49 protein-coding genes (1 of these 49 running past the window's edge) are annotated in these 57,671 nt (G+C 42.3%); 26 read left to right on the forward strand and 23 right to left on the reverse strand.

Features of this window, described 5'->3' with window-relative positions; all coding sequences use genetic code 11:
• The first annotated feature begins 363 nt into the window (after window positions 1-363).
• Window positions 364-1,395: a porin gene (locus FCV43_RS00600; RefSeq protein WP_136993715.1), complete on the forward strand. Its 1,032-nt coding sequence runs from the start codon at window positions 364-366 to the stop codon at window positions 1,393-1,395.
• Window positions 1,396-1,518: 123 nt separating this feature from the next.
• Here FCV43_RS00600 and FCV43_RS00605 read toward each other — a convergent pair whose 3' ends face one another.
• Both FCV43_RS00605 and FCV43_RS00610 read right to left on the reverse strand, forming a co-directional pair.
• Window positions 1,519-2,682: a DUF1887 family protein gene (locus FCV43_RS00605; protein WP_136993716.1), complete on the reverse strand. Its 1,164-nt coding sequence runs from the start codon at window positions 2,680-2,682 to the stop codon at window positions 1,519-1,521.
• A 221-nt stretch (window positions 2,683-2,903) separates the two neighbouring features.
• Window positions 2,904-4,895: a methyl-accepting chemotaxis protein gene (locus FCV43_RS00610; protein WP_136993717.1), complete on the reverse strand. Its 1,992-nt coding sequence runs from the start codon at window positions 4,893-4,895 to the stop codon at window positions 2,904-2,906.
• Window positions 4,896-5,153: 258 nt separating this feature from the next.
• Here FCV43_RS00610 and hinT point away from each other — a divergent pair, with 258 nt between their 5' ends.
• The 7 genes from hinT (at window position 5,154) to FCV43_RS00645 (ending at window position 11,403) form a co-directional block, all read left to right on the forward strand.
• On the forward strand, window positions 5,154-5,504 hold the full coding sequence (gene hinT, locus FCV43_RS00615; RefSeq protein WP_017054478.1) for a purine nucleoside phosphoramidase: 351 nt from the start codon (window positions 5,154-5,156) through the stop codon (window positions 5,502-5,504).
• Between the two features lie 237 nt (window positions 5,505-5,741).
• Window positions 5,742-7,070 carry a COG3014 family protein gene (locus tag FCV43_RS00620; RefSeq protein ID WP_431188278.1) on the forward strand — a complete coding sequence of 443 codons (1,329 nt, stop codon included), beginning with the start codon at window positions 5,742-5,744 and terminating at the stop codon, window positions 7,068-7,070.
• Window positions 7,067-7,456: a YcfL family protein gene (locus FCV43_RS00625; RefSeq protein WP_136993718.1), complete on the forward strand. Its 390-nt coding sequence runs from the start codon at window positions 7,067-7,069 to the stop codon at window positions 7,454-7,456. The genes FCV43_RS00620 and FCV43_RS00625 overlap by 4 nt, the downstream gene beginning before the upstream one ends.
• 88 nt (window positions 7,457-7,544) lie before the next feature.
• The gene (gene lpoB, locus FCV43_RS00630) at window positions 7,545-8,135 is read left to right on the forward strand and encodes a penicillin-binding protein activator LpoB (RefSeq protein WP_017054475.1); all 591 of its coding nucleotides are present in this window, start codon (window positions 7,545-7,547) and stop codon (window positions 8,133-8,135) included.
• Between the two features lie 44 nt (window positions 8,136-8,179).
• Window positions 8,180-9,034, forward strand: coding sequence for a phosphotransferase (locus tag FCV43_RS00635; RefSeq protein WP_136993719.1), 855 nt, complete (start codon window positions 8,180-8,182; stop codon window positions 9,032-9,034).
• 110 nt (window positions 9,035-9,144) lie between these two features.
• Window positions 9,145-9,684 (forward strand): alpha/beta hydrolase YcfP, encoded by a 540-nt coding sequence (ycfP, locus tag FCV43_RS00640; RefSeq protein WP_136993720.1) that lies wholly within the window; start codon window positions 9,145-9,147, stop codon window positions 9,682-9,684.
• A 429-nt stretch (window positions 9,685-10,113) separates the two neighbouring features.
• The gene (locus tag FCV43_RS00645) at window positions 10,114-11,403 is read left to right on the forward strand and encodes an NAD(P)/FAD-dependent oxidoreductase (RefSeq protein WP_136993721.1); all 1,290 of its coding nucleotides are present in this window, start codon (window positions 10,114-10,116) and stop codon (window positions 11,401-11,403) included.
• Window positions 11,404-11,508: 105 nt separating this feature from the next.
• Here FCV43_RS00645 and FCV43_RS00650 read toward each other — a convergent pair whose 3' ends face one another.
• The 4 genes from FCV43_RS00650 to FCV43_RS00665 form a co-directional block, all read right to left on the reverse strand.
• On the reverse strand, window positions 11,509-12,051 hold the full coding sequence (locus tag FCV43_RS00650; RefSeq protein ID WP_136993722.1) for a GNAT family N-acetyltransferase: 543 nt from the start codon (window positions 12,049-12,051) through the stop codon (window positions 11,509-11,511).
• A 203-nt stretch (window positions 12,052-12,254) separates the two neighbouring features.
• Entirely contained in the window at window positions 12,255-13,040 is a 786-nt protein-coding gene (locus FCV43_RS00655) for a peptidoglycan binding protein CsiV (RefSeq protein ID WP_136993723.1), read from the reverse strand.
• 136 nt (window positions 13,041-13,176) lie between these two features.
• On the reverse strand, window positions 13,177-16,650 hold the full coding sequence (gene mfd / locus FCV43_RS00660; protein WP_136993724.1) for a transcription-repair coupling factor: 3,474 nt from the start codon (window positions 16,648-16,650) through the stop codon (window positions 13,177-13,179).
• Between the two features lie 12 nt (window positions 16,651-16,662).
• On the reverse strand, window positions 16,663-17,235 hold the full coding sequence (locus FCV43_RS00665; RefSeq protein ID WP_136993725.1) for a PilZ domain-containing protein: 573 nt from the start codon (window positions 17,233-17,235) through the stop codon (window positions 16,663-16,665).
• A 176-nt stretch (window positions 17,236-17,411) separates the two neighbouring features.
• On the opposite strand from FCV43_RS00665, the gene lolC reads away from it, so the two are divergent.
• From lolC to lolE, 3 genes are read left to right on the forward strand one after another with little or no spacing between them, the layout of a single operon-like run.
• Window positions 17,412-18,620, forward strand: coding sequence for a lipoprotein-releasing ABC transporter permease subunit LolC (gene lolC, locus FCV43_RS00670; protein WP_113797540.1), 1,209 nt, complete (start codon window positions 17,412-17,414; stop codon window positions 18,618-18,620).
• A complete protein-coding gene (gene lolD, locus FCV43_RS00675; protein WP_136993726.1) occupies window positions 18,613-19,305 on the forward strand; it encodes a lipoprotein-releasing ABC transporter ATP-binding protein LolD in 693 nt (230 codons plus the stop codon). Before lolC ends, lolD begins: the two co-directional genes overlap by 8 nt.
• Complete coding sequence (gene lolE, locus FCV43_RS00680; protein WP_136993727.1) at window positions 19,306-20,550, forward strand: lipoprotein-releasing ABC transporter permease subunit LolE; 1,245 nt, start codon at window positions 19,306-19,308, stop codon at window positions 20,548-20,550.
• 236 nt (window positions 20,551-20,786) lie between these two features.
• Here lolE and FCV43_RS00685 read toward each other — a convergent pair whose 3' ends face one another.
• Window positions 20,787-21,296: a DUF2062 domain-containing protein gene (locus FCV43_RS00685; protein ID WP_017054278.1), complete on the reverse strand. Its 510-nt coding sequence runs from the start codon at window positions 21,294-21,296 to the stop codon at window positions 20,787-20,789.
• A 19-nt stretch (window positions 21,297-21,315) separates the two neighbouring features.
• Window positions 21,316-21,492, reverse strand: a complete 177-nt coding sequence (locus FCV43_RS20580) for a hypothetical protein (protein ID WP_240697112.1) — start codon at window positions 21,490-21,492, stop codon at window positions 21,316-21,318.
• Here FCV43_RS20580 and FCV43_RS00690 point away from each other — a divergent pair.
• The 5 genes from FCV43_RS00690 to kdsB are packed head-to-tail and all read left to right on the forward strand — an operon-like array spanning window position 21,428 to window position 27,271.
• Window positions 21,428-23,551, forward strand: a complete 2,124-nt coding sequence (locus tag FCV43_RS00690) for a DNA internalization-related competence protein ComEC/Rec2 (protein ID WP_240697108.1) — start codon at window positions 21,428-21,430, stop codon at window positions 23,549-23,551. The genes FCV43_RS20580 and FCV43_RS00690 overlap by 65 nt on opposite strands.
• Window positions 23,552-23,582: 31 nt before the next feature.
• On the forward strand, window positions 23,583-25,331 hold the full coding sequence (msbA, locus tag FCV43_RS00695; protein WP_136993729.1) for a lipid A ABC transporter ATP-binding protein/permease MsbA: 1,749 nt from the start codon (window positions 23,583-23,585) through the stop codon (window positions 25,329-25,331).
• 17 nt (window positions 25,332-25,348) lie between these two features.
• Window positions 25,349-26,356 carry a tetraacyldisaccharide 4'-kinase gene (lpxK, locus tag FCV43_RS00700; protein ID WP_136993875.1) on the forward strand — a complete coding sequence of 336 codons (1,008 nt, stop codon included), beginning with the start codon at window positions 25,349-25,351 and terminating at the stop codon, window positions 26,354-26,356.
• On the forward strand, window positions 26,337-26,516 hold the full coding sequence (locus tag FCV43_RS00705; protein WP_017054282.1) for a Trm112 family protein: 180 nt from the start codon (window positions 26,337-26,339) through the stop codon (window positions 26,514-26,516). The genes lpxK and FCV43_RS00705 overlap by 20 nt, the downstream gene beginning before the upstream one ends.
• Window positions 26,516-27,271 carry a 3-deoxy-manno-octulosonate cytidylyltransferase gene (kdsB, locus tag FCV43_RS00710; protein ID WP_136993730.1) on the forward strand — a complete coding sequence of 252 codons (756 nt, stop codon included), beginning with the start codon at window positions 26,516-26,518 and terminating at the stop codon, window positions 27,269-27,271. Before FCV43_RS00705 ends, kdsB begins: the two co-directional genes overlap by 1 nt.
• Before the next feature lie 190 nt (window positions 27,272-27,461).
• Here kdsB and FCV43_RS00715 read toward each other — a convergent pair whose 3' ends face one another.
• From FCV43_RS00715 to FCV43_RS00725, 3 genes are all read right to left on the reverse strand, one after another.
• Window positions 27,462-29,009, reverse strand: coding sequence for a SpoVR family protein (locus FCV43_RS00715; protein WP_113797527.1), 1,548 nt, complete (start codon window positions 29,007-29,009; stop codon window positions 27,462-27,464).
• An 11-nt stretch (window positions 29,010-29,020) separates the two neighbouring features.
• The gene (locus FCV43_RS00720) at window positions 29,021-30,292 is read right to left on the reverse strand and encodes a YeaH/YhbH family protein (RefSeq protein ID WP_017054285.1); all 1,272 of its coding nucleotides are present in this window, start codon (window positions 30,290-30,292) and stop codon (window positions 29,021-29,023) included.
• Window positions 30,293-30,435: 143 nt separating this feature from the next.
• Window positions 30,436-32,370: a PrkA family serine protein kinase gene (locus tag FCV43_RS00725; protein ID WP_017054286.1), complete on the reverse strand. Its 1,935-nt coding sequence runs from the start codon at window positions 32,368-32,370 to the stop codon at window positions 30,436-30,438.
• Between the two features lie 426 nt (window positions 32,371-32,796).
• Here FCV43_RS00725 and FCV43_RS00730 point away from each other — a divergent pair, with 426 nt between their 5' ends.
• Window positions 32,797-33,546: a MipA/OmpV family protein gene (locus FCV43_RS00730; RefSeq protein ID WP_136993876.1), complete on the forward strand. Its 750-nt coding sequence runs from the start codon at window positions 32,797-32,799 to the stop codon at window positions 33,544-33,546.
• Between the two features lie 76 nt (window positions 33,547-33,622).
• On the opposite strand, the gene FCV43_RS00735 is transcribed toward FCV43_RS00730, so the two are convergent.
• From FCV43_RS00735 to FCV43_RS00755, 5 genes are all read right to left on the reverse strand, one after another.
• Window positions 33,623-34,123, reverse strand: coding sequence for a YfbU family protein (locus FCV43_RS00735; protein WP_136993731.1), 501 nt, complete (start codon window positions 34,121-34,123; stop codon window positions 33,623-33,625).
• Window positions 34,124-34,362: 239 nt separating this feature from the next.
• On the reverse strand, window positions 34,363-35,103 hold the full coding sequence (pflA, locus tag FCV43_RS00740; protein WP_017054289.1) for a pyruvate formate lyase 1-activating protein: 741 nt from the start codon (window positions 35,101-35,103) through the stop codon (window positions 34,363-34,365).
• 242 nt (window positions 35,104-35,345) lie between these two features.
• A complete protein-coding gene (locus tag FCV43_RS00745) occupies window positions 35,346-36,314 on the reverse strand; it encodes a lipid A deacylase LpxR family protein (protein ID WP_136993732.1) in 969 nt (322 codons plus the stop codon).
• Between the two features lie 97 nt (window positions 36,315-36,411).
• A complete protein-coding gene (gene pflB, locus FCV43_RS00750; protein ID WP_136993733.1) occupies window positions 36,412-38,688 on the reverse strand; it encodes a formate C-acetyltransferase in 2,277 nt (758 codons plus the stop codon).
• Between the two features lie 305 nt (window positions 38,689-38,993).
• On the reverse strand, window positions 38,994-40,532 hold the full coding sequence (locus FCV43_RS00755; RefSeq protein WP_017051922.1) for a DUF3360 family protein: 1,539 nt from the start codon (window positions 40,530-40,532) through the stop codon (window positions 38,994-38,996).
• A gap of 454 nt (window positions 40,533-40,986) precedes the next feature.
• Between FCV43_RS00755 and FCV43_RS00760 the strand changes: the two genes are divergently transcribed.
• From FCV43_RS00760 to FCV43_RS00780, 5 genes are all read left to right on the forward strand, one after another.
• Window positions 40,987-42,471: a flagellar sheath protein A gene (locus tag FCV43_RS00760; RefSeq protein WP_136993734.1), complete on the forward strand. Its 1,485-nt coding sequence runs from the start codon at window positions 40,987-40,989 to the stop codon at window positions 42,469-42,471.
• Window positions 42,472-42,716: 245 nt separating this feature from the next.
• Entirely contained in the window at window positions 42,717-43,487 is a 771-nt protein-coding gene (locus FCV43_RS00765) for an ABC transporter ATP-binding protein (RefSeq protein WP_113797517.1), read from the forward strand.
• 102 nt (window positions 43,488-43,589) lie between these two features.
• Window positions 43,590-44,366 (forward strand): ABC transporter substrate-binding protein, encoded by a 777-nt coding sequence (locus FCV43_RS00770; RefSeq protein WP_017051925.1) that lies wholly within the window; start codon window positions 43,590-43,592, stop codon window positions 44,364-44,366.
• 179 nt (window positions 44,367-44,545) lie between these two features.
• Window positions 44,546-45,286: an ABC transporter permease gene (locus tag FCV43_RS00775; protein ID WP_136993735.1), complete on the forward strand. Its 741-nt coding sequence runs from the start codon at window positions 44,546-44,548 to the stop codon at window positions 45,284-45,286.
• 2 nt (window positions 45,287-45,288) lie between these two features.
• Window positions 45,289-45,966, forward strand: a complete 678-nt coding sequence (locus FCV43_RS00780) for an ABC transporter permease (protein ID WP_113797514.1) — start codon at window positions 45,289-45,291, stop codon at window positions 45,964-45,966.
• Window positions 45,967-46,069: 103 nt separating this feature from the next.
• On the opposite strand, the gene xthA is transcribed toward FCV43_RS00780, so the two are convergent.
• Complete coding sequence (gene xthA / locus FCV43_RS00785; RefSeq protein ID WP_113797512.1) at window positions 46,070-46,876, reverse strand: exodeoxyribonuclease III; 807 nt, start codon at window positions 46,874-46,876, stop codon at window positions 46,070-46,072.
• A gap of 293 nt (window positions 46,877-47,169) precedes the next feature.
• Between xthA and FCV43_RS00790 the strand changes: the two genes are divergently transcribed.
• Window positions 47,170-49,287 carry a methyl-accepting chemotaxis protein gene (locus FCV43_RS00790; RefSeq protein WP_136993736.1) on the forward strand — a complete coding sequence of 706 codons (2,118 nt, stop codon included), beginning with the start codon at window positions 47,170-47,172 and terminating at the stop codon, window positions 49,285-49,287.
• Between the two features lie 145 nt (window positions 49,288-49,432).
• On the opposite strand, the gene FCV43_RS00795 is transcribed toward FCV43_RS00790, so the two are convergent.
• The 5 genes from FCV43_RS00795 to dinG all read right to left on the reverse strand — a co-directional run bounded on the left by FCV43_RS00795 (window position 49,433) and on the right by dinG (window position 54,237).
• Window positions 49,433-50,575: a cupin domain-containing protein gene (locus FCV43_RS00795; RefSeq protein ID WP_136993737.1), complete on the reverse strand. Its 1,143-nt coding sequence runs from the start codon at window positions 50,573-50,575 to the stop codon at window positions 49,433-49,435.
• Window positions 50,576-50,609: 34 nt separating this feature from the next.
• Window positions 50,610-50,765, reverse strand: a complete 156-nt coding sequence (rsmS, locus tag FCV43_RS00800) for a pleiotropic regulatory protein RsmS (RefSeq protein ID WP_017051931.1) — start codon at window positions 50,763-50,765, stop codon at window positions 50,610-50,612.
• A 2-nt stretch (window positions 50,766-50,767) separates the two neighbouring features.
• On the reverse strand, window positions 50,768-51,316 hold the full coding sequence (locus FCV43_RS00805) for a primosomal replication protein (RefSeq protein WP_017051932.1): 549 nt from the start codon (window positions 51,314-51,316) through the stop codon (window positions 50,768-50,770).
• A complete protein-coding gene (locus FCV43_RS00810; RefSeq protein WP_017051933.1) occupies window positions 51,313-52,092 on the reverse strand; it encodes a sulfite exporter TauE/SafE family protein in 780 nt (259 codons plus the stop codon). Before FCV43_RS00810 ends, FCV43_RS00805 begins: the two co-directional genes overlap by 4 nt.
• 69 nt (window positions 52,093-52,161) lie before the next feature.
• Window positions 52,162-54,237, reverse strand: coding sequence for an ATP-dependent DNA helicase DinG (dinG, locus tag FCV43_RS00815; RefSeq protein ID WP_136993738.1), 2,076 nt, complete (start codon window positions 54,235-54,237; stop codon window positions 52,162-52,164).
• A gap of 508 nt (window positions 54,238-54,745) precedes the next feature.
• Between dinG and FCV43_RS00820 the strand changes: the two genes are divergently transcribed.
• Window positions 54,746-55,756, forward strand: a complete 1,011-nt coding sequence (locus FCV43_RS00820; protein WP_136993739.1) for a porin — start codon at window positions 54,746-54,748, stop codon at window positions 55,754-55,756.
• Window positions 55,757-55,825: 69 nt separating this feature from the next.
• Complete coding sequence (locus FCV43_RS00825; RefSeq protein WP_136993740.1) at window positions 55,826-56,470, forward strand: DUF2057 family protein; 645 nt, start codon at window positions 55,826-55,828, stop codon at window positions 56,468-56,470.
• Between the two features lie 63 nt (window positions 56,471-56,533).
• Here the strand turns inward: FCV43_RS00825 and FCV43_RS00830 are convergent, their stop codons facing one another.
• Window positions 56,534-57,226, reverse strand: a complete 693-nt coding sequence (locus FCV43_RS00830) for a pseudouridine synthase (protein ID WP_170961575.1) — start codon at window positions 57,224-57,226, stop codon at window positions 56,534-56,536.
• 368 nt (window positions 57,227-57,594) lie between these two features.
• On the opposite strand from FCV43_RS00830, the gene FCV43_RS00835 reads away from it, so the two are divergent.
• Window positions 57,595-57,671: the beginning of an NADP-dependent isocitrate dehydrogenase gene (locus tag FCV43_RS00835; RefSeq protein ID WP_136993742.1), read on the forward strand. 2,149 nt of this gene lie beyond the right edge of the window; the window shows 77 of its 2,226 coding nt (coding positions 1-77); its start codon is at window positions 57,595-57,597; the stop codon falls past the right edge of the window.

Raw genomic sequence — 57,671 nt, forward strand, 5'->3', positions numbered from 1 at the left:
ACTAAAAGGAATTTAATAGTTTTAAATGGAATGAATGCTAATTGATATTGTGTGCTTGTTTATGCGTGATTTGTAGGGTTTTTATTCTTCAGTTTTACTTGGATGAATTGAAATGCCCTTTTATTATTAGGATTTAACCAATTAACCATTAGTTCGTAATGACTAAAAATTGAATAGTAGTACGCTATACATGTGCCTTTTGATATTTATCAGTTATGCGAGCTACTTAACGGTTTTTGTTGGTTTCTTAGTTACCTAGCCTCGATATGTCTGCTTGTGATAAAAAAATAGACCTGTTAGTTTTTCCCGGCGCAGCTAGGACGGCATGCGCTATTAAGGATAATAAAGTCACAGGACAGTAAAATGAAAAAAACACTTCTAGCAGTAGTCATCCCTTCTCTTTTCGTCGCTGGTGCCGTATCAGCCGCAGAAATCTATAAATCAGATGAAGGCAAAGCTGAATTTTATGGTCAGCTTCGTACAGAACTAAAGAAAAACCCAGATAAAGACGTCACCCTTGGTGCCGGTTCATCAAGAGCGGGTGTAAAAGCAGAGTACCAGTTGGTTGAGGGGATTAATGTTTTTGGTAAAGTTGAATTTGGTCTGCAAGGTAAAGGCGACTATACAATGAAAAACCGCCTGCATTATGCGGGTGTGAGTGGCGATTTCGGTAAAATTACCGTAGGTCGTCAGTGGATTGTATCGGATGACACTTGGGGCGCGGATTACTCGTACTTCTTTGGTGGCACTGGTTTACGCCATGCGACACTTTCAGGTGCCCGTCATGACTCGTTGATTAAGTATAACTATGAAAGCGATAGCTTCTGGGTAGCGGCGAACCACGGTTTAGATCAAGACGATACCAACCAAGAGCTGACAGAACTTTATGCTGGAACATCAGCGGGTGATCTATCTCTACACTTTGGTGGTGGTACCAATACATCAAAAGGTCATGTAGTCGGAGATAACTCAGGTACAGATATCGTTGCTGATTTAAAAAATACTTTCTTCGAAGGTACGGTCGAATACACAATGGGTGATGCGCTTGTCGGTTTCACTTATTACAACGCACAGCTTGAGGATCTTAACTCATCTGGGAAAATTAAGGAAAATGCATTCAGTTTAGGTGGTACATATGCCTTTACAAAGAAAACGAGTGCGTATTCTGGTGTTGAGTATGTAGAGCAAAAAGCTGGCAGCTTAGAAGGCGACGGCAAAAATGCTTACTTAGGTGCGGTACACAAGTTTAATAGCTGGTCACGCATTTATGCAGAAATGGGTTACAGCAAAGGTACAACCACAGGTTACACCAATCAAGGATCTGACGTTTTCGTTGGTCCAACGAAGAATGATGGCGAAAGTCGCTTTGCTATTGGTGCCCGTGTTTACTGGTAAAAACGTTTAAAAGATTATGCCTTTTCTTTTGCCCAACCATGATTGATGGTTGGGCTTTTTTCTGTGACTGGCTTTTGTGACTGGCTATTGTGACCAGGCTTTGTGATTAGCTATTGTGACGCGTTACTGCAAATCATCGTATCCGCCAGCTTCTTTAAACCAAGCGGTCAGAAAATGTTTTAAGTTTTTAAGTTCATCAGGGCCGATCAGTGCAAGTCCTAAATCTTCTGCACGAGTGATATCGTTATGGCGTAAAGGGCGGAAACTGACAAGCATTGCACGAGCTTGCAGGCCGCCGAGGAGATCGCGTAATGATTCAAGTTTGTAGAGGGTGTCATCCCCATCATCTCGCATGCCCTTGGTTTTACACTCGATAATATGCAGTTTGTTATTGACCACTGAGGCAACGTCTAATTCATTGCGAACTTCGCGCTCACCAAGGTTGCGATAAACTTGAACATTTAACGAACGGTCTTGGATTGTAGGCATTTCATCTTGGATCTGTTTTACCGTGCTATGAACTAGAGTCTCTAACCATTCACCATTTGAGAAACGACGTGCATCCTCATTGGCAAAGGTAAGAATGCCATTTTCATAGGTCGCAATATTGGCGTCCACTAAGTCAGTCAGCAGCATGTTGAGCTCACGATAGCCTTGTTGCTTTTCCGATAATGGCACATCAAGCTTCTGTTCTTTGCGGCAGGTTGTTGCTAAATAATTAAGCGTCGCTAACCCTGGGCCTAGCTCTAACGCATTTCCCGCCCAACGTTCACCAAGTTCGTAAAGTTTTTGATCAAGCTGAGGAGGCAGTTCGTGGGTGTTAAATTCGCCACGAGCACCGAAAACAGTCAGGTAATCATCAATGGTGATTCTATCTTGAACTTGCGCCTCTTCTTTCCCATCAGGGTAGAGCCAGCAAAGTTTGTCGCTGTTTGGTTCAACAACAAAAATCGGCCAGTGATAAGAACGGAAAACTTCATAGACAGAAAGCAGGCGATGACGTAGGCCACAACTCGCGTTGAGTTTAACTTCTCCGCCACGGGCTTTTAGATTTTGAGCCAGTGTTTGAATTGAGGCTTTAATGGCAGATGTATCGACTGCGGTCGGTATCTCAAAAAATTCAGAAGTGATCGAACGTTTCTCTAGAACGGCGTTTAGTCGATCATAGATATGTCTTTGATCATCATCTCCAATGAATACAATGTGAGTACTGATCGTACGGTTATCAAGAAGCGGAGTGAGCAAGCGAATAGGGTCTTGATCGATGATGCCAACATGGACAGCCATAGGTATTCCTTAATGTCATATGGCCTGCCTAGAGTGAGGTATCAAAAGAAATTCGCAAGCCTTAGTAGACATATAATGCCGCAGCGTAAAAAAAACAAGGGCGACTTCATAGAAAAGTCGCCCTTAGTCAATAATTTACAGAACCTTTACAGACTTTATGTTTTTAATCGAACAATTGGTTCATACCAGTTACATTGAGCCCATTGTCGATTGATTCTCTATTACAGCTTAAAGCGGTGCACTAATTCACCTTGTTGGTTGGCAAGCCCTGCTAGATTTTCACTGGCTTGGGCGATAGATGACATCGCTTGGTAGCTAGCATCGGCGATGTGATTAATGTCTTCAATGTTTCTTGCAATGTCAGATGTCGTCTCATTTTGCTCTACCGCCGCTTGTGAGATATGAGTACTCATTTGGCTAATTTCCATAATCAGAGCTTGGATCTCTTCCATCGCACTATTCGCATTTGAAGCCTGTTCGACAGACATATCCATATCGTTCATACAGCCTTCAATCACCTTACCAGCAGATTTTGACGATGACTGAAGATTGCTGATCATCGTTTCAATCTCAGACGTAGATTCCGTTGTACGTTGCGCAAGTACCCGAACTTCATCCGCAACAACTGCAAAACCGCGTCCTTGTTCGCCCGCTCGAGCGGCTTCAATCGCGGCATTTAGAGCCAGAAGGTTGGTCTGTTCTGCAATGTTACGGATCACATCCAAAATAGAGCCAATTTGACTGCTCATTTTTTGCAATTCGCCAACAGCTTCTACAGACTCATTAAGGCGAGATTCTAATTGGTTAATAGTGGTGATGTTGTCGTTCATGATTTGACGGCCAGATTCAGATGCCGTTTCAACTTGTTGAACCATCTGTAAAGAGCTTTGCGCACTGCTCGCCACTTCTTGTACCGAGTGCGCCATTTCTGTCATCGCAGTGGCAACATTCGCTGTCTGTTCTCGCTGGTTGTTGAGCTGTTGCTGGGCATTCGTCGATGTTGTTTGGTTGGTTCCTGCCGTCTCGGTGAGGTTATCAGAGGCATCATTAAGCTTAACCAGAATATCGTGCAGGCTATCAGCAAGAGTATTAATGTGGCCGCTGACACGACTAAACTCTAGGCTGAATTTACCATCAATACGTTTGGTCATGTCACCTTCAGTGAGGCATTCCAGTACACTTAAAATGCTATTCAATGGAGTGCGAACGCTATGTGAAATATGGTAGCCAATTGCCGCAGCAAAGATGGTAACTAGAACTCCAATACTGATGGCCTTTATTACACCTTGGTCATAAACGTCGCCGGCTTCAGCTAATGATGAATTCAGTTGTTCTGAAGCCGTGGCATTGAATGAATCTAAAATCAGCATGGCATTATCAATTTCAGCCGCGAGATTAGCGATATTTTCATAAAGAGCTTGCTTTGCAAGAAGGTAGTTATTGTGCTGATCAAGCACCCCACCTTTTTGGCCGACATCGCGTGTGAACTGCTTTACCGATTCATCAAAGGCATCTTTAAGTGATGGAAGCTGCGCGGTTAAACCACGGTATGCGTAATTAAGGTGAGTCACTGCTTTTTTGTTTTTCGTTACCGCCTTTTGAACAAATGCAGTATCTGAACTTGCTAAAGCATCTGAAGTGATCACTTCTGCATCTTTCAATTTAATGAAATAGCTCTTCGCCATCACTTTCACTGAGATGCTGGTTTGGTCGCTCACATACTCTTTCATACCGACACTCAGTTCTGAATGTAGACGCTGGAAGTTGCGCGAAGATTTTTGCACTTTTTCTTGAGCAGAGAACATCGATTCATAATTGTTCATAGCATCAGCGGCTTCAGCGAAGTAGCGCAATTCCATTTCTCGTAATTGCGTGATTCGCTCTGTTAATGAAGGGTCTTTGTTACTTGCGGCCTCTAATTGGGAGAGAACCTGAGAGAATTGATCTTTTGCCGTAGCGAACTCACCGCGAATGACGGTCATACGCTCATCACTTTGAGTCGTTAAGAAATCCTTAAAAGATTTATCTGCAGAAAGTAACTGCACACTGGTTTGATTAGATAACGAAACTAAGGGTAATGCTGTTTTCGATACAGTTTGAAAATTGGAATGAATCTGACTCATGCCATCCATCATTATCGCAATAGTAATGGCTAACATGAGGATTATCAGTGCAAAACCAGCGTACATTCGCTTTATCACTGAGCCTTTCATAAAACTCTCCCTAGAAATACAAAAAATAAAAAAAAGACCAACAGTCTTCAAAATAACAAAATTGTTAGCATTGTATTGATAGTGAGACACACGTTCTTTGACGCACACGTCAAAAATATCCTCGCACTATTGATGTGATAGCGATTATTATAAATGAACAGTGTTTTCTATTGAGATTTATTAATGCTTGGCGCATACTAACTAAGAGCAAATAGCATACTAATTGCGTAATAAACTTAAATATCTTGGAGAGCTTCAATGGCGGAAGAAACCATTTTCAGTAAAATCATTCGTAAAGAAATCCCGACAGATTTGTTGTACCAAGATGATCTCGTTACCGCATTTCGTGATATCAACCCACGTGCGCCAAGTCACATTCTGATCATCCCTAACAAACTCATCCCTACAACTAATGATGTCGAAGTCGAAGATGAAGCGATGATGGGGCGTATGTTTACGGTAGCAAAAAAACTCGCAAAAGAAGAAGGCATTGATGAAAAAGGTTACCGCTTGATCGTCAACTGCAACTCTCATGGTGGACAAGAGGTATACCATATTCACATGCATTTAGTGGGTGGTCGCCCATTGGGTCCGTTGTTGATGAGTTAATTTTTTAATGGTTGCCTAACTTTTTTGTTTTTTGACGGTCTCAACAAATCATCAGTCAACATAAACAATTGGCAACTATTATTCTTTAATGACCATACGAATAGAACTACAAATAGAGCTACAAATACAAACAGAACAATGGCGTGATAAGCCGGTAATTTGGAGAAGTAAGTGAGACGACAGATTCGACTATTAGCAGTTTCGACAATGTCGATCATGATTTCAGCTTGTTCGACCTTGTCGGCTGGTAATCTTTTTAGTCATTACAGCGCTCAAAATAATGCGGTTCATCAAGCTGTCGCGACCGGACAGTATCAAAAAGCTGAAGACGCATTACCTGACTATGCCGCAGGTGACATTTTGGATAATTTTGAGAGAGGGCGAGTGCTCTTTCTTAATGAACAATTTCCAGAAAGTAAATCGAGTTTAGAGCTAAGTGATCGAGCGGTCAGAATTCAGCAAGATAAAGCAGTGATATCGGTGAGCGATTCGGTCACGAGTGTCGGTGCATTAGCGGTTAATGATAATTTGACGGAGTACACCCCAGCAGATTATGAGTTGGGCTTTCTACATCTCTATCTTGGTTTGAACTATTTGAAAGAGAATAGCTTAGAAGGCGCATTGGTTGAAATGCGTCGCGCAAATCAAGTGCAAGAGCAAGCAAAAAAAATACGAGAAAAAGAGCTACAGTCGGCACAAAGCGATATTAGATCTAAAGGCTTGTCACCAAATTTAGGCAGTGTGCTGTCTAATTACCCAGACGCAGGGAAAAAGTTGCAAGCGGTGCAAAACGGTTATTTGCTGTTTTTGTCAGGCCTTCTTTACGAAGCGTCAAATGACCCCAATGCCGCCTATGTCGATTATCGACGAGCATTGGCCGTTATGCCTGAGAACACCGAAATTATTAATAATACGATTCGTTTAGCAAAGCGCCTAGGTATGAATCAAGACCTGGCTAAATTAACGAAGCGTTACGGCTCAGTTACGAAGCTAACCAGTAATCAAGGGCGAGTTATTGTCATTGAAGAGCAAGGCGTTGTTGATGCGATGCAAAGTTGGCGTTTAGATTTACCCATTTATGACAGTCGAAGTAATGGGGCGATCTACTCTTTAGCCTTGCCTTATTATCCTAAGCAAGCGTCAGAGCGATTTTCTGCCATGCATTTGGATAACAATCGCGTAAATACTAGCCAATTAGCTAATATTAACTTAATGGCGCAAAACGATCTTTCTGAAAGGTTGCCGAGTATCGTGATTCGCCAAGCACTCCGAGTAGTAGCTAAAGATAGGATCCGCAAAGAAGCTGCAAAAGGTGATGATGTTGGGAATTTATTGTTCAATGTTTGGAATGCGTTAACAGAGCAGCCAGATACGCGAAGCTGGCAAACTCTGCCAGCCGAAGTGAATAGTGCAAGCCAAATTGTTGCGGCAGGTGAGCACTCACTACAGGTTGATGGGCATAGCTATCAGTTTAATGTACCTAAAGGTCAAACGACTTTGGTATGGGTATCTCGCCAAGGTGGAAATGCCATTATGTGGCATAAACAACTAGGGAGATTAAAATGAAGAGATGGTTATTGGGCATGCTAACAGCACTCATGTTAGTGGGCTGTGCGGATAATACCGCTGGGTTGCGAGTGGATGGCTTAACGCAGAAAGTGCTGTTTAGCGATCATGTGCTGGGCGGTCGTTTGATTATCGATGATATTGCCACGACACAAGTTGATGGGCACACGCGAGGTGTCGTAAAACTCAGCAGTCAGTATAAAGGCGATCAGCATATTTTGTACCGCTTCTATTGGTATGATGATTCAGGGCTTGAAGTCAATTTGAAACAAGGTCCTTGGCGTCAGGCTGTTGTTCGAGGCTTTGAAAGCTTTTCGATTTCAGAGGTTTCTGTCAACCCAAATGGCACCCAATATCGAGTTCAAATTCGAGCTTCAAACGACTAAATGTTTAAGGCGTTAGCTTGTAAATAGTGACGCTTTAAGCCGTAATTATTTAGATAAATGAGTACCCTTGGTGGATAAAGGAACCAATATGAAAAAAAGTGTGATTGCATTACTAGGTTTGGCCGTAATTCTTGGTGGCTGTTCAAATAAAGTTAGCTACGGTGATGCGCAGGCTACTGAAACAACAACCATTGATTTTGGTTCTACTGATTTACAAAAAATTGCTGGAGAAATGGTTGATAGCATGATGACGGCTGGTTCTGTCGCGGTTATTACACGTGACCAACGTCCAATCGTTTTTGTTGAGCGTATTAAGAACAAGACTAGTGAACATATTGATACTGAATCGATTACCGATACCATCAGCACCAAAATGCTAAATTCAGGTAAATTCCGTTTTGTTGATATGGACCGTGTTGAGTCGGTACGCGAACAGTTGAATTTCCAAAACAACGATGAACTTGTGAATCAAAGCAATGCGATTCAGTTTGGTAAAATGGTTGGTGCGCAGTACATGATGTACGGAAACCTATCGAGCATTGTTAAAAATGCAGGTAGCGATAAAGATGTTTACTACAAGATGACCATGCGTCTGATGGATCTAGAAACCGGTCTTATCGAATGGGCAGATGAAACTGAAATCCGTAAGCAAGAATCAAAAAGCTTACTGGGATTATAGTTCGAAATAACTCAAGTTAGATATTACCCAAAGGAAGACATCTAGTGGCTAGATTTGCGTGGATTGAAGCTAAACAGCTCGATAATACCTTACAGTCACTTGATGACTTCTTTGTTACTCCTCCGGTGACGGTTCATACCTTAACTGGCGGATTGACGAATCGCTGCTGGAAGCTGATTACAGAATCTAATCAATCTTACGTGTGGCGTCCTCATACCTCCATATCTCAAGCATTCTCTATTTCTCGTCATCAAGAGTTTCAAGTTCTTCGGGCGATTGAATCGACACATTTAGGGCCAAAACCTGTGCTAGTGAATGAGCAAGGGTTATTAGTCTCATTTGTTGAAGGCGAATGCATGTCTGCAGGCGCTTCGTTTGATTCCATTTTAAAAACGGCGGTAAGTATTCATCGATTTGATACGTCGGCACTGCCTCTGATCCCATTTAGTTTTACCGCAAGAGTGGATCACTACTGGATGCAACTTAGCCAAAATTTCAGAACGCCAGAGTTTGAGGCTGTCTATCAGCAGTGGCGTAGTGCACCGAATATTCCAGCTATCGAACTGTCACTTTGCCATTTTGACTTAGGTTGCTATAACTTAGTTAAAACGGCTGAGGGGTTAAAAGTGATTGATTGGGAATATGCCACACTCTCAGATCCGAGGTTAGATTTAATGCTGACGATTGAAGCGGCGGAAGAGCCTGTGCTAGAGAGCGTTTATCGCTATTGTCTATTTAGGCAAATAGCGGATGTAGATGGCTGGGTTGAAGGAGTACAAGCTTGGCAACCCCGAGTAAAAATGATGGGAATGCTATGGTATTTGCTTGCTCATCAGTTATGGGGAGATGAACATTATTTGTACCAAGCTAATAAGTTAAGGCAAACATTCTGTAGTTAGGATCACTTTTCGAGATACTTATAGAGTAATTATTTAAGCTATCCCTTTAAAACCCTAGCTTTCATGCTAGATTGATATGAAGTGTACCAATATGGAACGGGAGAGGTACTATGATTATTTACCTACATGGCTTTGACTCAACAAGCCCAGGTAACCACGAGAAAGTGTTGCAGTTACAATTCATTGATGAAGATGTTCGTTTTATTAATTACAGCACGCAACATCCAAAACATGACATGCAACATCTGTTGAAAGAAGTGCATAAAGTCATTGAACAGTCAGACGACCCGCATCCGATTATTTGTGGAGTAGGGCTTGGTGGCTTTTGGTCTGAACGCATTGGTTTTCTTTGCGGGATCAAACAGGTTATTTTTAATCCTAATTTGCATCCAGAGAGAAATATGGTCGGCCGAATTGATCGCCCAGAAGAGTATCAAGATATTGCGACAAAATGCGTTGAGCAGTACCGGATGAAGAACAGGGATCGTTGCTTAGTTATTTTGACTCGTGAAGATGACGTACACGACAATAAGCAGACGGAAGCTGAGCTGGACGATTACTACTCAATCATTTGGGATGAAACTCAAACGCATAAGTTTAAGAAAATCTCTCAACATCTCCAAGCGATGAAAGCGTTCAAAGAAGCTTAGTTTACATTCTTAGGCTTGAAGCTTGGATTGTCTGTTTGGCTTTTCCGGCAAACAGAGAAGACTGCGATATACAAATAGAACCTTCAGATAAAGCGATGCTTAACTGGCATCGCTTTTTTATTAGCCAAAACCATGCAAATAATAATGAAATACAGTCAATCTCTGGTTGCGATGCAAATTTGGCTCTATATAATGTCTAAACTATAAATATTTTGATAAATATCAAAAAAAGTTGAGAGTAAGTAAAAAACTTACCCATTTATTGTTCTTACCCCTATTTTGAGAGTAAGAACCATTGAAATCCAAACATGAACGGTTTAGTAACAACCTCTACCCCCATTTCTGTTTTACAGAAAAACAAAGAGAGAATTTATCGGTTGGAGTAATCGAGCCGAACCCCATTTATTCATTTTTGTAGAGGATTATATCGTGACTCGAATTATCGTTGTTGGCGGTGGTGCTGGTGGTCTTGAATTGGCGACCAAATTGGGCCGAACTTTAGGCCGTAAAAATCGTGCTCAAATCACCCTTGTTGATCGCAAAGCAAGCCATTTGTGGAAACCGTTATTGCATGAAGTTGCAACAGGTTCACTTGATGCGGGTGTCGATGCTTTAAGCTATCGCGCACATGCAAAGAATCACCATTTCGACTTCCAAATGGGTAGCCTCGCGGATATTGATCGTGAGCGTAAAGTGATTGTATTAAGCGAACTCACGGATGAACATGGCGAGCTATTAATGCCAAGCCGTGAAATTGAATATGATATTTTGGTGATGGCGATTGGCTCAACATCAAATGATTTCAATACACCAGGTGTTCGTGATAACTGTATTTTTCTTGATAGCCCAGAGCAAGCTCACCGATTCCGTACTGAAATGAACAATCAGTTCCTAAAATTGCATGCTAAAAACGGTCAAGGCACGGTAGATATTGCTATTGTCGGTGCTGGTGCTACTGGGGTTGAACTGAGTGCTGAGCTTCATAACGCAGTCAAAGAGCTAAGAACATATGGTTTTGGTGATCTTGATTCAAGTAAACTAAACGTCAATTTAGTGGAAGCGGGTGAGCGCATTCTGCCAGCATTACCGCCACGAATCTCATCGGCAGCACACCAAGAGCTTGTTAATCTCGGCGTGACAGTTCGTACCGCTACTATGGTGACTGAAGCTGATGCAACAGGCTTAACAACCAAAGATGGCGATAAAATATCGGCACAGATAATGGTTTGGGCTGCTGGTATCAAAGCACCTGATTTCATTAAAGATATTGGCGGGCTTGAAACCAACCGCATTAATCAGCTAGTAGTAAAAAATACCCTACAAACGACTCGTGACGACGACATTTTTGTTATTGGTGACTTGGCTCAATGTACCCAGCAAGATGGCAAATTTGTACCGCCTAGAGCACAAGCGGCTCACCAAATGGCAAGTATGGCATTTACGAATATCGTCGCTAAGTTAAATGGAAAAGATCTTAAAGACTACGTTTATAACGATCATGGTTCGCTTGTATCGTTAAGTCGATTCTCAACGGTTGGCAGCTTAATGGGAAATTTAACCAAAGGTTCTATGATGGTTGAAGGACGCATTGCGCGAGTGGTTTATATCTCACTGTATCGGATGCACCAAGTGGCATTGCACGGATTTGTGAAAACTGGATTAATGATGCTAGTGGGTCGAATTAATCGAGTGTTACGTCCTAACTTAAAGCTGCATTAAGCGATTGATCAAACCGGATCTTAATTGAATGAAGAGCTCTCTTGTGAGCTCTTTTTTATTTTTATATTTTCAGCTGAAGTGACCTTAAGTATGTAACGAACTTACCTATCTCTCGGGTATGATTGAGTATACAACGCCAGCTTTAGGTTTGCCGTTAAAGAGGAAGCGGTTTCTAGCGACTCCTTCTTTTATTCCACCACATTGCTCAATTAATGCTTGGCTAGGCATATTATCTGGGTCACACACTATCTCTAAGCGGGTAAGCATTAATTTTGCAAAGCAGAACTCTGTTAGTGCGTTTAATGCTTCTTTCGCGTAGCCATGGCGTTGGTGTTTATCGAGAACCCAATAACCCATACTCGCCATATTAAAGGTGTGGTAGAACTCATTAATGGCAACCATACCGATAAGCGTTTGATCGGACTTTCGAAAGATACCAAACCCAAAAGAGGTCGCTTTCGCCCAGTTTAATCGTGTTGCTAGTAAAAATTGTCGGCTATCTTCGACTGAAAAGTGAGGAGTACACCAATCAATCCATTGATGTAGGGAGGGGGAGTGGGCCACCTCGGTAGCAAAAATTTCTTCTTCCGAGTGATCGATTAACCTTAAACACAACCTTTGGGTAATGATCTGAAAGTCAGGGCTCATACCTCTCCTTTTAAAAACAAATGGTCAAAAGGTATCGCCCTCAAAGTATGAGGGCGATAGCGGAATACTTAAGTTTGGCTTGAGTCGAAATGTGGTGCCTATCTACGCTAACGTGTACTCGTTTGTTTTCAGCTTTTAGCTCTTTTAACTCTTTTAGTCCTTTAGCTTAGAGATTAGAGCTGCGAGCCTAATAAATAGCCTCTCTACGAGTCTGTTTGCGCCACTTTTCTTACTTGAATAATCACGCCTAATAATGGGTTGTCTAAATAGTGAGTTTCACTGCTACGCATGCGACGTTTTTGCTTCATACGGTAGCTTTTCAAGAACTCCTCAACTTCAATCGTAGGTGAGATATTCTCTAAATTGCCAATTTGAACATTTGACTCTACTTCTAATGGGTCACCCGAAGTGAGGTCAACTTGTTTAGCTTCAATCGTAACCTCTCTGACACTCGGTGTTTTTAGATCTAAGGTTGTATCGGCATACAAGTAATGCTGCACATAAACTTGCAGCTTTCCATCAAGCTCATAGAGTGGCTGGTCAATGGTCTCTTCAGTTATGCTGTCAGAAGACAAGCTTTGATCAACAAAAGCGATTTTTTCAGACCCATCGGTATTAAATTTAGCAGAGTAATCTTTGCCACCTTGAATATGGAAAACAGGGGCTGCAGATTTGCCTTCATCACCTTGTCGCCAAGCGGTATGCAGCAATACTTTAAAGCCCGCATGTTTTTTCAATGCGTTACGTTGGTCGGTGAGTTGATATTCACTCGCTGGCAGCATGGTTACGCCTTTTTTGCCACGGTACTCCGAATTTTGGAAATCGCCAACGTTATCCATTTTGATTGAGGGTAGTTGATTTGGCCAAGATTCATTGACCTGTTCAGCATCTACCGCACGTTTAAAAATGATCACTTCTATGTCAAATTGTCTCTGAGCCAAACTTGGCAAAGAGACAAAAAGAAGCAGTAGTGGGATCAGTATTCTCATTTTGACTCCAGTCATAGATACATACTCTCTACATATCTCGTTTCAAATAGTTTAATTACCGTGAGGCTTGCTGCTCTCGAATCGCGATAAGCGCAAGCCTCTGGATTGCAAGCCATTAACTTAAGCTGGTATTAACTTAAGCTGGCATTAAATTTTGCCGAAATTCACTTAACAGATCTGCGATGAACTGAATTCGTTTGCGTCTATCAACCAATGGTATCGTAAACTTCAGTTTAGTGGGTCCTTCCATTGCAAATTTTTGTGGTTGAGATTGCAATAGTTTAACCAAATACATTGGATTTATGTCAGCATCTGGATAGAACTCAATATATCCACCTTTATCGTGGGCTTCAATTTTCTTCACTTTAATTGGGGCCGCTGCGACTTTTAGTTCAGAAACTGAAAGCAGGTTCTTCGTGGCATCAGGAAGCAGTCCGAATCGGTCGATCAGTTCGACTTTAAGCTCTGAAAGATCGGAGGCAGACGACACACTTGCGATTCGTTTATACATCGAAAGACGAGTATTCACATCGGGAATATACTCATCAGGTAATAAGGCCGGAATCCGCATCTCCACTTCTGTTTGTTCACGAAGCAGATCATCGAGTGATGGCTCTTTCCCCTCTTTTAATGCTTCAACCGCTTGTTCAAGCATTTCCATATATAAACTAAACCCAATGGATTGAATTTGACCACTTTGCTCATCACCGAGGAGTTCACCTGCGCCACGTATCTCTAAATCGTGAGTTGCCAGAGTAAAACCAGCCCCGAGATCTTCAAGAGAGGCGATGGCATCTAAACGCTTAATGGCATCTTTTGTCATCGCTTTAGGGTGAGGAGTGAGCATATAAGCATAAGCTTGGTGATGTGAACGCCCAACACGACCACGAAGTTGGTGCAATTGAGCTAAACCTAAGCTATCAGCACGATCCATGATGATGGTGTTCGCGGTGGGAACGTCGATTCCAGTTTCAATGATCGTTGTACAGACCAATAAGTTGAATCGTTGGTGGTAAAAATCATTCATGATCTTTTCCAATTCACGTTCACGCATCTGCCCATGAGCCACGGTTACGCGTGCTTCAGGGATTAACTTCTCTAAATCGGCCGCCACTTTCTCAATGGTGTCGACTTGGTTGTGCAGGAAGTAAACTTGACCACCGCGCATTATTTCACGCAGAACCGCTTCGCGAATCACGGTGTCATCGCTTTCACGAACAAATGTCTTAATGGCGAGGCGTCTTGCGGGTGGTGTCGCGATAATTGATAGGTCACGCATCCCACTCATTGCCATATTCAGCGTTCTAGGGATTGGCGTTGCGGTGAGTGTTAAAATATCCACATCAGCACGCATCGCTTTGACTTTTTCTTTTTGTCTTACACCAAACCTGTGCTCTTCATCGACGACCAACAAGCCTAAATCTTGGAATGAAATACTGCTTGAAAGTAACTTATGAGTGCCGATCAGAATGTCGACTTTACCTTCTGCGGTATCCGCGAGAATTTGTTTCTGTTCTTTAGCACTTTTGAATCGAGATAATACTTCAACTCGAATCGGTTGGTTAGCAAAACGGTCTCGGAAATTTTCGAAATGTTGCTGAGCAAGCAGGGTTGTAGGAACTAATACTGCGACTTGCTTATTGTTGTCTGTGCATACAAAAGCTGCACGCATGGCGACTTCTGTTTTACCAAAACCTACATCACCACAGACTAGACGATCCATTGCTTTGGCTTGGCACATATCCGACATCACAGCGTTAATCGCCATCGCTTGATCTTCGGTTTCATCAAATGGGAAACCAGCTTTGAATGTGGCGTACTGGCCTCGATCTAATGCAAATTTGTGACCGGGTTTAAGTTCTCTTTTTGCGTATACATCAAGAAGCTCAGCGGCAACATCTCGCACTTTTTCGGCGGCACGTTTTCGCGCCTTAACCCAAGCATCACCACCTAACTTATGCAGTGGCGCGGTCTCTTCTGCACCGCCTGAGTATCGCCCAATCAGATTAAGTGAGGCGACAGGTACATATAGCTTGGCATCATTTTGATACTCCAGTGTTACGTACTCGGTGAGCATTCCGCCCGCTTCAAGAGTTTGGAGGCCAATAAATCGGCCGATACCATGATCAATATGAACGACGGGCTGGCCTGCTTTTAGCTCGGCTAAATGGCGAATGACTGTATCGCTATTGACCGCTTTTTTATCTTTTTTGCGTCGTTGAATAACGCGATCGCCTAATAAGTCACTTTCGCAAATAAAGGCAATGTTCTTTTCTGGTTGAGTGTCGTCACGGTAGGAGAAACCATGTTCAGCCGAACCTAATACTAAATTGAACTTATCTTTTGATGCCAGCGCGTGAGCAAAGCTTTCTGTGGTAATCGGACGTAACTTTATCTGCTGCAATAGCTCGGTAAGCGCTTCTCGTCTACCTTCCGATTCAACGGAAAAGATAATCTTACCTTGATAGGTCTCACTGAATTTACGTAAAGCCGCTAGAGGTTCTTTGTTGTTGTGCTGCACGGCTAAATCGGGAAGTGATTCAATTGGCAGGTTAATACGACCCTGTTTAGCGGTGATTTCATCAATGTGAAGCTGAACTTGAGGGTGAAGTTTAAAGCGGCTGAAAAGCTCATCTTTCTTCATCCACAGCTGCGAAGGTTCAAGCAACGGTCTTAGCGGATCTATTTTCCGTTGGTCATAACGGTGATCAACATCCGCTAAGAAAGTATCAATGGACGTTTCAAGATCGCCGATAGTGATGAGTTGACTGCCTTCGGCAATGTAATCAAATAAGGTTTCTGTCTCATCGAAGAAGAGTGGTTGCCAATACTCGATGCCCGCTGGCCATGTTCCTTTTGATACTTGCATATAAATGGATTCAGGTTCACGACGGGTTTCAAACTGTTGACGCCAGCGAATACGAAAATCTTCGATGGCAGTTTCAGTGGTCGGAAACTCGTGCGCTGGCAGCAGTCTTATTTCGCTGATGTCCTCTTTTGAACGCTGGTTTTCTGGGTCAAACGTTCTAATCGTGTCTATTTCATCATCGAAGAAATCGATTCTGTAAGGGTCGTGACTGCCCATAGGAAACAGATCGATGATCGAACCTCTGTTTGCGTACTCACCAGGACCGAAAACTTGATCAACGTGGCGATAACCAGATTTCTCAAGCTGCAAACGTAACTTTTCAAGAGAAAATAGATCGCCTGCTTTGACCATCAACGTGTGTTGCATTAAGAAATCACGCGGAGATTGTCGCTGTAATAACGTGCTGATTGGCACTATGGTGATACCAGATGTTTGGGTCGGTAACTGGTATAAGTGCGCAATGCGGTCTGAAATTATCTCTTGATGCGGTGAAAAATTGTCGTAAGGAAGCGTTTCCCAATCAGGAAAAAGAGATACTTGCGCAGAGGTGAACTGCTCAATTTCAGCGAGTAATTTAAGTGCGATTTGGGGATCGGGCACCGCAAGCAAAGTATGGCTATCGTGTTGCTCTGCAAGCTCCGCAATGGCAAGGGCGAGTGCGGAACCTTGTAGGTTGCCTATGTGTTTTTTATCGCCCATCCCTTTCGGGTTAATGAGAGAAAGAAGTGCTGATTTTGTCATGATGCTGGATACTTATTTGTTTTCTCGATCTAAAGAACGTTGGCGCAGCAATTTTTGCTGTTGATATAGTGCAGCTTTGATGAGTAAGTCCTGATCTGAATCTCTAAGTAGATCATATTTCATCTGAATTTCATGGCTACCATTGTCAGTCTCTTTTACGCTGGTGACACTAGCATAACAGTAGATTGCAGCAGGAGGGTGTTCAAGAAAGAGTTTTGCTCGAACCACTTGACCAACCGTGAGAGGCTGCTGTGCTAAATAGGTGAACTGACTGGCTCCAAAGCTTAATGTTTGACCACGAAATTCTGCTTGGTCTTGCTGAGACAACATAAATGTCAGGAGTAAGTTGAGTTTGGAATTTTGTGTATCAAGCAAATTGATTACATGCTTAAAGTCGTTATTTTTTAGTTCAGAACGTGCATTCTCAGTTAGCTGATCAAGCTGGCTAAATTCACTCGCAACAATAAATGGTGCGGGAATTTCTGCAACAAACTGCGTCATTGATGGCAGAGTATAATCCGCAGCCAGTGGCTCTATATTGACCGTCAAGCTGTGATGAACAGTAAAAAAATCGTTTTGTGTCATACTCTACTTCCTTCTAGTTAACCTATTGATTATCGTCATGTAGGCTAACTAATCAAGATAAGTTACATTTATCAGCGCGATATGAGTCGTTTTGATAAGAAGTTAACAAATTAGAGCTACACTCATCGAGCGTTTACCGTTACATTATCTCGCATAACTTATTGTTGGTTTTGACTATGTTTCACCCCATTTCCCTATTTATCGGCTTGCGTTATTTAAGAGGTCGATCTGGAGACAGATTTAGCCGTTTTGTCTCTTATATGTCTACTGCGGGTATCACCATTGGTGTGATGTCTTTAGTGACGGTACTTTCCGTTATGAATGGCTTCGAAGCTCAGCTCAAAGAACGAATTTTAGGGGTTCTGCCACAGGCTGTGATTTCTCAAACAGATGGAAAAACGCCGCGCTTGGATGAGTCTCCTGAGTTTATTCGCCAGTTATCTAAGGATAAGCATGTTGAGCCGATTGTTCGCAGTGAAGCGGTTATTCAGAGTTCATCTCAGCTTTCTGCGGGTATGTTGATTGGTATTGAGCCGACGGATAATGATCCGATTCAAGACTATTTGATTGCAGGCCGGTTAAGTAACCTGAAAGCCGGCGAGTATCGAGTCTTCGTTGGTCATACTTTGGCGCGTTCGCTCAATGTGTCGGTAGGAGACAGAGTTCGTTTGATGGTGACAAGCGCAAGTCAGTTTACGCCTTTAGGTCGGATGCCGAGTCAACGTAACTTTACGGTTGCGGGTATATTCAATACTGGCTCTGATGTTGATGCTCAACTAATGGTTTCGCATATACAAGATGCGGGTCGATTGATGAAGTTTAAGCGTGACACGATCTCAGGCTGGCGTCTGTTTTTTGATGACCCATTCTCAGTTTCAGCGCTTTCCAATACGCCATTGCCTGACGGTTGGGTGTGGAGTGATTGGCGTGAACAACGTGGTGAGCTATTTCAAGCGGTTCGGATGGAAAAAAACATGATGGGCTTAATGCTCGGGCTGATCATCGGTGTCGCAGCGTTTAATATTATTTCTGCGTTAATTATGGTCGTTATGGAAAAACAAGCCGAGGTCGCGATTTTAAAAACCCAGGGTATGACCAATGGCCAGATTCTGTCGATATTTATGGTGCAAGGTGCGAGTAGTGGTGTCATCGGTGCATTAACCGGGGGGGCCTTAGGTGTCTTGCTTGCTGATAACTTGAACCCACTGCTGGAAGGTATGGGTGTGGCTCTATTTACCTTTGGTGGGCAACTCCCCGTTCTTATTAATCCTGTTCAAATTATGATTGTAGTGGTGCTTGCGATTGTACTTAGTCTGCTTGCGACGCTTTTTCCATCTTATCGTGCATCTTCTGTTAAACCTGCTGAGGCCCTCAGATATGAATAATCTTTTACAATGTCGTGCTGTCCGTAAAACCTATCGTGAGGGTTCGTTAGATACAGAGGTACTTAAAGGCGTCAGTTTTGATATCGATAAAGGGGAGTTAGTCTCTATTATTGGTACATCCGGCTCTGGAAAAAGTACGTTGTTGCATGTCTTAGGGGCTCTAGATGATGCGACTGAAGGCAAGGTGACTTTTCTGGATCATGACCTCGCGACGTTAAGCTCGAATAAGCAAGCGAAAGTGCGAAATCGTCATTTGGGGTTTGTTTATCAATTTCATCACCTTCTTTCTGATTTCTCTGCGTTAGAAAATGTGGCGATGCCGTTATTAATTGGTGGCATGAAGTCGTCAGAAGCTAAAGCGGCGGCGCAACAACTGCTGGAGAAAGTAGGATTAAGCCATCGAGTTGATCACCGCCCATCAGAGCTCTCTGGCGGTGAACGTCAGCGTGTTGCGATTGCCAGAGCATTAGTGAATAAACCTGATTTAGTCTTGGCAGACGAACCTACGGGTAATTTGGATCACAACACGGCGCTGGCGATTTATGATTTGATGCGAGAGTTGAATAAAGAGTCTGGGACGGCTTTTCTTGTCGTGACTCATGATGGCGAATTAGCCGGAAAAATGGATCGCCAACTTCATATGCGTGACGGCCTTTTGGTTGACGTAAATCAGGAGGCGCAATAGGTGTTTCCTTCTTTATCGTTACTGATTGGCGGTCGATTTAGCCGCGCCAAACAACGTAATAAACTTGTGTCATTTATTTCTCTCTCTTCAACCATTGGAATTGCGGTGGGTGTCGCGGTGATCATCATTGGTTTATCGGCGATGAATGGTTTTGAAAGAGAGTTGCAATCTCGCGTGCTGTCAGTGATCGCCCATGGTGAGCTGGAAGGTGTAAATAAGCCCATTGGTGAGTGGCAAAATGTCATTAAACAGGCGACGAGCCACGACAAAGTGCAAGCGGCAGCACCATACATTCGTTTAACGGCTCTGGCTGAAAAAGGGCAACAGTTAAAAGCGATTGAAGTGCGGGGTATTGACCCTCAAATGGAACAAGCCGTTTCAAGTTTACCGCAATTTATCGAACCACAAGCATGGGCTCATTTCGTTCCGGGAGAGCAGCAAACTATTTTAGGTAAAGGAGTGGCTGATAAGCTGGGTGTTAAGGTTGGAGATTACCTGACTTTGATGATCCCTACGGCTAACGGTTCGATAAAGGTGCAAGCGCCAAAACGTGTGCGAGTAAAAGTGACAGGATTACTTTCACTTAATGGTCAAATTGATCATAACTTAGCCTTAGTGCCACTTTCCGACGCACAGCAATATGCAAACCTTGGGAAGGGCGTAACGGGTGTGTCTTTAAAAGTCAGTGATGTACTTAATGCGGCTTCGATTGTGCGTCAAGTCGGCGGGTCTCTTGATGTCTACGTTTATCTACGCAGTTGGCAGCAGAAATATGGATTTCTTTATCGTGATATCCAGTTAGTGCGAACCATTATGTATTTAGTGATGGTATTAGTGATTGGTGTTGCCTGCTTTAATATTGTGTCTACATTGATGATGGCAGTTAAAGATCGAGCAGCAGAGATTGCCATTTTAAGGACAATGGGGGCAACAGATGGCTTGGTTAAACGAATTTTTGTTTGGCAGGGCGTCTTTTCCGGCGTTTTCGGTAGTCTGATAGGAAGCGTGGTTGGTGTGATTGTCGCGTTGAATTTAACGCCACTGATCAAAGGGCTAGAGTCACTTGTGGGGCATCAATTTTTGTCTGGTGATATCTACTTTGTGGATTTTTTGCCATCCCAGTTAGTTTTCCAAGACGTACTATTAGTGTCAGGTACTGCGATTGTGCTTAGTTTACTGGCAACTTGGTATCCAGCATCGCGAGCGAACAAGTTGAATCCTGCATCTGTATTAAGCGCGAAGTAAGCCTTGTATACCGAGCTCAATTATAATGCTCTTAATTGCTATGCCTTTACTTTTTATGAACAAAGGCATTAGAAGCGAAAAGTCGTCGATCAAAAAAGGACCTAAATAGGTCCTTTTTCATTTCGGTTAGACAGTGACTTTCATGTCTATAAATAGATGTCTCGCATTTCTAACACTTCATTGGTTTTAAATACGATGTCAGCCTGAGCTGATACATGAATAGATTTATAGTTGGCTTATCTTGCTTGGCGTTTGCGCCAACTTCTGACAACAGAATAGCGCCATAAACCGCGAATACCAAAGTAACCAGCCATAGCAGATAAGACACCACATACCATGCAGCCAAGTAAGAATGGAGGACCGATAGTATGCATCTGCGCAATGATGAAGTCCCACGATAGCTCAAAATGAAACGCTTGTGGCGGTACGTGCATTAAAAATGCTCCGAGCTTGTAAGCGAAATAGAATAGAACTGGCATCGTTATTGGGTTACTGATCCATACGAGAGCAACTGCGAGTGGAAGATTCACTCCACACAAAATCGCGAGCCCAGCCGACATGATCATTTGGCTTGGTAATGGTACAAACGCCATGAAAAGTCCTACAGCAAATGCACCAGCAGCAGAGCGTCGGTTCAGACACCACAGATTTGGGTTATACAGAACGTTACCAAAAATTTTTAGCGCTTTCTGGCGTTTAATCACCTCATGATTTGGCATAAAACGCTTAATGAATTTTCTTGGCATAAGGGAAAATGACTCTCTTTCAATATAGTTGGATTCTATTTTCATTTTCGGCAACGGCAGTTTCAGCGGTTCTTTGGCTTGAGATACCCGCTTGGATCTGGCTTGTTCCGAGCATCATTGCCATCTTAAGCATACGCTTTAAGTATAGGCAGTGGTGGTTCGTTATCGGCATCTTATTAGGGGTAATATTAATCATACTCCATGGAAATGCCCTAAAGTTGCAGACAAATGTGCTTTTCCAAAGCAGCGAGAATATTACCATAAAAGGGCAAGTTGACAGCTCTTTTAAGCAAATAAGTTATGGTTATGAAGGTTCCTTTGTAGTCAGATCAATTAATGGTCAAACTTTAAACTATTTGCAGCGGCCTACTATCCGTATTCTGACGCCCATTAAGCTTCAACTTGATGATGTTGCTAAGTTTCAGGTCACGATAAAGCCTATTTACGGCCAGTTGAATGAGGCTGGGTTTGATCAAGAGTCGTACTACGTGAGTCAGCGTTTAGTTGCAAAAGCCGTAGTTAAAGCAAACAGCGTTTATATGGTTCATTCACAGACATCGATGAGAAGTTGGCTGCTTCAACGGGTTGAAAGTCAAATCGAGCGTTTGCCTAACTTTTCTCTAATCATGGCTTTAGCATTTGGCGAACGAGACAACATCTCCAATGATTTATGGGAAAAATTAAAAAATAGCGGCTTAATTCATTTAGTGGCGATTTCAGGGCTTCATATCGGAATTGCTTATTCAATAGGGTACTTTGTCGGCAAAGTGTGCCGACTGTTTCATTCTCGGTGGTTGTGGCTCCCAGTATTTATGGCTATCAACTTTGCATATTGTTATGCGTGGCTCGCAGGTTTTACACTCCCGACTCAAAGAGCTTTTCTGATGTGTCTTATCCTGAGCTTATGTTTGTTGAGCCGAGTGCAGTTTTCCTCATGGCTGTTGTTACTCACAACTTTGGCGATTGTGCTTACAGTGAATCCATTTGCGGTATTGTCCAATAGTTTTTGGATGTCGTTTGGAGCGGTAATTGCTATTTATTTGGCTTTATCTAAGCGCCCTACCCAGAGCAATATCATTATTACTCTTATTTCTGCTCAGCTGTATTTATTGATATTTATGACACCCATAACCATTTTCTTCTTTGGCGGAATGAGTGTGAGCAGTGCGCTATATAACCTCTTTTTTGTACCTTGGTTTAGCTTGGTCGTTGTTCCGCTGCTGTTCGCTTGCTTGATGCTAACGGTTGCTGCTCCATCTTTCAGTAATGAAGCATGGTGGGCCGTTGATAAAGCTTTAGAACTGATGATTTGGGCCATTCAATACGCAGACCTTACTTGGTTATCTGTTTCGCGTGAAGTGGCCCAATTGATACTGTTTTTAACGTTAATGTTTACGTTTTCGACTCTATTTTCGGGTCGGGTCAACGTTCTATTATTGGCCGTATATCTATCATGGGTGAGCTTTAATGATGATGATTTACGCTGGCGGATGGACATTTTAGATGTGGGCCATGGGTTAGCGATTGTTATTGAAAAAGAGGGCAGCGTTATTCTGTACGACACTGGAAAGGCGTGGATGGGTGGCAGCATTGTTGAATCTGTTGTGCAACCCGTTCTGACGTCTCGGGGCATTTCAGGTATTGATGGGTTAATACTCAGTCATTTAGATTCTGATCATGCTGGTGGCCGATATCAGGTTGACTCAAAGCTGTCTCCGCTCTGGCGTCGCGCAAGCCAAAATATAAAGGGTTATCAAAGTTGTAAGCAGGGGGACCATTGGCAATGGCAGGGTTTGATGTTTGACGTTGTCTGGCCTCCGAAACAAGTGAGCCGATCATTCAATCCTCACTCTTGTGTGATTAGAATCTCAGATGAAAGAAGTGGCGTTAAAGTGTTACTCACTGGTGATGTGGATGCTGTGAGCGAATGGATATTGCGGCGTAAACCCAATCTACTTGCCAGTGATATTATGATTGTCCCACATCATGGCAGTATCACATCATCGACAATGGGCTTTTTGAATGCAATTAAACCTCAATTAGCGGTGGCATCCCTAGATAAAGGAAGTCGATGGAAAATGCCAGCCGATCAAGTACTAGCCAACTACCAAAAAATAGGGAGCAACTGGCTCGATACTGGACATTCAGGGCAAGTATCGCTGTTTTTTTATTCAAACGGATGGAAAGTCAGGAGTTTAAGAGGGGAAGGTAACCAAGCATGGTATAGGCAGATGCTGCGTAAGGGAGTAGAATAGAAGGAATATTCTCAGTAAATAAAGTATATCCATGTCTGAACTACAAGATGAAAACACTTGGCACACCTTTAAACGACTTTGGGCTTATATTCGTCAATATAAGACAGGGCTTGCTGCGGCCGTTGTCGCGCTTGTTATAAGTGCCGTTGCGGATACCTACATGATTTCACTGCTCAAACCTTTACTTGATGAAGGGTTTGGTAACGCTGAATCTGATTTCTTGAAAATATTACCTTTTATTATTTTCGCGATGATGTTTATTCGTGGTTTAAGTGGGTTTGTCTCAACATACTGTTTGAGTTGGGTTTCGGGCAATGTGGTCATGCTTATTCGCCGTAAGGTTTTTAATCATTTCATGCATATGCCAGTGAGCTTTTTTGATAAAGAATCAACAGGCGGTTTGCTTTCCAGAATTACTTACGATACTGAGCAAGTCGCTGGAGCCACGAGCCGTGCATTGGTGAGTATTGTTCGCGAAGGCGCGAGTATTATTGGTTTATTGGTTTTGATGTTTTGGAATAGCTGGCAGCTATCTTTAGTTCTGTTAGTCGTTGCTCCTATTGTTGCTTGGGGAATTGGATATGTCTCAAAACGTTTCCGCAGGATCTCAAAAAATATGCAAACAGCGATGGGTGAAGTGACATCTTCAGCAGAACAGATGCTAAAAGGCCATAAAGTTGTTTTGAGCTATGGTGGCCAAAATATAGAGAAAGAGCGTTTCGATGCGGTGAGCAACCAGATGCGCCAACAGTCGATGAAGCTCGTTGCTGCACAAGCTGTTGCAAACCCAGTTATTCAGATGATTGCTTCTATTGCTTTAGTGAGCGTACTGTTTCTTGCCAGTGTCGACTCAATTAAAGAAGAACTCACGGCGGGTACCTTTACTGTCATCTTCTCGGCAATGTTTGGTTTGATGCGTCCATTGAAAGCTTTAACGAATGTAACTTCACAGTTCCAACGCGGTATGGCAGCGTGTCAGACACTGTTTTCTTTGATGGATTTAGAAACTGAAAAAGATGACGGGAAATTGGTTGTCGATAAGCCGAAAGGGATTGTTGAAGTTAAGAATATTGACTTTACATACCAAGGAAACGAAAAACCGGCGTTATCAAATGTAAGCTTTGTTATCCCACAAGGGAAAACCGTAGCATTAGTCGGACGTTCTGGTTCAGGTAAAAGTACAATTGCGAATTTGTTTACCCGTTTTTATGATGTCGACTCTGGTTCAATCTGTTTGGACGATCACGATATTCGAGATTATAGCTTGAAGAATTTGCGTGAGCACTTTGCTTTGGTATCACAAAACGTACACCTGTTTAACGACACGATAGCTAATAATATTACCTATGCCGCTGATGTAGAGTATACACGTGAGCAGATAGAACATGCCGCTAAGCAAGCTCATGCAATGGAGTTTATTGATGGTATGGAACTTGGACTAGATACCATTATTGGTGAAAATGGTGCAAGTTTGTCTGGTGGACAGCGACAACGTATTGCCATCGCCCGTGCATTGCTGCGTGATGCTCCGGTTCTTATTCTTGATGAAGCAACGTCGGCATTGGATACGGAATCTGAACGTGCGATTCAAGCGGCACTAGAAGAGTTACAGAAAAACAAAACCGTGTTGGTGATTGCTCACCGATTGTCGACGATTGAAAGCGCGGATGAAATTCTTGTCGTGGATGAAGGTGAAGTTATCGAACGTGGTTCGCACCATGATCTGATTAGCAAAGATGGTGCTTATGCACAATTACACCGCATCCAGTTTGGTGATTAACAGCAATGGCGCAAAATGTGATTGAAAAGGTATGGTTTGAAAATCATCCACTCAAATATCTGTTGTGGCCTCTGCTATGGCCGCTGAGCCTTGTATTTAAAACGATTAGCTCAGCACGTCGGAAAGAATTTTCAGACGGTAAAAAGCAATCCTATAAAGCGCCTATCCCTGTTATTGTGGTTGGAAATATCACGGCTGGTGGGAATGGAAAAACACCAGTTGTTATTTGGTTAGTTGAGCAACTTCAACTGCTAGGTTATAAGCCAGGCGTCGTTTCTAGAGGTTATGGGGGCAAAGCTCCAAGTTACCCTCTAACTGTTGAAGATTCGACCCCGGCAGAACATAGTGGCGATGAGCCTCGGCTGATCTACCGACGCACAGGCGCTCCTGTTGCCGTTGCGCCAATTCGGTCTGATGCTGTGAAAGCATTGTTACCGCTCGATGTGAATGTCATTGTCACCGATGATGGACTACAACACTATGCGTTGGAGCGAGATGTCGAGTTTGTGATTGTCGACGGTATGCGACGATTTGGTAATCAGCAGTTAATCCCATTAGGTCCGTTGCGTGAAGGTATTGAGCGGTTAGATGAGGTTGATTTTGTCGTTACGAATGGTGGCTCAGCTCAAGAAAGTGAAATGGCAATGACCTTAACACCTAGCTTGGCTGTTAATTTAATTACTGGGCAAAAAATGCCAGTCAGTCAACTGAAGAAGTTGGTGGCGTTTGCCGGAATTGGTCATCCCCCTCGTTTTTTCGCCACTCTTAAAACTTTGGGTGCAGATTTATGCCACACCCAAGGTTTTGCTGATCACCAAGATTTTAAAATTTCAGAATTAGAAACCCTAGATAGAATGGGTTTGAACGTTATAATGACAGAAAAAGATGCTGTGAAATGTGATACTTTTGCGAAAGAAAACTGGTGGTACTTACCGGTTTCTGCGCAATTTAAAACTCATGATGAACAGCGTATTTTGAACAAAATAGAAGAGGTAATGGAACATTATGGATCATCGTCTGCTTGAGATTGTGGCTTGCCCTGTTTGTAAAGGTAAACTCACTTTTGATAAAGAAAACCAAGAATTGGTCTGTAAAGTTGACCGTTTGGCTTATCCGATTAAAGAAGGGATTCCGGTTCTATTAGAGCCTGAAGCTCGTACCATGTCTATGGATGAGGGGCGTTAATGTCGTTTACCGTTGTAATACCAGCTCGTTACCAATCATCTCGCTTACCGGGAAAACCGTTGGCTGATATTGGTGGGAAGCCGATGATTCAGTGGGTGTATGAGCAGTCAATCCAAGCTGGTGCAGAGCGCGTGATTATCGCGACGGATGATGCGCGAGTGGAAGCCGCAGTCAACCAGTTTGGTGGCGTGGTGTGCATGACCTCACCAGATCATGAGTCGGGCACTGAGCGCTTAGCGGAAGTTGTTCAACGAATGGATATCCCTGATGATCACATTATTGTGAATGTGCAAGGTGATGAACCTCTGATCCCACCAAGTATTATTACTCAAGTTGCGAATAATTTGGCAAACAGCACGGCACCAATGGCAACCTTAGGTGTTGAAATCACTGAGGAAGCGGAAGTTTTTAATCCAAACGCAGTGAAAGTGGTAACGGATAAAGATGGCTACGCGCTATATTTTAGCCGAGCAACGATCCCATGGGATCGTGATAACTTTGCTGACAGCGAAAACCAGACGATCGCACAACCATTATTACGACATATTGGTATTTATGCGTACCGTGCAGGGTTTATTAACACTTACATTAACTGGCAGCCTAGCGCACTAGAGAAAATTGAGTGTTTAGAGCAATTACGTGTGCTTTGGTATGGAGAGAAAATCCATGTTGAAGTCGCAAAAGAAGCACCAGCAGCGGGCGTTGATACTCCCGAAGATTTAGATGCAGTAAGAGCTATTATCGCAAACCGATAATTTTCGCTTCGTTCTTTTTGATTGAAAGATTTGAATAGCGAAAAAACCTCGGCAGTTATGATCAACTGTCGAGGTTTTTTGTTTCATTGCTTTAATAAGTTAATGGGGAAAATCCTTTACATTAAATTGCAACGAGCAGGCAAAAAAAAGAGCACAAACAGTGCTCGAAAATTGTAAGGAGAGGGTGGTTTTAGTTATTGTTATTATTGAACTCCGAACGAGGAGGGCAGGTCGCTAATATCTCTCGTCTACCCGTATCTTTCACTTCTTCTAGAATGACATCAAACCCCCATAATCGGTGAAGGTGCTTCAATACCTCTTCATACCCTTTATCAAGAGGAATACGTTGGTGAGGGACATGTTGAATCGTCATCGACCGATTACCGCGGACATCAACATTAAATACTTGCAGGTTAGGCTCTAAGTTGCTCAGGTTATATTGAGAAGCCAAGCGCTCCCTGATGGTTTTATAGCCGGACTCATCATGAATGGCGCTCACTTCAATGAAGTTTTTTCTATCGTCATCAAGTACTGCAAATAATTTAAAATCACGCATCAACTTGGGCGATAAGTACTGACTAATAAAGCTTTCATCTTTAAAGTTATGCATCGCAAAATGAACGGCATCGAGCCAATCACTTCCCGCCAAATCAGGGAACCATTCGCGATCTTCATCGGTTGGCTCTTCACATATACGGCGAATATCTCTGAACATTGCAAAACCAAGCGCATAAGGATTGATCCCACTGAAGTAGGGACTGTTGTAAGCTGGTTGTGCGACTACACTGGTGTGACTATGTAAGAATTCTAGAATGAATTTATCCGAGACTAACCCTTCATCATAGAGGTGATTCAAAATGGTGTAATGCCAGAAAGTTGCCCACCCTTCGTTCATCACTTGAGTCTGTTTTTGTGGATAAAAGTATTGACTGATTTTACGAACAATTCGCACACATTCTCGTTGCCAAGGTTCTAAAAGCGGGGCATGCTTTTCGATGAAATAGAGAATGTTTTCTTGAGGCTCCGTTGGAAAACGTATTTTATTGCACTCCTCTTTTTCCTCTGTTTTCGGAACCGTTTTCCATAGCTCATTAACTTGGGATTGCAGGTACGCCTCACGCTCTTCTTGCCTTGCGGTTTCTTCCGCGATGGAGATTTTTTCAGGGCGTTTGTATCGATCAACGCCGTAGTTCATTAGAGCATGACAAGAGTCGAGTAGCGTTTCTACTTCAGATACCCCATATTTTTGCTCACAATCCATGATGTAGTTTTTGGCAAAAAGGAGGTAATCGATGATAGAGCTTGCATCGGTCCATGTCTGAAATAAGTAGTTTCCTTTGAAAAAAGAGTTATGCCCATAGCAAGCATGAGCCATAACGAGAGCTTGCATTGTGACGGTATTCTCTTCCATCAAGTAAGCAATACATGGGTCAGAGTTAATGACTATTTCATAAGCCAGGCCCATCTGCCCGTGCTTATAATTCTGTTCGGTTTGGATGAACTTTTTACCAAATGACCAGTGATTGTAATTAATCGGCATCCCGATACTAGAATACGCATCCATCATCTGTTCCGAAGTGATGACTTCGATCTGATTTGGGTAGGTGTCAAGTCGGTAATGCTGAGCGACACGCTTAATCTCAACATGGTATTTTTCTAATAAATCGAAAGTCCAATCAGGGCCGTCAGGCAGTTGTTTGGTCTTTGTCGATGCTTGATTATCAGTTTTAGTCGTCATGGCTTACCTCCCTAAGCTGTCTCTTTGTGAAACAATTCCCTAAATACGGGGAAGATGTCATCGACGGTACGAATATTTTTCATCGCAAAGTTATCAAAACTCTGTTCCAATTTTTCATATTCATGCCATAACGTTTGATGTGAACGACGAGTGATTTCGATGTAAGAGTAATACTGACAAGTTGGAAGCAGTTTATTGACCAGTAACTCTTTACATCTAGGTGAATCATCAGCCCAGTTGTCCCCATCAGAAGCTTGAGCGGCATAAATGTTCCACTCCGCAGCAGGGTAGCGTTTTTCAACGATTTCATTCATCAGTTTTAGTGCACTAGACACTATGGTGCCGCCCGTTTCCTGAGAGTAGAAAAACTCATGCTCGTCTACCTCTTTGGCTTGAGTATGATGTCGGATAAAGACGACTTCGACATTCTCATAGGTGCGAGTCAAGAAGAGATAAAGCAATACATAGAAGCGTTTCGCGATGTCTTTTGTAGCCTGATCCATTGAGCCCGATACATCCATTAAGCAAAACATAACCGCTTGGCTGGAGGGGATAGGACGGCGTTCATAGTTTTTAAAACGCAGATCGAAGGTGTCGATATAAGGAACACTTTCAATCCTTTTACGTAAATCGGCAATCTCCTGTTTTACGCGCAGTTCTTCAAATGGTTGAGCGGGTTCTTGGTTATGAATGCGCTCCAACTCTTCTTCTAACTCATTGAGCATGCGACGTTTACCCGCAGTCATTGCGGTTCTACGAGCAAGGGACTGTTGTAGTGAGCGAACAATCGCAATGTTGGAAGGCACTCCGGCTGTTTTGAAACCTGAACGGTGCGTTTTCCATTCAGTGATTTTATTTACTTGGTTTTTTTCTAAATTCGGCAGTTCAAGATCTTCGAAAAGAATATCCAAGTATTCATCTTTGGATATTTGAAATACGAATTCATCTTGTCCTTCACCATCAGGGCTTGCGTCACCTTCGCCAGAGCCACCACCTTGACCGCCACCTTTAGGGCGCTCAATTTTGTCTCCCGTAATGAATTGATCATTACCAGGGTGAACTCGTTCTCGGCTACCACCTTGCCCCTGATGAAAACTTGGCTCTTTAATATCTTTATGTGGAATAGAGATATCTTCACCAGTTTCAGTATTGGTAATAGAACGACGGTTAACCGCGTCAGCAACCGACTCTTTTATCTGCTCCTTATGGCGTTTTAAAAAGCGCTGTCTATTCACTGCGCTCTTGTTTTTGCCATTGAGCCTCCTATCAATAAATTGTGCCATGAGTTACCTCCTATAAACTTCACGTCACCTGACACGTTGCTACAGCTACAGTATTGCTTAACTGTAACAACGTGTGGCTTATCACTGCTATATCGTTGGTCTCTGAATAGACAGCTAATCAGGCTTGATTGGTTTCTTTTATATTAAGAGGACTTACGCACTCGTAAATACCACTCAGACAGCAATCGTACTTGTTTTTCTGTGTAGCCTTTCTCCATCATACGGGCCACAAAGTCGTCATGTTTCTTCTGATCATCAGATGAAGTTTTCGCATTAAATGAGATGACAGGTAGTAGTTCTTCTGTGTTAGAGAACATTTTCTTCTCAATGACGGTGCGGAGTTTTTCGTAACTCGTCCACACTGGATTTTTGCCGTTATTATTTGCCTTAGCACGTAAGACGAAATTGACGATTTCATTACGGAAATCTTTAGGGTTGCTGATACCCGCTGTTTTCTCGATTTTTTCGAGTTCACCATTGAGCGATGAACGATCAAATAGTTGTCCAGTTTCTGGATCTCGGTACTCTTGATCTTGGATCCAGAAATCAGCGTAGGTAACGTAACGGTCAAAAATATTCTGACCGTATTCAGAGTAAGATTCCAAATATGCGGTTTGAATTTCTTTACCAATGAACTCTACATAACGAGGTACTAGATACCCTTTTAAAAATTCAAGATAACGTTCTGCCTGCTCTTGAGGGAATTGCTCTCGTTCGATTTGTTGCTCAATGACATAGAACAAGTGCACGGGGTTAGCAGCCACTTCGGCTTGGTCAAAGTTAAATACACGAGATAGAATCTTGAATGCAAAACGAGTAGATAATCCAGACATGCCTTCGTCTACACCTGCATAGTCACGGTATTCTTGATAACTTTTTGCTTTTGGATCGGTGTCTTTAAGTGTCTCACCATCATAGACTCGCATTTTAGAGAATAGAGATGAGTTTTCTGGCACTTTTAAACGTGACAAAATGCTGAACTGTGAAAGTAAATCTAAGGTACTTGGTGAACAGGGTGCTTTGGATAGTTCACTGTGATCAAGCAGCTTTTGGTAAATCTTAACCTCTTCGGATACTCGTAAGCAGTATGGTACTTTTACGATATAAACCCGATCGAGGAAAGCTTCATTGTTTTTGTTGTTACGGAAAGTTTGCCACTCTGACTCATTGGAGTGCGCGAGGATCATGCCGTCAAATGGCAATGCTGATAATCCTTCAGTACCGTTGAAGTTACCTTCTTGAGTCGCCGTTAGAAGAGGGTGAAGCACTTTAATTGGAGCTTTGAACATCTCCACAAATTCCATCAAGCCTTGGTTGGCTTTACATAATGCGCCCGAGTAGCTATAAGCATCGGGGTCATCTTGAGAGAAGTGCTCAAGTTGACGAATATCAACCTTACCGACCAGTGAGGAAATGTCTTGGTTGTTTTCATCACCCGGCTCAGTTTTAGCGATGGCAACTTGATCTAGTATTGAAGGACGAACTTTCACAACGCTGAATTTAGTAATATCGCCACCAAATTCATGCAATCGTTTTGCGGCCCAAGGGGACATAACAGAACGAACATAGCGTTTCTCAATACCATATTCTTTTTTCAGTAAGTCACCATCTTCAGTGACATCAAAAAGGCAGAAAGGGTGATCGTTTACAGGGCTGCGTTCACCATTTGCTGACAGCACATAAATAGGCATCTGTTGCATTAGCGCTTTAAGTTTTTCAGCTAGAGAGGATTTACCACCCCCAACAGGCCCTAAAAGGTACAGTATCTGTTTGCGTTCTTCTAAGCCTTGAGCAGCATGTTTAAGGTATGAAACGATCTGTTCAATGGCTTCCTCCATACCATAGAAGTCTTCAAAAGTTTTGTATCGTGAAATCACTCGGTTTGAAAAAATTCGGCTTAGTCTTGGATCTTGTGCGGTGTCAATGATCTCTGGTTCACCAATCGCGAGTAAAAGTCGCTCTGCCGCATTTGCGTAGGCGCTCTTATTGTCTTTACATAGACCGAGAAAATCTTGGATGGATAACTCTTCATCTTTCGCGGCTTCGTAGCGCGCTTGATAATGATCAAAAATACTCATAGTAAATTCCCCTCTCAATCTGTCACCCATGAATGACAGCAAAATGTACAGCTTCCTTACAACATAAAGCCTAGACCTAAACTTGGTATTTTGCTTAACAATTATGTATTTATTTGTAAAAAATGAGCAAAATACGCTTTGAATTCGTGGATCAAATAGGTTTAGATTTAGCTATATCTAATATGAATCATAATTTATATAATTAACGAGCTTTGCCAATCAACGAAAGCCGTGGTGGGGGTTTTTTATGAAAAAAGCAATGCTAGGGTATTGGTGAAATTAATAAAATGACCACCAAAATAACAGGAGATTATAGATTTAACATAAAGCAGCTTGAATGATAGTACGCCGTGCTATATCATGGCGACAAATATTAAATAGATAATGAACTAGTAAGGTTTTAACGTGAAAAAGTTGTCTACATTGATGCTAGCTAGTGCGCTTATTGCTGCGCCATCGTTAGCGTTTGCAAAAGCTGGATCGTGGTCACTTGGTGCGGCCGTCTCTTATTCTCCTGCGGTATATAAAGATACTCCTTCGAATGTAGTGGCGATTCCAATGGTTGGCTATGAAGGTGAGCATCTTTTCCTACGTGGTTTTACGGGTGGTTACCGTCTGTTTCCTGCTGGCTCAACGCAGAATGTTATTTTCCGTTTTGCATACGATGCTCGTTCATTAGATCCTTCAGATTCTGATGATGAAAATATTAAAAAATACATTGATGAGCGTAAAGCGACAGTGTTAGGTGGCGTGAGTTACCAACTAGTGACTTTAGCCGGCGTTTTTGAAGCGACTGCGGGTAGTGATATTGGTTCTACACATAATGGTTTGTACGCTGAAGCGGCTTGGCGTTTACCGATTAACCGTGGTGTGTGGGGTATTACGCCTTCAATTGGTTACGCATATAACAGTGATAAGTTGAATAACCACTTATACGGTGTATCGTCTAGCGAAGTCGCGAAAGCAACGGCTGGTGGTGGTACGTTGACTGAATTTGATGCCGATTGGGATGGACAATACTTCGTGGGTCTTTCTGGTTACATGCACCTAACTCGAAGCATTCGTGTCACTGGTGGTATTCGTTACACTAACTTGGAAGGTGATATTGAAGGTAGCCCAATACTTGAAAGTGGGGTGAATACAACAGCTAATGTGGGCATAGCATACGTGTTCTAACTATCTGAACTGATTCAGAAAAGGGGTTGATGCATTACATCAACCCCTTTTTTATTTTAGCTGAGATAGTATGGGGTTAAGCATTAAAAATTTGGGTGAACTCAGCAGCAGATAAATGGTATTGGCGAGGGCATTTACCCCAAGTTACTAGCATTCTGCGGTACTTCTCTAACATTGGCATTTGGCTGTTAAAGTGATGGTCGTTCTTTTCGAATTGAGGATAAAGTCCTTCAGATTCAGTAAGGAAGCGAACATAATGTACAACTTGCGCTTCGGTCGCAATATCAAAGCCTAAGAACTGTAGGCGGCGTTGATCGACATCTTTACGCTCAGCTTCAGAAAGCATTTTGTTTGACTCTTGCATCGCATGATACATTTCCATAATGGCAATCACTTCACGGCACTCTTCTTCCGTTAAGCAGCCAAACTCTTTATTCAGTTCGTTCATTTGCAAAGCGTATCCGCGCTCTACAATGGTCTGCAAACGTTGGTACTTTGCAGCGTTGTCTGGGTTCATTTGCGACATTAGGTAGTATTGATTTGAAAGGATCAAACGTTGAGCGTTTGTCATATCCATTGGAGCCTCACTAGATTTAATTTGATTTTATTGTTGAAACTAGATTAACAGTGTTTATTCATATTGAAACATGATCTCAACACCGATTTAATATCATTCGTCGATTTTTTCATCATAGTCGTTCTCTCTATTTTTAAGAATAAACGAAATTTTAAGAATAACCGAACGGGAAAAGGATGAAAAAAATACCAGCTTTTAAGCTGGTATTATCGTCAAATGTACAAGAGATACTATTGAGTTTAGTATTTTACATTATCATTATACTGGCTCAGGATGCTGACCATTTTATCCATCGTCTCTTTCGATGGTGGATTTGTCCCTTCCAGCGGATAATCGTAACCGAGCGCTTCCCATTTATGAGCGCCTAGCTTGTGATAAGGCAGTAACTCAACTTTTTCGATATTGTCCATATCTTTGATAAATTCGCCAAGCATATGAGCTGACTCTTCATCATCCGTATACCCTGGAACAATCACATAACGGATCCACGTTTTTTGACCAAGTTTATGCAAGTAACGGGCAAAGTCGAGCGTTCGCTTATTTGATACACCAATAAAATCATGATGGATTTCATCTTTCATGTGTTTTAGATCTAGCATTACCAGATCGGTAGCGTCTAAAACTTCATCAACGACATCAGTGTGCTTACGAATATAGCCATTGGTATCTAGGCAGGTGTGGATACCTTCAGCTTGTGCCGCTCGGAAAAAATCACGAACGAATTCAGGCTGCAACATGGCTTCACCACCAGAACAAGTAATACCTCCACCAGAAGCTTTCATAAAGTGGCGGTAAGATTTCGCTTCTTTGATAATCTCTTCAACAGTGACCTCTCGGCCATCATTAACATCCCAAGTATCACGGTTATGACAATACATACAACGCATTAAACAGCCTTGTAAGAACACAATAAAACGGATTCCAGGACCATCGACGGTGCCACATGACTCGAATGAGTGGATACGACCAGATGTTGACATAAGCTCATCTCAAATAGGTAATTTGATGACTATTTTATTACAAATAGTAAGGGATAAATAGTCCTACTTCAGTACGGGAACCGTGTATTTGTAAGGAAATAGGTAAGAAATCCTAGATACGAATTTGAGGAAAAATTTTGTTTGAGTCATAAGGAAAAAGAGTATAAAAAATCCACTGTGGAATACCATCAGTGGATTTTTAAAATAAGGCATATTAACTCTCTAGAGTACATTGCGTAAGTTTAGAAGAAGCCAAAGAGCGTCAGTGCGCCTACCCCATAGGCTGACGTCTCATCTTCCTTGAAATCAGACGTTTTAGCTGAGAATGTGAAAGATGCGCCCAGCGTTTGATTATACCAAACAGCGCCTAAGCTTGCGGTGGCTTGAGTATTTTGTAAAGTCACTGGATAAACTTCATCAGGAACTGGCCCATCGATAGTGATGTCATTAAAACGGTAGCGGCCTTCTACGCCAGCGAACAGATAAGCACTACTTGAACCTTGCATGATCATACCGGGCAGAAATGAGTTTTCCATTGAAACCCTTGCGGCACCAATACTGCTATCTAAACCTGAGCCCCAACGCCACATCATCCCAGTTGCGATTTCACTACGGTAATTACCCGCCATCACTCTAGAGATGTTTTTTATCTCGTGTTGAGTACCGCCACTTGATCGGCTACGAAATAGGGCATTATGAGTTTCAAACTCAAAGTTGCCTAGCATTTGATCTTCGACTTGATAATCCCAGCCTTCAGGTTGAGTTGATCCTGTAATGCTGTGAATGAAATCTTGAGCGACATCGGCTAAAGAGTTTGGACCTGTGGAGCCAACCAAGAAGCCGTACCGATCAGCTCTATAGGCTGAAATATTAGCAATATCCGTTTGGAAAAAAAGTACACCAGCATAAGGGCGCTGATCGACTTGAGGTGTGGACTCTTCAATTTTCTTTGGAGTATAAATGGTTTGCCCAAGCGTAAAACCTACTTTATGGGCCGCACCACCAAAGGTTCCAAATGAGCTAGTGATTGGTGTCAGAATAGGCGAAAGGCTAACTTCATCAGAGTAATAAGAGAGGAATAACCCGTTGGTATAATCTTTATCGACACCGAATATGCCATCATTATCTAGGCTAAAGGTGAAAGTCCCCGCATGAGTAAGAGGAGTAGACAAAGAGAGTAAGGCTAACAAAAGCGATTTTTTTAAATTCATCGTAATAACAGCTTAATATTATTTTGAACCTATCGTACCTGAGATTAAAAAAAAACCCACTCCTAAGAGTGGGTTTCGATACCAAATCTATAATAAATTATAGAGATTCAGTGAAAGTACGTGCGATTACGTCTTGTTGTTGCTCAGTCGTTAGAGAGTTGAAACGCACAGCGTAACCCGATACACGGATAGTTAGCTGAGGGTAGTTCTCTGGGTGCTTAACTGCGTCTTCTAGAGTTTCACGGTTAAGAACGTTCACGTTAAGGTGTTGACCACCTTCAATACCAGTTTCGTGGTGGAAGTAACCATCCATAAGACCAGCAAGGTTAGAACGTTGGCTATCTTCTTCTTTACCTAGTGCATTTGGCACGATAGAGAAAGTGTAAGAGATACCATCTTGAGCATCAGCAAACGGTAGTTTACCTACAGAAGTAAGTGAAGCTACAGCGCCTTTTTCGTCACGACCGTGCATTGGGTTTGCACCAGGAGCGAAAGGAGCACCAGCGCGACGACCATCTGGAGTGTTACCCGTTTTCTTACCGTACACAACGTTAGAAGTGATAGTAAGGATAGACTGAGTAGGGATCGCATTGCGGTACATAGTCAGTTTACGGATTTTGCCCATGAATGTAGAAACAAGTTCACATGCGATGTCATCTACGCGTGAATCGTTGTTACCAAATTTAGGGTAGTCACCTTCGATAGCGAAGTCAGTAGCGATACCATCTTCATCACGGATAGGAGAAACTTTAGCGTATTTGATTGCAGATAGTGAGTCAGCAGCAACTGACAGACCAGCAATACCACAAGCCATAGTACGACGAACGTCACGGTCATGAAGAGCCATTAGAGACGCTTCGTAGCTGTATTTGTCGTGCATGTAGTGGATGCTGTTTAGCGCAGTCACGTATTGCTTAGCTAGCCAATCCATGAAGTGATCTAGACGATCCATTACTTTATCGTAGTCAAGAACTGCATCAGTCATTGGCGCTTCTTTAGGGCCGACTTGCATTTTCAGCTTCTCGTCCATACCGCCATTGATTGAGTAAAGCATTGTCTTAGCAAGGTTTGCACGAGCACCGAAGAACTGCATTTGTTTACCAACAATCATTGGAGAAACACAACATGCAATTGCGTAGTCGTCAGAACCAAGGTCAGGACGCATTAGATCATCGTTTTCGTACTGGATAGAAGAAGTATCGATAGATACTTTTGCACAGAAACGCTTGAAGCCGTCAGGTAGTTGCTCAGACCAAAGAACAGTGATGTTCGGCTCTGGAGAAGGACCCATAGTGTATAGGCTGTTTAGGAAACGGAAGTTTGAACGCGTAACTAGAGTACGACCATCAACACCCATACCACCCATAGATTCTGTAGCCCAGATAGGGTCGCCAGAGAATAGCTCATCGTATTCAGGAGTACGTAGGAAACGAACCATACGTAGCTTCATTACGAAGTGGTCAATCATTTCTTGAGCTTGAACTTCAGTGATGATGCCAGCAGCGATATCACGTTCGATGTAGATGTCTAGGAAAGTCGAAGTACGACCTAGAGACATTGCAGCACCGTTTTGAGATTTAACAGCAGCTAGGTAACCGAAGTAAGTCCACTGGATAGCTTCTTGAGCAGTTTGAGCTGGCTCAGAGATATCGTAGCCGTATTTCTCAGCCATAACTTTGATTTGGCCTAGAGCACGGTGTTGCTCAGAGATTTCTTCACGAAGTTGCATTGTTGCAGTAAGATCTTCGCCGTTCTCAAATTTCTCTTGAAGAGAAGCAAATTGAGCTTGCTTGTCTTTCATTAGGAAGTCGATACCGTAAAGTGCAACACGACGGTAGTCACCGATGATACGACCACGGCCGTATGCATCTGGAAGACCAGTCAGAACACCAGATTTACGACATTTTAGGATGTCTGGAGTGTAGATATCGAAAACACCAGCGTTGTGCGTTTTACGGTATTCTGAGTAGATTTTTGAAACCATAGGGTCAAGAGTTTCACCATATGCTTTACAAGAACCTTCAACCATACGTACACCACCGTTAGGGATGATTGCACGTTTTAGCGGTTTTTCAGTTTGAAGACCAACAATAGTTTCTAGGTCTTTTTCAATGTAGCCTGCATCGTGAGCAGTGATGGTAGAGATAACAGAAGTATCAAAATCAACAGGAGCTTTTGTTGCGTTTTCCTGTTTGATACCTTCCATTACCGAAGCCCAAAGCTTGTTAGTTGCTTCAGTACCTTCAGAAACTAGGAAAGATTCGTCACCTTCATACGGTGCATAGTTCTTCTGGATAAAATCGCGAACGTTAACTTCGTTTTGCCATTCACCTTCAACAAAACTTTCCCAAGCTTTAGCAAATTGCTCTGCCATGACATACCTACCTTTTTAGTAGTAAAAACACGTACCGATTCACTGTAGAGACAGTTATCCCAGAAACGGGAAAGGTACACTCTTATTAAATAACAATATCTATATTCACGTGAACTGGTCACATAACGATATATATTGTCACTATTAAACATATGGTGACTTACTAAGTTGAAATCAATAGTACACTAAAATTTTTTTGCAAACCTTAAACTAAATCAATAAATGCTAAAAAAATTTGAAACAGCTAAATAAAATTTGAGTGACGAATAGCGTCACTCAAACTTATTTTAGTGGTTCTTACTTAATTATAAGAAACCAGGGATGCCATATTGACCTTCAAGCATACCAACTGCAAGCATTGCAATTAGACAGATAACAAGAACGCCACCAGGGATAACGATACGGTCAACAAAAGAAAGTTTTGCTGCACGAGTCTTATCACCAATTAGGCCATTGTTATCTAACAGCATTGTTAGAGCCCAAGCTAGAACAGGGTTCACTACTGCAGAAGCAAAAATACAAATACCAGCAGATTGTGAATCTTTAGTGTCCTTAACCATTTGCATACCCGCTTCAAGTAGAGGTAAGAAAACACCTACTAGAAGAGCGATACGCATTACAGGTGGCCATACTGCTACATCCATTGGGAAACCAAGAATAGCAATAGTCATAACTAATAGACCAAGAATGATGGCACCGCCAGGAATTGGACGTTTTGCAATCGCAGCTGGGATCATGTAAGTACCCCAAGATGAAGTGATGTTACCACCACCAACCGCTGTACCAACGATTTGACGGATAGAACACATAGTCATTGTGTCATCAACGTCCATTAGAACTTTTTCAGTTTTACGTGGGTAGTTTAGCTCTTGGAAGATACGGTGACCTAGGAAATCAGGAGACCACATCGCAACAGCTAGAATAGCAAATGGTAGAGATGCAATGAAGTGCTCAAGGTTAGGCAGACCTAGCATCCAACCTTCACTGGTAGAACCCCACCAGTAAACAGGGTTTAGATTTGGAAGACCCATTTCAGTTTCGAAACGAAGATCAAAGCCAGCACCGAAAATTAGCGCAACAAGAAGACCTGTAATAGCACAAGCTGGAATTGCTAACCAACGTTTGTTGATACGAGCAAGGAAAGCATAAAGTACAATGTTAACCGCTAAAACAACAAGACCAACGTAGCCCATACTGCCTTTCGCGATTTCAGCAGACTCTAGACCCGTCGCCCAAGTTTGGATTTGACCAATTTGGCTCATTGCGCCCGTAAATCCGAGGAAAACTAAGAGACCGCCGGCTACCCCCTCACCAGTTAAATTCACCAGTTTGGAGCCACCTTTAAAGTAACTAAGTAGAAGACCAAAGACACCCAGAAGGATTGCAAGAGCAAGAGGGTGAGCACCGGCAAGCGCGATTGTGCCGATTAATGGGATCATTGGACCGTGGTTACCCGCAAGGTTTGCTCGAGGGTTAATAAAGCCAGAAGCTAACACACAGAATAGAAGTGCAGGAATAAGCATTTCAACTCGTGCCACTTCAATCGCAAACTCTTTACCAAGGTTAACGTGGTCCCAAGCCGCAGTTAGGCCATCTGCCCAAGACATCATTACCGCAGAGTACATCGCGATGATACCGATAGTACCAGCAAGAGCAGGAACTAAATCTTCAAGTTCAAAGCGGAAGTCGCGGCCTGGTAAGTTTAAAGCAAAACGACGTGGCTTCATGATTTGAAGTTCGTGGTCAAGATATTCAGAACGGCTTGCAAACTCAGACGCCGGACGGTGTAGCTCTTGATAGCTCTTCTCGTCCACTTCTGAGTGCTCTTTGTTTACGTCTGACATAGATTCCTCATATTTTTAAAAGTTAGTAATTCTATTTTGAATTCTATAAACCCGCGTCCTGCGGTAATTCCTTGTGCTAAGGCATATAATGTAACACGTCTATTATGTGCCTGTGCATAGCCAATGAAAATTTGTAAAGCCTTAAACCGCGCTTTATCTTTGTCGCGAGTCTACCAATCTTACCCTTTTGGGTGATTGATCTTGATCACTTTAAATTATGGATGTGAAAGAAAACAACAAAAAGTATCATCTATGGTTATTGCCGCGGATATTGCGTGTAATTTGATTACATAAAGTGAACAAAGCTAGATGTGCTGTTTGGTCTCACACTTGTGTGATGAACCGTTTACAAGCTCATGTTTTTACCATGCAAAATTGATTTCTGGCGCTAAACTTGCTTAAGATTCAGCAATGACTTTTAAATGGCGATCACTTGCCGCTTCAGGATAATAAAATGAAAAATAACAAAGTATTGCCGTTAGTGGCGTTAATATCTGGCTTATTAGTAGGTTGCGGCGGTGGCGGTGGCGGCGGTGGCGGTGCTCCCGCAGCCCCAACATATACTTGGCAGTTTGTTCATTTATACAGCGATGTAAGATCTTCTATTGGCGCAGGCTGCAGTATTTATTCTGATGATCAAACAACTGCAGGTAACGTGATTGCAGCGAAAATAGCTGATGAAGGCTTTAATATTTTGTATCACAATGCTGATGGCTCTGTGATTTCAGAAGAAACAATCACCGATATTCCTACCACTGGCAAGGTTGTCATTGATAGTGGCCTAATACCTGATAATGGTTATGTTTCCCTTGAAGAAGTTGTTGGAGGTCTGGGCAATCGTAACGATGTGTATATGTTCACCGTTCAGAAAGATCTAATGACGAATTTAGTTCTTAATGTTAGGCAGCAAGCCAACCGCTCAAATAATTGTTATCAAGGTGAGCAATTTAATTTAACACTGTCTGATAACGCTGTTGTTGCTGTGGCGCAAAGCAGTGTTGATACCAGCTATTACCAATCAAGCTATGTTAATTCCCTGGTAAGTGGCCGTGAGCTTTCAGCAAATATACCGGTAAAAGCACCTTTAGTTGGAACTAAGAGCGTGCTGGTTACTGCGTTTGACACATTGGCAGGTAACCCTCAAGAGTATGAAGAGTTAAAGCATTTCACTTTCGTTCCTTCTACGTCTATTTATGATTCTACTAATCCACCGACAAACCTTCCGTCTGTTTCAATGCAAACTGTGGATGTCGATGGTTTGAATATTATCCCGAACGGTTTCTCAATTGATAACACAAGTAATGTAGAATTATCATACGAAAATGAAGTGTATCAATGGCAGCCTTTGTATAACAATGCCACAACGTTATCCTATTCAAGCAGCAACTTATCAGCGACTAGCTGGGGAGTGAAAGCAAATGGTACATCTACAAATGGATCGTGGACCGTGAATACGTTGAAACCATTCTCCGGCGTAGATTTGAATGTATCAATCCCGTCAGTAAGTGATTTCTCCTCAACTGCAGTAGATACCAGTTGTACAGCCGATTTCTGCGTCAGCTCTGCTGGTTTCACACCTAGTGATTTCGATTTACAAAGAACTCACGTAAGAGGTGTAACAAGTCTTAATTATGACTTTTACCAAACGATTTTTTCACCAGCAAGCACTAATCAAGCTTTGATGAAAAGCTCAGTTGTTACTTTCCAACAAGTTTCTACTGATAGGATAGAGATTGGTGTAGCTAAGCTTGATTTAGAAAGTGCAGATTCAGTTGCATGGTTCATGGAGAAGAGTATGAACTTGCAAAGCATTGTTGATATTGACTTAGCTAACTACACGGATGTTAATGGCTCTGTTTCTTTACCTACGCTTGTAAAAAACCGTAATGCCTCAATGTTAAGCCAATCAGTTGTAGCGCTGGAAAATAGCGTTAATTAAATTGTAATGATGTAACATAATTGAAACTAATTGAAGCCCCTTAACTGGGGCTTTTTTACGACTTCTATTCACCATAAAAAGATGAAAATGCCATTTTATGCATATTAATTTGGATAAAATGACTAGTTATTTGTTGTTTTATAAGTTAATAATTTGTTGCATGTTTTTTCGTTGAGTGCTAATTTGTATTGCAATTAAAGGTCGGAGTACCTTAGCAGTAATAATAAATTAGGGAGCAACAGCGCATGAATGAAGTACCAGCGCTTGATATAAAAGAACTGCACAAGACATTTGGTCAAAACGAAGTCTTAAAAGGCATCTCATTATCTGCACACAAAGGAGATGTGGTGTCTATCATCGGCTCTTCCGGTTCAGGCAAGAGTACCTTTCTACGCTGCGTCAATTTACTCGAAACCCCAACCGCGGGTGAAATTTGGGTGAATGGTGAACTTATCCAAATGAAAAACAACCGCGCAGGAGAGGCTGTTCCTGCCAATGAGAAGCAGGTTCAACGTATCCGCTCTCGCTTGGCGATGGTATTTCAAGGTTTCAATTTATGGTCTCACATGACGGTATTGGAAAATATCATTGAAGCACCTGTTCATGTCCTCGGCGTTCCAAAAGCTCAAGCATTAGAAAATGCAGAACTTCTACTGCAAAAAGTAGGGTTATACGAGCGAAAAGATTACTACCCTGGTCACTTATCTGGTGGGCAGCAACAGCGAGCAGCAATAGCAAGAGCCTTAGCGGTTGATCCTGAAGTGATGTTATTTGACGAACCAACCTCAGCACTTGACCCTGAATTGGTTGGTGAAGTATTAGGCGTTATGCGTGATTTGGCAGAGGAAGGCCGAACTATGCTAGTGGTGACTCACGAAATGGCTTTTGCCCGCGATGTATCTAATCACGTGATGTTTCTACACCAAGGCTTAGTTGAAGAGCAAGGTAACCCTGCGCAACTCTTTACTAATCCAGAATCTGAACGCTTACAACAGTTTATTTCGTCAATTTACTAACCTTTATTAACGTTCAATAAAGGTTAATTCGTGGCGATGAAAAGTAAAACACAACACAACGAAAGCAACATAAAATAAGTAACAATCCACAGGAGTATGGAAATGAAAAAGTGGTTATTAGTGGCAGCGATTGCTGCAACAGCAGCAACTGGAATGGCACAGGCTAAGGAATGGAAAACAGTACGTTTTGGTATTGAAGGTGCTTATCCTCCATTTAGTTGGACAGAAGCGGACGGTTCGCTTAAAGGCTTTGATGTTGACATGGCAAATGCGCTTTGTACTGAGATGAAAGTGAAATGTAAGATCGTCCCTCAAGATTGGGATGGTATTATTCCGTCACTTCTTGCACGTAAGTACGATGCAATCATTGCGGCAATGTCGATTACTGAAGAGCGTAAGAAAAAAATTGATTTCACAGGCAAGTACGCACTAATCCCAAATAAATTCATTTCGAAAAAAGGTGCAAACTTAGACTTCTCTAAAGAAGGGCTAAAAGGTGTGAAAATTGGTGTTCAACGTGCAACAACTCATGATAAATACCTTACAGATAACTATGGCGATGCCGTTGAGATCGTTCGTTACGGTTCATTTGATGAAGCATATTTAGATCTCGCTAATGGTCGTATTGTGTCAGTACTTGGTGATGCATCAGCGCTAGAAGAAGGCGTATTGAACAAAGCTGGTGGTGAAGCTTATGAGTTTGTAGGTCCATCATTGACAGATCCAAAATGGTTCGGTGAAGGTTTTGGTATCGCTCTACGCAAACAAGATAAAGCACTAACTAAAAAGCTAGATGCGGCTATTTTATCTTTGCGCGACAAAGGTATCTATCAAGATATCGCGGCTAAGTACTTCAACTACGACGTATACGGTCAATAATCTTCATGCGAGAGGCTGTTATCTAACATAACAGTCTCTTACCTACCGTTAGACACTTTCATTCCACAAGCGACTTACTCAATTATTACAGGTGAATACCTGTTGTGGTGATAACCATATTAACCTAGCCGTTTGTTGAATGATGGTATTCCTGACTAGCCGTTTTGCTGGGAATTATTATGCTGGATTTACAAGGATACGAAGCCTCAATATTTAATGGGGCCATACTGACGATACAAGTGGCAATACTTTCACTGATTCTTGCCATGATACTAGGGATGTTAGGTGCACTTGCAAAACTGGCTCCTTATCGTTGGGCTAGAGCTATCGCGACTCTTTATACAACTGTTATTCGCGGGATCCCTGATTTAGTTTTAATGATGCTGATCTTCTTCGGTGGTCAGATCTTATTAAATAACAGTTTATATGCCATCAATGAGTGGCTGAATGAGTGGTTTACTTCAAGTGATCCAAGCCATGAGTGGGTAGATTATCTGCCAGATTATATCGATGTTAGCCCATTTATTGCGGGTGTTTTAACCATTGGCTTTATATTTGGCGCTTACATGGCAGAAACGTTCCGCGGAGCGATAATGGCAGTCGATCACGGCGAAATGGAAGCGGCAAAAGCGTATGGAATGAGCACCGCTTTGGCATTTAGACGTATCTTGCTTCCTCAAATGATCCGTCACGCATTGCCTGGTTTTGGTAACAATTGGTTAGTTCTTCTGAAAACAACAGCATTGGTATCGATCATTGGCTTAGATGATATGGTTCGAGTCAGTTCATTGGCTGCCGGTTCAACCAAGATGCCATTTACCTTCTACATGTCTGTAGCATTGATCTTCTTATTCTTTACCAGCGTTTCGACAGGCTTGCTTAAAGTGGTCGAACGTAAATTTAGTATTCACGCGAGGTAATTATGGATTTTTCATTAGTGATTGAAAGCTTGCCCATATACCTTGATGGATTATGGACGACCGTTTGGATGGTGCTATGTGCCCTAATCATTGGATTGACGGTTGCGATTCCGCTGGCTGTTGCACGAAATAGTCATAATTATGCGTTCAGTGGACCCGCTTGGACATTTATTTATTTTTTCCGTGGTACGCCATTACTGGTTCAGTTGTATTTGATTTATTACGGAATGGATCAATTCTTTCCTGTAAAAGGGACGCTTTGGGAGCATGCTTGGTTCTGTGCATTGATTGCATTTGTACTAAACACTTCCGCATATACAGCAGAAATCATCCGTGGTGCGATTAACGGCTTACCGAAAGGGGAAGTGGAAGCGGCAAAAGCTTATGGCATGAGCACGTGGAAAACTTACCGCAGAATCATATTGCCGAGTGCTCTAAGACGCGCATTGCCAGCATACAGTAATGAGGTGATCTTCATGCTTCATGGTTCAGCTGTAGCGGGTATTGTGACCATCATGGATCTCACTGGCGCAGCACGATTAGTCAACTCACGTTACTACGCACCATTTGAGTCATTTTTAACTGCTGGGCTATTTTATATGTGCTTAACGTTTATCATCATTGCTTGCTTTAAGTTTGCAGAGAAACGCTTTTTAGCTTATATGAGACCGTTAAGCTAGAGTTAAAAACTTGATTATTAGAACAAACGAAAGAGGGAGGCCAAATTGCCTCCCTCTTTTTTATGGATCGCGTCTTTATTTGTATCGACTTGAGTGGTTTTGACTACTTAAAAGTAGACCAAATTGGTGCATGATCTGATGGCTTTTCAATGCCACGTAATTCATAGTCAATACCGGCATCGGTACATTGGCTCGCTAAACTTGGGGTTGCGAGAACCACATCAATACGTAGGCCACGGTTATCAACGAAACCTTTCGAGCGATAGTCAAACCATGAGTACTGATCAGTGACTTCTGGGTGCAGTTTCCGGAACGTATCTTCAAAACCCCAATCCATCAAGGTTTTCAGCCATTCACGTTCAATCGGCTGAAATGAGCATTTTCCTGTTTTTAGCCAGCGTTTTGCATTAGGAGCGCCAATCCCGATATCGGCATCAATTGGGCTGATGTTAATGTCACCCATAACGATGATTTGCTCATCATTACTGTGGTGATCATTTAAGTAAGACATCAAATCTTTGTAGAACTGTTCTTTATACGGGAACTTTGTTTCGTGGCTAACATTGTCGCCTTGAGGGAAATAACCATTAAGTACTGTTATTTTCTCTCCATTCTCATCTTTAAAAGTGCCGATAATCATTCGTTTTTGATGTTCATCGTTATCGGTTGGGAAACCTTTCTGGATAGACAGCGGCTCTTGCTTACATAGCATTGCGACGCCGTAATGGGCTTTTTGGCCATGAAAGTAAACTTTGTAGCCCATCGCTTCAACATCTTCGATCGGAAATGCTTCATCATGAACTTTAATTTCTTGGAGTCCGATAACATCAGGCTGATGCTTGTCAATGATAGCTTGAAGCTGATGTAGGCGAGCTCTTAGGCCATTGATATTAAAGCTGATAACTTTCATTGGGTATCCTTTAAATGAGATGGATTATCTTTCAAGAATGTTACCACTATCATAATAGAGAACAAGTAAAATAGGGAATAAGTAAAATAGAGAGTAAGCGCCAAGTCGATCTGAATGCTTGGTGAAATGCGCTATGACAGAATGTCACAAAGAGGTGTAAAAACCTTATGACAACACATTGTTAACATTTACTCTAACTTTCGATTGATATCTAAGGTAATTATGGTGTAATTGATAACTAAGCTATTCACATGGTAGTGAAAAAGTTTTTGGCTTAAATATAAGGAAGTATCATGCGAACCCTATCTGTTCAGTGGAAGATAACTTTATTAGCAGGATGCTGCTTGTTGGTTACTTCTCTATCCCTTATCGGCTTTTCGGTCTATAACGCTGTCAACAATCAGAAAATCATTAAATCTCAAAGTTCAGAGTCTGTGATCAATAAATCTCAGCAACTTCTGGAGAACCGTGCTCAATTAAATGCGACAGAAGTACAGGCCTATTTAGTTGAAGCGGTGCATCGTGCTGAAATGCTCGCGTCTACCGCCTTGTTTCTAAAGCGTAATGCAGAAGATAACTTTACAGCGAGTGAGGAACTTCGAACGGCACTCGACGAGATGGTTCGTCAATCGGTCTCGGAGTTTGACGCCATTCAGGGAGCTTATTTGGTCTTTAACCCCGACTCATTAGATGGTGAGGACTCTAACTACACCGATGCTGATTACGTTGGATCAAATGATATTGGCCGCTTTGCCCCATATTGGATCGTTTCAGAAAATGGGGAGAATATTTTAGCTAATGTCCTTAGTGAACAGACATTAAAAGAGCCAAGTAATAGTGAACGCTTTTTTTGCCCGGTAGCAAGTGGCGAAACGTGCGTGACCACGCCACGGTTTGTTAAGAAAGATAACGGCCAATTTCTGACATCTTCTATTTCTGTTCCGATTAAAGTTGATGGTGAATCGATAGGTTTCATGGGGATTGATTTAAAGCTCGATGGTCTTGCCAATGTTGCAACCGCTTCAGATTCAAGCCTATTTAATGGAAGCGGGAAAGTCTCAATTATTAGCCTTGATGGAAGTGTCATCGCTTCAGATGATCGAACGATAAGTGTTGGATCTCTTTTTGAAAATGAAAACTTATCACGTGATGACGTAACCGATCTCCTGTTTAGTGAGGAAGTGCAAACGAAATGGAGCACTTCAGGTGAGCAACTGATCGTCTTCTCCCCAGTTAAAGTTGCCAACCAAACGTGGGGTGTAGTTTTTGAAATGCCACGGGATAGCGTATTAGCCGATGCGGATCTGCTTGACCAAGTGATCACAGAACAAGTGGAACAAGGTGTAAAAACGGAATTGTTTGCTGGCGCTCTTTTTGTGATTTTTGGATTGGTGGTGATTGCGCTGGCGTCGTTAAGCATTGTTAAGCCAATTAGGCTGATGGTGGCGAGGTTGCAAGACATCGCGTCGGGAGAAGGGGATTTGACTCAGAGGATCCCAGTGTCAACAAAGGATGAAATAGGGCAATTAGCCGAAGGTTTCAATCTGTTTTTAGATAAGCTTCAGAATACGATAAAGCAAGTGGTGCAGACAACCAGCCAAATTGTGGGTACGACCGATCAGGCGAAACTGGCCGCGACAGAAACTCGCGGAAGCAGTGACGCTCAATTTAGAGAGGTTGATCTTGTTGCAACTGCATCAGAAGAGATGACTCAAACCGCGAGTTTGGTGGTTCAAAATGCAGAAACAGCCGTGAAAGCCGCACATCACGCCAATGAGTCTGCAAGTAAAGGGCAGCAAGTGATCGAACTCTCCTCTTCTGAGATGGTTAAGTTGGTTGATCGAATGACAAGCGCTGTGCCTGTGGTAGAAGAGCTGGCTAAAAATAATAGTAATATTACAGAAATTCTCGCTGTGATCGAGGGAATATCAGAGCAGACTAACTTGCTTGCGCTTAATGCCGCTATTGAAGCCGCTAGAGCAGGTGAACAGGGAAGAGGCTTTGCTGTAGTTGCAGACGAAGTGCGTAATCTGGCCAGTAGAACACAAGCATCGGTAGGAGAAATTCGTGGTGTGATTCAAAAAGTCCAGCAGGGAACTGAAGATGTGGTTGAAGCGATTCAAGAAGGTAACGACTTAGCGAATGGTACTGCGCTTCATGTACAAGAAGCAGTGACTGAGTTAAGTGCTATATTTGAATCTATCGCAGCAATTAGTGATATGAATAGCCAAATAGTGCGAGCAGCAGAAGAGCAGCAATCTGTGTCTGGCGAAGTTAACCAAAATGTGTTTAATATTCGTGATTTAAGTGCGAGAATTTTAGAGCAAGCGGAAGCCTCGGAAAGAGTGGCAAATCAAATCAGTGACTTTTCTTCAACCCAGCAAACGCTGGTGGACCAGTTTAAAGTGTGAGCTTATTTTGATCCTTAAGAGCAATGATTGAACAAAAGGAGCTGAATTCAGCTCCTTTTTTAATGGTTTAAATATTGGGTATTCTCGTTAATACCAACGCGAGAATTACCTATAGCTGGTTAAGGTTACTCATAACTGCTGAGAATTACTCTTCGATGAACCAGTAACCTTTATTGATCAGTTCACAGATGAGCGCCACGTTCGCAGAGCTGATTTCTTGGCCGAGATTCTCTATTGCTAACCAATCTTGATCGCAAAGCAGCGTTATGATCGCTCTATCTTGCTCGGCAACTTTGATCACTTCGCCATTGATGTAAGCAATACCGCTGTCTTGCTCATGATATAACGCGCGTAAGCCTGCTACTCGGTTAATGACACCACCATTCATGATGTGCAGTTGTACTTCTTCTGCTGTCCATAATTGCTCTGGAGCGACAATATCAAGTTGATGGCGAGATTGGCTTAACATACAGCCCATAAAATCTTGAATGATCTCTGGGTTTTGCAAGCTAGAGTTCAACATAGTCGTTAAATGCTGTAAATCAGACGTTTGGATCTTTCCGTTTCCATCTTGCGTCGTCAGAGCGGGGTTATGCATATGCACATCGCCCATATCATGTGCTAATACGTAATCGGCAAAATTACTGATCAGCTCTTGTTCCTTTGGTGAACGGAAGCCGACAGAGTAGCTCATTGATGGCTCTAGTGCATAACCATCATGTGGGAAGCCTGGTGGAATATAGAGAATGTCGCCAGGTTCTAGAATATCATCAATAATGGGCTCAAAGCCTTCAATTTGTCGAAGTGCAACGTGGCGGCTGGTCTCCTTGTATTGACCTTCGTCAAGTGCTCCAACACGCCAGTGACGCTTACCGCTCCCCTGAATGATGAATACATCATATTGGTCGATATGTGGGCCGACACCGCCATCTTTTACCGAGTAGCTGATCATTAAATCATCGAACAACCAATTAGGCATGCCTAGGAAAGGTTCGACTAACTGAGCCGCGCCAGAGTGCCAATGATTGGCTGCTTGTATAATGAAAGACCAATTGGTTTCGCCTAACGATTCGAATTTATCAGCGGAAAACGGGCCATGCTCGGCTACCCACTGGTCGTTTAAGTTGGAAACAAAGCGTGAATCAACATCCTCTTCCATGGCTAACCCTGCAATCTCATCGGGGCTAATTGGGTCTTCAAAGTTTTTGAATCCCCCCTTGATGATGATTGGTTTTTTCTGCCAATATTCGGCAAGAAACTCATCGAGAGACACAGTCAGTTGGTACATTTTACAGCCTTGATTTAATGATATAGGGGGAGGGTTAAGCTTTCTTTAATTTGGCTTCACAGTCAGATTTGACAATTTTAAGCGCTTCAATAGCAACCTGAGGGTCGATGTCATTCTGTTCGAGTAAACAGATGAGGTCGACGGCCAATTTAACTTCTTCAGGTGCTTGTTCAAGTGTTTGTTGAGTCATAATTATTGATTCTTTTCACGAAACGTAATTTGTTTTTCAATTTTTAACATTGCTTCTTCACAGCGCTTTAAACGTTGCTCAGTCGCCAATAAGGTTTTTTGGGTTTGCTGTTGATAAAAAGAGGGGGCATTTTTCAATTCTTGCTCTTTTTCTATCACCATTTCTTTGAGGCGGCGAGTCCACTCTTGATGTTGTGCCAGCTCTTGATACAGCTCATTAATGGGCTTTCGATAATAGCTGCTGTGTTTGATCTCGCCTTTCCGAATTTTTTGAGTGGAAAGCTCACGCTGAATCGCGCCAATTTGAGCTAATAATAGCTCGGTAAGATATTCTGCGCGTGCTGGTGTTAATCGGTTGTGTTTTTTTTCTCTAACGATGCTCTCATAAGTACTTTTTGCTTCTTGTACACAGGGTACGATCAAGCGAGCTTTGCCATGAAATAGATGCTCATCAAATAGAGGGAGATGATGCTCGCCTCTGCGACGATCAAGCTGCGCAGCCTGTTTGGATAAATCATCAAGAATAGTGGCTAATTGAGAGAAATTGTTCATAGATTCACGAACCACGCATTGTAAGCCAGCTTAACCGCTAATACGCTCACGACTGTGATGAACACAGGACGAATGAATTTAGCGCCGAATCGAATGGCAGAGTGAGCCCCTACGAATGCTCCGGCCATCAAACAAACACCCATGGTTAAGCCAAGTACCCAATCGATATGTCCAAGTATAGCGAAAGTGACCAGAGAGGTAATATTGCTGGTAAAGTTCATCGCTTTTGCAAGACCAGAAGCCAGCAAAATATTCAGTTTGTATAGCGCCATTGAACTCACCGTCCAAAAAGCACCTGTACCAGGCCCAGCAACTCCATCATAAAACCCTAGTGTTAAGCCTTGAAATACCTGTTTCTTTTTTAGTTTAGGGCATGGTGTCGGAGTGACATTCTGGCTGGCAGTCGGTGTTTTTTGGAAAATAGTATAGATAGCCGTAGCTAAAATAATCAGTGGCAGCACTTTCTCCAACCATTCTGTACTGATCGCATCAACGACTAACGTACCAATAATGGCTCCAATAAGAGTTGAGATGAACGCATTCCGCCAGCATTCTGGTTTAAATAGTCGTTTTTTGTAATACGTTACCGCAGCCGTAAAAGAAGCAAACGTTGCGGCTAATTTATTTGTGCCTAATACAATATGAGGTGGTAAGCCAATGGATAGCAAAGCCGGAACGGTTAACATCCCGCCGCCACCAGCAACCGCATCGATAAATCCCGCAACGAAAGCCACAAGTGCTAAAACAACCAACATCGTCGGTTCAACAAATTCCATATAATTCCTAATGAGGCACTTTAATACTCACTAAACCTAATGGCTCATGTGCGTATATTGCTTGCCGTTCTAATATTTAATCGTTCTTTTAAAAGGTGGAAGCGAATCCAAAAGTGATTTGCCGTAGCGTTTGGTCACGATACGACGATCAAGGATGACGACTTTACCAGAATCTCTCTCTTTACGCAGCAAACGTCCTACAGATTGGATGAGCTTTTTACTCGCCTCAGGAACGGTAATTTGCATGAATGGGTTACCACCTCGGGACTGAATATATTCAGAATGAGCTTGCTCAACAGGTGAGGTTGGTACACCAAATGGTATTTTAGTGATGATTAAGTTCTCAAGTAAATCTCCCGGCAGGTCTAATCCTTCAGAAAAGCTACCAGTGCCAAACAGAATGCTTGTTTTCTGACATTGAACGAGTGTTTTATGTTTTTTTAGAATTTCTCTGCGTGAGCTATCACCTTGAATTTGCAGTGCCCAACCTCTTTTAACGAAATCTGTGGATAGAGCTTCGGCTACTTGATTCATCTGCCAGTAGGACGAAAACAAAATTAAGTTCGCTTTTTTATCCTCAATCAAATCAGGCAAAATTTCGATTAAGTGATCGGTAAACTGAGGTGCTTGAGGTTCATATTTGACCGCTGGCACAATGAGTTCCGCCTGATTTTCATAATCAAAAGGCGAAGCTAATGCGAGGAACTGTGTTCCATTCTCTGCTTTGTCGCTGATCCCAGCTTGGTGGCAGAAAAAACTGAAAGAGTTGAGGGCTCTCATGGTCGCAGAAACCAAAACGGCACCTATACAGCGGCTCCAGATTTGTTGGTCGAGTTGCCAGCCGACTTCTAAAGGGGAAACATTGACGATAAAGTCGCCCTCTCTATCTGGGCTAAGTTCTAACCAGCGAGCGAGAGGAGCTCCTTTTTCTCGTTTCGGTTCAGCCATCAGATTCCACACTTGAGCTAAGTTTTCCATTCTTTGAACGTAGAAACCTAATTCAGCAAGAGCAGGTTCCGCAAGGCGAGAGGATATTTCACCATCTTTAACGCGCTCTGCTATAAGATCGGCAATCTTAGCAACCGCTACGCTTCCCTTCTTGCTGATCGTTTTTAGCTCTTTAGATTGGTTTTCTAACCATTCAGGCAGTTCACCATGTTCAAATCGGTAGCGTTTATCTTCAAAATGCGATGCATCAAATTGCTGGCATAGTTGACTCAAGCTTGGAACCAGTTGCTGTACTGAGTCTTGCAGTTCATTTCTAAAGCGGCTGACTCGTTTCTCTTCTGCAAGAGCAGAGAACTTAGAGATAGATTGATTTAACTTCTCTAGCCAGCTTACAGCACCTTTAAGGCTAGTGGCAGCGGATGAGTGGTCTCGTGCAACATGTGGAAGGTGATGAGCCTCATCGAAAATATAAATGGTATCTTCAGGTTCTGGGAGTATGACACCGCCACCTAAATCTGCATCAGCCATAACCAGACTGTGATTAGCGATGATGACGTCAGCTTTATCTAACTCAGAACGTGCTTTTTGAAAAGGACAGTCACGGTGTGAAGGCATGCTGTTATTGCAACTGTGCTTATCACTAACAATAAGTTGCCAGATGTCGTCTTTGAAAGATTTAGGCCATGAGTCTCGATCCCCATCCCATTTCCCTTGAGCCAGGCTTTTATGCATGGTTTGTAAAAGTTCGATATCTTTTTTTTGTGGTTTAGTCTCAAACATCGCCACCTGACCTTCATCTGCCCCACAAGCCGCAGCAAGCTTTTCTGCACAGCAGTAGCGTTGACGACCTTTCGCCAATATAAAAGAGAACTCGCGATCGGTGATCCTTCTATATAGAGGTAGGTCTTTATTCACGAGCTGTTCTTGCAGTGCAACCGTCGCTGTTGATATCACTATTTTCCGATTATTGACTACGGCAACAGGAATGGCCGCCATTAGATAGGCGAGCGATTTACCAATACCAGTCCCTGCTTCGGCAACAATAAGACGGTTTTTTTTATGGTATTGGCCACAAAGCGTTTTGGTTATTTCCGCAACGAGATAATTTTGAGCGCGGCGAGGGACAAAGTTTTCCAGTTGAAATTGGAGGTTTTGATAACTCTTGCGAATGGATTGTTGGATTTTACTAGTAGACATATTGTGACCTGCTTAACGGGAAATGGATGGTAGCACATCTTGCTAAGCTTTTCTTTTTTACCAAAATGGTCTGCTTTTTAGGCAAAGATGGATCTTGTTCACAAAAAAAAACTGAACCTTTAGGAAACTAACATTAATTTATATGGTGAAATATATAAAACCTTAAATTGGTGTTTTTTGTAGTTTTATACTCTGTTTGATTGTGTTTTTTAGTTGTTTTGTGGTCTTTAATTTCAAATTGTTGTTATTTTATTTATTTTGATTTTTTATGTTTTTGGTGAGATATTAGTCGAAAATGTGAATATAAACCCATAAAGCATTGATTATTAAGGGTTTGTTTGAGGTGTTAATATTTTTTTATGTTATTTGACACGCAGAATAATCTTTTGCAATCTAGACCTCGAAATTTAGAGGTGCTGATAAGTTTTCAACATAGAAAACGTCAGTGCTATCAAACTAAGGGAACCGGGCAAGGATTTCCCAATTATAGAAAAGGCAGTGGATTATTATGAAAAAGACTCTATTAGCATTAGCTGTAGTAGCAGCGGCTGGTTCAGTAAACGCGGCAGAAATTTACTCTGGCGATAACTCTAAAGTTTCTCTTAAAGGTGAAGTTGATATTCTTTTAACAACTTCTGAGCAAGATAATTTTGATGGTTCTACTTCTAAAGCAGATGCTGACATTTCTACTTGGGGTAAAATACAATTAGATGCTGAGCATAAAATTAATGACTCACTAACATCTTTTGCATCTTTTGAAATTGAAACAACTAAAATTGCTAACAAAGAAAACGTTGCACGATTTGATGATGTTCTAGTTGGTGTTAAAACTGATGTTTGGGGTGTAGCGTTTGGTGAAGTTGGTGACTTAGCAGAGTCTATGGATGCAATCCAAAAAGACGATATCACTAACGAAGGTAACTACATGGGCTCAACTGGTGGTAACCACAAAGAGTCTGATGGTCACGGTGCTGTATTCAAAATTAAAGCTGCTGAAGGCCTAGTTCTTGTTGCAGATGTTAACACTGATGCTGACGAAAACGTTGATAACACTTACGGTGTATCTGCTGATTACACAATGGGTGATTACTCAATTGGTGCTTCTTACCTAACTGGTGATGCTGCTGCTGATATTGATTACTCAGTAATGGGTGTATCTGGTTCTGCTCAATTTGGTGACCTATTCTTAGCGCTTACTTATGCAGAATATGAAGGTAATGACGGTTACGGTTACTGGGATTCAGCTGACAAAATGTCTGGTGATACTTTAGGTTTTGCTGCTGCTTACCAAATCGAGAAGCTACGTCTATATACAACTTACTCACTAGCAAAAGCTGATGAAATTACAGCTACAGGTGCTGACGTTGATGTAGAATCAACTAACCTTGTTGTTGGTGCTGATTACGAAGTACTTAGCAATGTTACTGGTTTCCTTGAGTACCAAACAGCTGATTACGATAACAATGTTAAAACATATGATGCTGATACAGTAACTGCTGGTGTTTACTACACGTTCTAATTAGCGTTTACATGTTATAGTCAAAAGCCAGCGTGGATACGCTGGCTTTTTTAATTCTAGGGGAGTTCAATGAATAAGTTCATTATTGCGTGCATTACGTTGCTATCCAGTAGTTTAGCTTTTTCTGCTACGATCAATTTAGATTCGGGGATTGATTTATTGGTTGTAAATGGCGAAAAAGTTGAAGATGTAGACAATATTTCACTGATCGGCGGTGAGAATCAACTTGTGGTTGAGTTTGCTGGGCGATTAAGTGAAAAAGGTAAGCGCGAGTATTTTAGTTCAGTACCATATATTGCAGTGGTAAAAGCTGAACAAAACAGTGATATCACTATACAGTTATTATCGAAAACTTTTAGCGAGACAAAGCAACGCGTTGAAGATAAGCAGCCAATTTTTGAATTCATCATTGATGGTGCGTCTACACAGGGTGAGCAAGTTGTGCTTCCTCCCATAAGTGATGTATTCCCGTACTCTAATGTTCCGGCCTTAGTCAAAAGTTATAACCAAACGCATGGTTTAATTTTTGAATCAGGTAAGATACGCTCACTGAAAAAAGAGCTTGAGCAGGTACAGCTACAAGAGTCAACGACTGTTAAACCTGAAACAGTTGCAGTAGAAACTGAAACAAGCCTTCAAATGAAGCTTTGGTATTCAAGAGCGACACCTGAAGAGCGTAAAACGTTTAGAAAATGGCTAATCGACCAAGAATAAAATGAATTCGTTCAAGCCCATCAAATCTTAAATGGGCTTGAACAACCTCTTGGTACCTTTTAATTACAGCTCTTTCCATTCCCCTGGCTTCAAATCTCCCACATTCATGTCACCCATCGAATAGCGTATCAGACGCAGTGTTGGAAATCCGATATTAGCCGTCATGCGACGCACCTGTCGGTTTCGGCCTTCAATGATAGTAATAGCTAGCCAAGTCGTTGGTATTGCCGCTCTAAAGCGCACTGGTGGCGTTCTGTCCCACACTGAAGGTTCTTGCATCACTTCAACTTGAGCGGGTAGTGTCATACCATCTTTTAGCTCTACACCTCTTCTCAATTTTTCTAAATCTTCCTCAAGCGGCGCACCTTCAACCTGGACCCAATAGGTTTTTGGCGATTTAGAGGATGGCTGAGTGAGTTGCGCTTGATAAAAACCGTCGTTGGTCAATACCAGTAATCCTTCACTGTCACGGTCTAATCGACCAGCAGCATAGACATCTTTAACAGGGATGAAATCCGAAAGTGTCTTTCGCCCATCACCATCCGTAAACTGGCTTAATGTATCAAATGGCTTATTAAATAAGATTACTTTTCTATCTTCAATTGCGATTCTAGGCTTCTTGTCTGCTCTATGAGATTTTGATGGTCGCTTTTTGAATGGCTTAGATGCCGTACCATTTGCTGTTTTGCGTTTGAAATGGGAAGGTTTATCTGATGTGCGATTATAATTATTTGCGCTTCTAGGACGAGAAGACATGTTAACTACCTTGCAAAAATGTAAATGGACTGTATTCAAAAGTTTTCCCGAGAAGGGATTTGAGATATCATTTGCGCGCCTAAATGACACAACAACGAACAAGATAATAGACTATTCGTCATGTTTTGTTTAATTATAAGTGGTATACCAATCTACATATACGTTTATTGACTTGAATATCGAGTTATTAAGACTGGTACTGCCAATGCACTCACGGATTTGAACAAGCGTTGCTCAGGCGGAGAACGCTTCGTTTAAAAAATATAAAGAGTGCAATTATGCGAGTAGGTTAGTGTTTCGCTAGCTTAGGAGCGCAATTCACATTGCTCTAATGTTACTAGAGCTTGTTAGAACTATAGGGAAATTTCATGCCTACAGAAAAACCAACCATTATCTATACCATCACAGATGAAGCACCGGCTTTGGCGACGTACTCTTTACTGCC

It is taken from the genome of Vibrio genomosp. F6, from assembly GCF_005146325.1.
Taxonomy (GTDB): Bacteria; Pseudomonadota; Gammaproteobacteria; order Enterobacterales; family Vibrionaceae; genus Vibrio; species Vibrio cortegadensis.

Bases quoted from the DNA above. Each gene is read 5' to 3' on its own strand.
- FCV43_RS00655 (WP_136993723.1), bottom strand. From the start codon at position 13,040: ATGAGAATACTGATCCCACTACTGCTTCTTTTTGTCTCTTTGCCAAGT.
- lpoB (WP_017054475.1), top strand. From the start codon at position 7,545: ATGAAAAAAAGTGTGATTGCATTACTAGGTTTGGCCGTAATTCTTGGT.
- FCV43_RS00805 (WP_017051932.1), bottom strand. From the start codon at position 51,316: ATGAACAATTTCTCTCAATTAGCCACTATTCTTGATGATTTATCCAAA.
- FCV43_RS00600 (WP_136993715.1), top strand. From the start codon at position 364: ATGAAAAAAACACTTCTAGCAGTAGTCATCCCTTCTCTTTTCGTCGCT.
- dinG (WP_136993738.1), bottom strand. From the start codon at position 54,237: ATGTCTACTAGTAAAATCCAACAATCCATTCGCAAGAGTTATCAAAAC.
- hinT (WP_017054478.1), top strand. From the start codon at position 5,154: ATGGCGGAAGAAACCATTTTCAGTAAAATCATTCGTAAAGAAATCCCG.
- FCV43_RS00770 (WP_017051925.1), top strand. From the start codon at position 43,590: ATGAAAAAGTGGTTATTAGTGGCAGCGATTGCTGCAACAGCAGCAACT.
- FCV43_RS00810 (WP_017051933.1), bottom strand. From the start codon at position 52,092: ATGGAATTTGTTGAACCGACGATGTTGGTTGTTTTAGCACTTGTGGCT.
- FCV43_RS00720 (WP_017054285.1), bottom strand. From the start codon at position 30,292: ATGGCACAATTTATTGATAGGAGGCTCAATGGCAAAAACAAGAGCGCA.
- FCV43_RS00820 (WP_136993739.1), top strand. From the start codon at position 54,746: ATGAAAAAGACTCTATTAGCATTAGCTGTAGTAGCAGCGGCTGGTTCA.
- FCV43_RS00665 (WP_136993725.1), bottom strand. From the start codon at position 17,235: ATGACACAAAACGATTTTTTTACTGTTCATCACAGCTTGACGGTCAAT.
- FCV43_RS20580 (WP_240697112.1), bottom strand. From the start codon at position 21,492: ATGATTAATATTACCCCTAATAAGATGCCGATAACGAACCACCACTGC.
- FCV43_RS00760 (WP_136993734.1), top strand. From the start codon at position 40,987: ATGAAAAATAACAAAGTATTGCCGTTAGTGGCGTTAATATCTGGCTTA.
- mfd (WP_136993724.1), bottom strand. From the start codon at position 16,650: ATGACAAAATCAGCACTTCTTTCTCTCATTAACCCGAAAGGGATGGGC.
- FCV43_RS00605 (WP_136993716.1), bottom strand. From the start codon at position 2,682: ATGGCTGTCCATGTTGGCATCATCGATCAAGACCCTATTCGCTTGCTC.
- FCV43_RS00610 (WP_136993717.1), bottom strand. From the start codon at position 4,895: ATGAAAGGCTCAGTGATAAAGCGAATGTACGCTGGTTTTGCACTGATA.
- FCV43_RS00825 (WP_136993740.1), top strand. From the start codon at position 55,826: ATGAATAAGTTCATTATTGCGTGCATTACGTTGCTATCCAGTAGTTTA.
- FCV43_RS00715 (WP_113797527.1), bottom strand. From the start codon at position 29,009: ATGACGACTAAAACTGATAATCAAGCATCGACAAAGACCAAACAACTG.
- FCV43_RS00830 (WP_170961575.1), bottom strand. From the start codon at position 57,226: ATGTCTTCTCGTCCTAGAAGCGCAAATAATTATAATCGCACATCAGAT.
- FCV43_RS00745 (WP_136993732.1), bottom strand. From the start codon at position 36,314: ATGAATTTAAAAAAATCGCTTTTGTTAGCCTTACTCTCTTTGTCTACT.
- FCV43_RS00790 (WP_136993736.1), top strand. From the start codon at position 47,170: ATGCGAACCCTATCTGTTCAGTGGAAGATAACTTTATTAGCAGGATGC.
- FCV43_RS00730 (WP_136993876.1), top strand. From the start codon at position 32,797: ATGCTAGCTAGTGCGCTTATTGCTGCGCCATCGTTAGCGTTTGCAAAA.
- pflA (WP_017054289.1), bottom strand. From the start codon at position 35,103: ATGTCAACATCTGGTCGTATCCACTCATTCGAGTCATGTGGCACCGTC.
- FCV43_RS00735 (WP_136993731.1), bottom strand. From the start codon at position 34,123: ATGGATATGACAAACGCTCAACGTTTGATCCTTTCAAATCAATACTAC.
- FCV43_RS00705 (WP_017054282.1), top strand. From the start codon at position 26,337: ATGGATCATCGTCTGCTTGAGATTGTGGCTTGCCCTGTTTGTAAAGGT.
- ycfP (WP_136993720.1), top strand. From the start codon at position 9,145: ATGATTATTTACCTACATGGCTTTGACTCAACAAGCCCAGGTAACCAC.
- lolC (WP_113797540.1), top strand. From the start codon at position 17,412: ATGTTTCACCCCATTTCCCTATTTATCGGCTTGCGTTATTTAAGAGGT.
- msbA (WP_136993729.1), top strand. From the start codon at position 23,583: ATGTCTGAACTACAAGATGAAAACACTTGGCACACCTTTAAACGACTT.
- rsmS (WP_017051931.1), bottom strand. From the start codon at position 50,765: ATGACTCAACAAACACTTGAACAAGCACCTGAAGAAGTTAAATTGGCC.
- FCV43_RS00625 (WP_136993718.1), top strand. From the start codon at position 7,067: ATGAAGAGATGGTTATTGGGCATGCTAACAGCACTCATGTTAGTGGGC.
- FCV43_RS00765 (WP_113797517.1), top strand. From the start codon at position 42,717: ATGAATGAAGTACCAGCGCTTGATATAAAAGAACTGCACAAGACATTT.
- FCV43_RS00795 (WP_136993737.1), bottom strand. From the start codon at position 50,575: ATGTACCAACTGACTGTGTCTCTCGATGAGTTTCTTGCCGAATATTGG.
- pflB (WP_136993733.1), bottom strand. From the start codon at position 38,688: ATGGCAGAGCAATTTGCTAAAGCTTGGGAAAGTTTTGTTGAAGGTGAA.
- FCV43_RS00725 (WP_017054286.1), bottom strand. From the start codon at position 32,370: ATGAGTATTTTTGATCATTATCAAGCGCGCTACGAAGCCGCGAAAGAT.
- FCV43_RS00685 (WP_017054278.1), bottom strand. From the start codon at position 21,296: ATGCCAAGAAAATTCATTAAGCGTTTTATGCCAAATCATGAGGTGATT.
- kdsB (WP_136993730.1), top strand. From the start codon at position 26,516: ATGTCGTTTACCGTTGTAATACCAGCTCGTTACCAATCATCTCGCTTA.
- FCV43_RS00780 (WP_113797514.1), top strand. From the start codon at position 45,289: ATGGATTTTTCATTAGTGATTGAAAGCTTGCCCATATACCTTGATGGA.
- FCV43_RS00755 (WP_017051922.1), bottom strand. From the start codon at position 40,532: ATGTCAGACGTAAACAAAGAGCACTCAGAAGTGGACGAGAAGAGCTAT.
- lolD (WP_136993726.1), top strand. From the start codon at position 18,613: ATGAATAATCTTTTACAATGTCGTGCTGTCCGTAAAACCTATCGTGAG.
- FCV43_RS00650 (WP_136993722.1), bottom strand. From the start codon at position 12,051: ATGAGCCCTGACTTTCAGATCATTACCCAAAGGTTGTGTTTAAGGTTA.
- xthA (WP_113797512.1), bottom strand. From the start codon at position 46,876: ATGAAAGTTATCAGCTTTAATATCAATGGCCTAAGAGCTCGCCTACAT.
- FCV43_RS00775 (WP_136993735.1), top strand. From the start codon at position 44,546: ATGCTGGATTTACAAGGATACGAAGCCTCAATATTTAATGGGGCCATA.